Annotated in this window: 44 protein-coding genes and 1 pseudogene; 28 read left to right on the top strand and 17 right to left on the bottom strand. The window is 49.3% G+C overall.

What is annotated here, in order from left to right:
* The 6 genes and pseudogenes from L0156_11325 to L0156_11300 form a co-directional block, all read right to left on the bottom strand.
* The coding region (locus tag L0156_11325; protein MCI0603589.1) for a serine/threonine protein kinase at positions 1-1,088 on the bottom strand (1,088 nt) is incomplete at its 3' end.
* A 74-nt stretch (positions 1,089-1,162) separates the two neighbouring features.
* Entirely contained in the window at positions 1,163-2,263 is a 1,101-nt protein-coding gene (locus L0156_11320) for a P1 family peptidase (protein MCI0603588.1), read from the bottom strand.
* A gap of 99 nt (positions 2,264-2,362) precedes the next feature.
* Positions 2,363-4,147, bottom strand: a complete 1,785-nt coding sequence (typA, locus tag L0156_11315; GenBank protein ID MCI0603587.1) for a translational GTPase TypA — start codon at positions 4,145-4,147, stop codon at positions 2,363-2,365.
* Complete coding sequence (locus tag L0156_11310) at positions 4,144-4,386, bottom strand: CDGSH iron-sulfur domain-containing protein (GenBank protein MCI0603586.1); 243 nt, start codon at positions 4,384-4,386, stop codon at positions 4,144-4,146. The genes typA and L0156_11310 overlap by 4 nt, the downstream gene beginning before the upstream one ends.
* Before the next feature lie 88 nt (positions 4,387-4,474).
* Complete coding sequence (locus L0156_11305) at positions 4,475-5,332, bottom strand: VWA domain-containing protein (GenBank protein ID MCI0603585.1); 858 nt, start codon at positions 5,330-5,332, stop codon at positions 4,475-4,477.
* A gap of 33 nt (positions 5,333-5,365) precedes the next feature.
* Positions 5,366-6,031: pseudogene (locus L0156_11300) on the bottom strand (glycosyltransferase family 2 protein).
* Between the two features lie 32 nt (positions 6,032-6,063).
* On the opposite strand from L0156_11300, the gene L0156_11295 reads away from it, so the two are divergent.
* On the top strand, positions 6,064-8,889 hold the full coding sequence (locus tag L0156_11295) for an aconitate hydratase (protein ID MCI0603584.1): 2,826 nt from the start codon (positions 6,064-6,066) through the stop codon (positions 8,887-8,889).
* Here the strand turns inward: L0156_11295 and L0156_11290 are convergent.
* The gene (locus L0156_11290; GenBank protein MCI0603583.1) at positions 8,886-9,791 is read right to left on the bottom strand and encodes a glycosyltransferase family 2 protein; all 906 of its coding nucleotides are present in this window, start codon (positions 9,789-9,791) and stop codon (positions 8,886-8,888) included. The genes L0156_11295 and L0156_11290 overlap by 4 nt on opposite strands.
* Before the next feature lie 184 nt (positions 9,792-9,975).
* On the opposite strand from L0156_11290, the gene L0156_11285 reads away from it, so the two are divergent.
* The 8 genes from L0156_11285 (at position 9,976) to L0156_11250 (ending at position 17,814) form a co-directional block, all read left to right on the top strand.
* Positions 9,976-10,890 (top strand): ABC transporter ATP-binding protein, encoded by a 915-nt coding sequence (locus L0156_11285; GenBank protein ID MCI0603582.1) that lies wholly within the window; start codon positions 9,976-9,978, stop codon positions 10,888-10,890.
* Positions 10,891-10,892: 2 nt separating this feature from the next.
* Positions 10,893-11,657 (top strand): ABC transporter permease subunit, encoded by a 765-nt coding sequence (locus L0156_11280; protein ID MCI0603581.1) that lies wholly within the window; start codon positions 10,893-10,895, stop codon positions 11,655-11,657.
* The gene (locus tag L0156_11275) at positions 11,654-12,523 is read left to right on the top strand and encodes a hypothetical protein (protein ID MCI0603580.1); all 870 of its coding nucleotides are present in this window, start codon (positions 11,654-11,656) and stop codon (positions 12,521-12,523) included. The genes L0156_11280 and L0156_11275 overlap by 4 nt, the downstream gene beginning before the upstream one ends.
* Positions 12,520-13,887, top strand: a complete 1,368-nt coding sequence (locus L0156_11270) for a sigma-54 dependent transcriptional regulator (GenBank protein MCI0603579.1) — start codon at positions 12,520-12,522, stop codon at positions 13,885-13,887. The genes L0156_11275 and L0156_11270 overlap by 4 nt, the downstream gene beginning before the upstream one ends.
* 64 nt (positions 13,888-13,951) lie before the next feature.
* On the top strand, positions 13,952-14,446 hold the full coding sequence (locus L0156_11265) for a hypothetical protein (protein ID MCI0603578.1): 495 nt from the start codon (positions 13,952-13,954) through the stop codon (positions 14,444-14,446).
* A 2-nt stretch (positions 14,447-14,448) separates the two neighbouring features.
* Positions 14,449-15,954, top strand: coding sequence for a M20/M25/M40 family metallo-hydrolase (locus L0156_11260; GenBank protein ID MCI0603577.1), 1,506 nt, complete (start codon positions 14,449-14,451; stop codon positions 15,952-15,954).
* A gap of 13 nt (positions 15,955-15,967) precedes the next feature.
* Positions 15,968-17,227, top strand: a complete 1,260-nt coding sequence (locus L0156_11255; protein ID MCI0603576.1) for a beta-ketoacyl-[acyl-carrier-protein] synthase family protein — start codon at positions 15,968-15,970, stop codon at positions 17,225-17,227.
* A gap of 8 nt (positions 17,228-17,235) precedes the next feature.
* Positions 17,236-17,814, top strand: coding sequence for a hypothetical protein (locus tag L0156_11250; GenBank protein ID MCI0603575.1), 579 nt, complete (start codon positions 17,236-17,238; stop codon positions 17,812-17,814).
* A gap of 84 nt (positions 17,815-17,898) precedes the next feature.
* On the opposite strand, the gene L0156_11245 is transcribed toward L0156_11250, so the two are convergent.
* Entirely contained in the window at positions 17,899-18,129 is a 231-nt protein-coding gene (locus L0156_11245; protein ID MCI0603574.1) for a hypothetical protein, read from the bottom strand.
* A 170-nt stretch (positions 18,130-18,299) separates the two neighbouring features.
* Here L0156_11245 and L0156_11240 point away from each other — a divergent pair, with 170 nt between their 5' ends.
* The 10 genes from L0156_11240 (at position 18,300) to L0156_11195 (ending at position 26,931) form a co-directional block, all read left to right on the top strand.
* Complete coding sequence (locus L0156_11240) at positions 18,300-18,599, top strand: PqqD family protein (protein MCI0603573.1); 300 nt, start codon at positions 18,300-18,302, stop codon at positions 18,597-18,599.
* 16 nt (positions 18,600-18,615) lie between these two features.
* On the top strand, positions 18,616-18,783 hold the full coding sequence (locus tag L0156_11235; protein MCI0603572.1) for a hypothetical protein: 168 nt from the start codon (positions 18,616-18,618) through the stop codon (positions 18,781-18,783).
* A gap of 27 nt (positions 18,784-18,810) precedes the next feature.
* The gene (locus tag L0156_11230; protein ID MCI0603571.1) at positions 18,811-19,605 is read left to right on the top strand and encodes a ferritin-like domain-containing protein; all 795 of its coding nucleotides are present in this window, start codon (positions 18,811-18,813) and stop codon (positions 19,603-19,605) included.
* Positions 19,595-20,647, top strand: coding sequence for a hypothetical protein (locus L0156_11225; GenBank protein MCI0603570.1), 1,053 nt, complete (start codon positions 19,595-19,597; stop codon positions 20,645-20,647). The genes L0156_11230 and L0156_11225 overlap by 11 nt, the downstream gene beginning before the upstream one ends.
* Positions 20,644-21,183, top strand: coding sequence for a hypothetical protein (locus L0156_11220; GenBank protein ID MCI0603569.1), 540 nt, complete (start codon positions 20,644-20,646; stop codon positions 21,181-21,183). The genes L0156_11225 and L0156_11220 overlap by 4 nt, the downstream gene beginning before the upstream one ends.
* Positions 21,114-21,914, top strand: a complete 801-nt coding sequence (locus L0156_11215) for a ferritin-like domain-containing protein (GenBank protein MCI0603568.1) — start codon at positions 21,114-21,116, stop codon at positions 21,912-21,914. Before L0156_11220 ends, L0156_11215 begins: the two co-directional genes overlap by 70 nt.
* Entirely contained in the window at positions 21,914-22,420 is a 507-nt protein-coding gene (locus L0156_11210) for a S24/S26 family peptidase (protein MCI0603567.1), read from the top strand. The genes L0156_11215 and L0156_11210 overlap by 1 nt, the downstream gene beginning before the upstream one ends.
* Before the next feature lie 199 nt (positions 22,421-22,619).
* Entirely contained in the window at positions 22,620-23,153 is a 534-nt protein-coding gene (locus tag L0156_11205; protein MCI0603566.1) for a GNAT family N-acetyltransferase, read from the top strand.
* Complete coding sequence (locus tag L0156_11200) at positions 23,123-24,289, top strand: nucleotidyltransferase family protein (GenBank protein ID MCI0603565.1); 1,167 nt, start codon at positions 23,123-23,125, stop codon at positions 24,287-24,289. Before L0156_11205 ends, L0156_11200 begins: the two co-directional genes overlap by 31 nt.
* Entirely contained in the window at positions 24,286-26,931 is a 2,646-nt protein-coding gene (locus L0156_11195) for a serine/threonine-protein kinase (GenBank protein ID MCI0603564.1), read from the top strand. Before L0156_11200 ends, L0156_11195 begins: the two co-directional genes overlap by 4 nt.
* 37 nt (positions 26,932-26,968) lie before the next feature.
* On the opposite strand, the gene L0156_11190 is transcribed toward L0156_11195, so the two are convergent.
* From L0156_11190 to L0156_11180, 3 genes are read right to left on the bottom strand one after another with little or no spacing between them, the layout of a single operon-like run.
* The gene (locus L0156_11190; protein MCI0603563.1) at positions 26,969-27,349 is read right to left on the bottom strand and encodes a hypothetical protein; all 381 of its coding nucleotides are present in this window, start codon (positions 27,347-27,349) and stop codon (positions 26,969-26,971) included.
* Positions 27,310-28,182 (bottom strand): SRPBCC domain-containing protein, encoded by an 873-nt coding sequence (locus L0156_11185; GenBank protein MCI0603562.1) that lies wholly within the window; start codon positions 28,180-28,182, stop codon positions 27,310-27,312. Before L0156_11185 ends, L0156_11190 begins: the two co-directional genes overlap by 40 nt.
* Positions 28,179-28,808, bottom strand: a complete 630-nt coding sequence (locus L0156_11180; protein ID MCI0603561.1) for a helix-turn-helix domain-containing protein — start codon at positions 28,806-28,808, stop codon at positions 28,179-28,181. Before L0156_11180 ends, L0156_11185 begins: the two co-directional genes overlap by 4 nt.
* Positions 28,809-28,889: 81 nt before the next feature.
* Between L0156_11180 and dacB the strand changes: the two genes are divergently transcribed.
* Positions 28,890-30,440 (top strand): D-alanyl-D-alanine carboxypeptidase/D-alanyl-D-alanine-endopeptidase, encoded by a 1,551-nt coding sequence (dacB, locus tag L0156_11175; GenBank protein ID MCI0603560.1) that lies wholly within the window; start codon positions 28,890-28,892, stop codon positions 30,438-30,440.
* A 1-nt stretch (position 30,441) separates the two neighbouring features.
* Here dacB and L0156_11170 read toward each other — a convergent pair whose 3' ends face one another.
* Both L0156_11170 and L0156_11165 read right to left on the bottom strand, forming a co-directional pair.
* Positions 30,442-30,942: a DinB family protein gene (locus L0156_11170; protein ID MCI0603559.1), complete on the bottom strand. Its 501-nt coding sequence runs from the start codon at positions 30,940-30,942 to the stop codon at positions 30,442-30,444.
* Positions 30,943-30,951: 9 nt separating this feature from the next.
* Positions 30,952-31,494: a DUF427 domain-containing protein gene (locus tag L0156_11165; protein ID MCI0603558.1), complete on the bottom strand. Its 543-nt coding sequence runs from the start codon at positions 31,492-31,494 to the stop codon at positions 30,952-30,954.
* 100 nt (positions 31,495-31,594) lie between these two features.
* Between L0156_11165 and L0156_11160 the strand changes: the two genes are divergently transcribed.
* Together L0156_11160 and L0156_11155 are read left to right on the top strand one after the other, a co-directional pair.
* Positions 31,595-32,815 (top strand): FAD-dependent oxidoreductase, encoded by a 1,221-nt coding sequence (locus L0156_11160; GenBank protein ID MCI0603557.1) that lies wholly within the window; start codon positions 31,595-31,597, stop codon positions 32,813-32,815.
* The gene (locus L0156_11155) at positions 32,808-34,508 is read left to right on the top strand and encodes a DUF885 domain-containing protein (GenBank protein MCI0603556.1); all 1,701 of its coding nucleotides are present in this window, start codon (positions 32,808-32,810) and stop codon (positions 34,506-34,508) included. The genes L0156_11160 and L0156_11155 overlap by 8 nt, the downstream gene beginning before the upstream one ends.
* Here L0156_11155 and L0156_11150 read toward each other — a convergent pair.
* Positions 34,489-35,166 carry an alpha/beta fold hydrolase gene (locus L0156_11150; GenBank protein MCI0603555.1) on the bottom strand — a complete coding sequence of 226 codons (678 nt, stop codon included), beginning with the start codon at positions 35,164-35,166 and terminating at the stop codon, positions 34,489-34,491. The two genes, L0156_11155 and L0156_11150, sit on opposite strands and share 20 nt — an antisense overlap.
* A 75-nt stretch (positions 35,167-35,241) precedes the next feature.
* Positions 35,242-36,135 (bottom strand): glycosyltransferase, encoded by an 894-nt coding sequence (locus tag L0156_11145; protein MCI0603554.1) that lies wholly within the window; start codon positions 36,133-36,135, stop codon positions 35,242-35,244.
* Positions 36,136-36,174: 39 nt separating this feature from the next.
* On the opposite strand from L0156_11145, the gene L0156_11140 reads away from it, so the two are divergent.
* From L0156_11140 to L0156_11115, 6 genes are all read left to right on the top strand, one after another.
* Positions 36,175-37,350, top strand: coding sequence for a radical SAM protein (locus tag L0156_11140; GenBank protein MCI0603553.1), 1,176 nt, complete (start codon positions 36,175-36,177; stop codon positions 37,348-37,350).
* A 147-nt stretch (positions 37,351-37,497) separates the two neighbouring features.
* Positions 37,498-38,277: an acyltransferase gene (locus tag L0156_11135; GenBank protein ID MCI0603552.1), complete on the top strand. Its 780-nt coding sequence runs from the start codon at positions 37,498-37,500 to the stop codon at positions 38,275-38,277.
* Positions 38,274-39,272 carry a bifunctional ADP-heptose synthase gene (locus L0156_11130; protein ID MCI0603551.1) on the top strand — a complete coding sequence of 333 codons (999 nt, stop codon included), beginning with the start codon at positions 38,274-38,276 and terminating at the stop codon, positions 39,270-39,272. The genes L0156_11135 and L0156_11130 overlap by 4 nt, the downstream gene beginning before the upstream one ends.
* Complete coding sequence (locus tag L0156_11125; GenBank protein MCI0603550.1) at positions 39,265-39,735, top strand: adenylyltransferase/cytidyltransferase family protein; 471 nt, start codon at positions 39,265-39,267, stop codon at positions 39,733-39,735. The genes L0156_11130 and L0156_11125 overlap by 8 nt, the downstream gene beginning before the upstream one ends.
* Positions 39,650-40,801 carry a glycosyltransferase family 9 protein gene (locus tag L0156_11120; protein MCI0603549.1) on the top strand — a complete coding sequence of 384 codons (1,152 nt, stop codon included), beginning with the start codon at positions 39,650-39,652 and terminating at the stop codon, positions 40,799-40,801. Before L0156_11125 ends, L0156_11120 begins: the two co-directional genes overlap by 86 nt.
* A gap of 24 nt (positions 40,802-40,825) precedes the next feature.
* Entirely contained in the window at positions 40,826-41,377 is a 552-nt protein-coding gene (locus L0156_11115; protein ID MCI0603548.1) for an isoprenylcysteine carboxylmethyltransferase family protein, read from the top strand.
* Between the two features lie 94 nt (positions 41,378-41,471).
* On the opposite strand, the gene L0156_11110 is transcribed toward L0156_11115, so the two are convergent.
* Positions 41,472-42,455 carry a hypothetical protein gene (locus L0156_11110; protein ID MCI0603547.1) on the bottom strand — a complete coding sequence of 328 codons (984 nt, stop codon included), beginning with the start codon at positions 42,453-42,455 and terminating at the stop codon, positions 41,472-41,474.
* Positions 42,379-42,963, bottom strand: coding sequence for a hypothetical protein (locus tag L0156_11105; protein MCI0603546.1), 585 nt, complete (start codon positions 42,961-42,963; stop codon positions 42,379-42,381). Before L0156_11105 ends, L0156_11110 begins: the two co-directional genes overlap by 77 nt.
* Positions 42,964-43,062 lie beyond the last annotated feature (99 nt).

The raw sequence follows: 43,062 nt of genomic DNA, 5'->3' as shown, positions 1-43,062 counted from the left end.
ATGGCCCGCTGCAAAGCATCAATCGAAGACTGCAGGGATTGATCAGGATCCTGGCCATGCGCCATTTCAAACTGTGACAGGCGCCGGTAGATAACTCCCAGAATATAGAGTAAGAAGGCAAGAAGCAGGATTGCAGCAAGGCCGCCTGTTAGAAAGAGAGCTTGATTCTTTTTTGCTTTCTTGGAGAGCCGGTAGGCCAAACTCGGCGCGCGAGCATGGATTGGTTCCCCTTCGATAAACCGGCCCAGGTCTTCAGCAAGCGCAAGCGCGGAATGATAACGAAGAGCTGGGTCTTTTTCCAAGCATTTCAATGCAATCTTCTCCAGATCGGCCGGAATATCAGGATTTTTTTGGCGCGGCGAGGCGGGATCTTCGTTCAGTAATTTGAGGAGGATATCGACAGTCGTTTCTGCTTCAAAAGGCAAACTTTTTGTCAAAAGCTCGTAGCAGGTGACACCGAGGCTATAAACATCGGTACGCGAATCTACGCCACGCGTTTGCCCCCTTGCTTGCTCAGGAGACATATAGCTTGGAGTTCCGATCAATACTCCGCTGAGGGTAAGACCACCGGCATTCATCTCGCGAACCAATCCAAAATCGAGCACATACGGAATGAGTTCCCCCTGCTCCGTTTTTTCCACAAGAATGTTCGACGGTTTTAGATCGCGATGAATCAAACCTGCCTGGTGTGCTGCATGTACTCCCTCCGCCACTTGCTTCAAAATCTTTGCAATCTGCGGAAAGTTCAGTTCCTGAGCAACATCTGTGAGTGCTCTGCCGTTGATCAGCTGCATAGCAATGTAGCGGATGCCTTCCGCTTCGCCTACTTCGTAAATCTTGCACACATGCGGATGGTTCACTTTGGCTTGCGCTTTTGCTTCTGTGGAAAACCGGATTGCAGACTCAGGCGCGTTGGATTGAATGAGTTTCAATGCCACGTATCGATCCAGCACAGGATCATAGGCTTTATAAACTTTCCCCATTCCTCCTTGACCGATGAGTTCGATTCGCTGGTAGCGTCCGAACCGCGGAAGGTTTGCAGCGTTCTGAGCCGATGATTCTTCCGGCTGTGGTGAATGATGGTCCAACTGAGCTCCCCCTGAATCTCTATCGCAATCATAACAGAGAAAAAACTTTGCGTCTTGGCGTCTTTGCGTTGAAATTAGCCGATGGCGGCGTGCATCACGGACATGAGCTTATCGACAGGAATAGCAGGTACGAAGTTTTCGTTGGCTCCGACCATGTCGTGATTGTTGATCAAACTGTTGATGATTGCTTCTTCCGTCGCTTCGATCGTAGCTTCAAAAGCGTCATCCATGAATTGATCGAGAATGTACGTGAATTGTTGCAAACCGGATTTAGGTTCGCGCAACACTTGATTGGCTGTAGACAATCCGACAATAATTTCTCCGCTCGTATACGCTGCAAAACTTCCACACCTTCCGATCCCGAGAGCGGCGCGCTTACACAGCCAGCTGATCTGAAATCGGCTCAAAGGAAGATCGGTTGCGAGAACGGTAATGATAGATCCGTAATTATCCGACCGTTTTTTCAACGCAGCAAAAGATGCAGATAATTTTCGTCCTACGGGAACTCCAAGGACCCGCAAATCATCGATGCGCCCAAAGTTGGAGAGGACCAGAATCCCGATCGTGAACTGTTGGTCATCGACTTTGATCACGCGCGAGCTGCTTCCGATTCCACCTTTAAAATCACAACATACCATTCCTGTGCCGGCGCCGACCGAACCTTCAGGGACCATCGCAGTAGAAGCGCTATTCAGAGCTTCGAAGACATGTTTTTGTTTGATGTGGCGGCCCACCGCATCATTCAAGAAACTGTCGTCGCATTCTCCCACCACAGGAATCACAACATCATAAAGATCACCCATGTCCGGATGTTTTTCAGATAGCCATTTCACGCAGGAATCACTGACACGACCGACACTCAGCGTGTTTGTCAGCAGAATCGGCGTTTCGATGAGTCCCCACTCCTGGATTTGAATCAGTCCGCTGACTTCGCCGGCTCCGTTGAGGATATGAGCGCCGGACATGAGCCGCTCCATATATACATTGTCGTGAGGGATGATCGCCGTAACTCCCGTGCGAACCGGTCCGTTTCCGGCGCGCCGGCGGCCGGTCCCTTCAATGATGGTGCTGTGTCCGACTCGGACGCCCGGCACGTCGGTGAGGGAATTCTTGGGCCCGGAAGGAAAACGGCCGACGCTAAAACCGTAATGACGCAGCAGTTTCCTTCTTTCCATGGGTATGGCTGGTATTTTACCGCAGAGGACGCAGAGCACACAGAGGAAAAACAGAATTATCTTTCTTCTCGGCGATCTCTGCGCTCTTTGCGGTGAAAATTACATCTTTTTCTTGCGCATCCGGATGGAACGTGGGGTAACTTCGACCAGCTCATCGGGATTAATGAACTCAAGGGCCTTCTCGAGTCCCATGTCAGTGAAAGGAATCAGCCGAATGGCATCGTCAGCAACGGAAGCGCGCATATTCGTCAGTTTTTTCTCCTTCGTGACATTCACCCAGAGGTCGACGTTTCGCGAATTCTGTCCGCAGATCATTCCGCGGTAAACGTCCTGACCAGGCTTCACAAAAAGCTCACCGCGGTCCTGAAGGTTGTTCAACGCATACGCAGTCACGCGCCCATCACGGTCCGATACAAGGACTCCATTGCTCCGGGTCGTGATCTCTCCAAGCCACGGTTCGAAGGACGCAAAAAGATGATTCATGATTCCCGTGCCCCGCGTGTCGGTTAGGAATTCCGAACGAAAGCCGATCAAACCCCGGGTTGGGATTTGAAACTCAAGCCGAACACGACCTTTGCCATGATTCACCATATTCAGCATGTGCCCTTTTCTCATCCCGACTTTTTGCGTGCTAACCCCGATGTATTCTTCCGGACAATCGATAATCAGGTGCTCAGTTGGCTCCAGCAAAATACCGTCTTCTGTTTTCGTGATGATTTCGGGTTTCGACACCTCGAATTCATAGCTCTCCCGCCGCATCATCTCAATCAGAATCGCCATCTGCAATTCGCCCCGCCCCATCACGCGATATGTTTCCATTGCTCCTTCGTGCACTTCCATTCTTAAGCTGACATTCCGCAACAGTTCGCGTTCCAACCGCTGGCGCAAATGTCTTGCCGTGACGTACTTACCATCCTGACCTGAAAAGGGGGAGATGTTGGCGCTGAAAAACATGGAAATCGTTGGCTCATCTACCTTCAACACCGGCAAAGCGCGCGGATTTTCGGCAAATGCGATCGTCTCACCGATGGTCACGTTTTCATTTCCGGCGATAGCGACAATGTCTCCTGCGCCGGCTTCCGATACCTCATTCTGACCGAGTCCGTCGAACACAAATACTTTTGTGACCCGTGTATTCTCAAGATTGCCATCGAGTTTACAAATCGAAACCGCCTCATTTTCATGGATTTTTCCCTGGATGATTTTCCCAATTGCCAATCGTCCCAGGTAGTCGTTGTAATCCACATTAGTAACCCAGAGCTGCAGGTCCGCGGTTTCGTCAAAACGGGGCGGAGGAATCGTTCGCAGAATCTCTTCGAAAAGAGGAATCAAAGTTCGCGAATCCTCTTCCAGATTCGTCTTTGCAATTCCCGCACGCGCGTTTGTATAAAGAATAGGAAAATCGATTTGTCTGTCTTTCGCATCGAGATCAATGTACAGGTCATACACTTCATTCCGGACTTCCGGAATACGAGCGTCGCTGCGGTCAATTTTATTGATCACAACAATGGAAGGCAGATCCAGCTCGAGAGCTTTTTTCAGGACGAAACGAGTTTGCGGCAATGGACCTTCCGACGCATCCACCAGCAGCATCACACCATCGACCATGTTCAACGTGCGCTCCACTTCACCTCCAAAATCTGCGTGACCCGGAGTATCGACGATGTTGAGCTTGACCCCTTTGTACCAGACGGCCAGATTCTTGGCCATGATGGTGATTCCTTTCTCGCGTTCCAGATCGATGTTGTCCATTACGCGCTCGTTGACCTTCTGATTTTCACGGAAAATGCCACTTTGCCAGAGCATCGCATCCACAAGCGTGGTTTTCCCGTGATCTACATGCGCGATGATCGCGAGATTCCGGATGTCGTCACGAGTTCTCATGAAATTTCGGGTTTCGGTGGCGGTGGTGGAGGTGGCGGTGTCCAGGCATCCTCGTGCTGGAAGCCAATCTTGTTATGCGTTCCGTCGCAAAAAGGTTTGTTTGAAGAATGACCACATCGGCAGAGTGAGAATTTTTCCTTATCGCCGGCGATCACATTCCCTTGGGGATCAATTAGCTGCACTTTTCCTTCCACGCGCAACGGTCCGTTTTTGAGCACTTTGATTACAACCTCTGACATATCTCTCCTCCAAAAAGCACAGAAATGATAATGAATGCGGGGCGATTTAGCCAGTTACGGAACCCGGGCATCTAAAAGCCTGCGGCCCTTAATGCAGGCTGGAAGCCTGCGCTCCATAATAAGCTCGCTGGAAGCGGACTGACCAGTCCGGATTCTTCATCCGAATTTTGATTTCAGGCTTTTTCACGCTCGAATAATCGCTAATCGACTTGTAATAAAGAGTAAACCTGTGGGCGAGATCCATCGCGATTTTGTTGTAAGCTGCTTGAAGCCGGGGAAATTCATCATACAAAATGAAGTAAGTGCCGCCCGTGCTCTCCGATAATTTTCGCAAAGTGTTAAAATCCGCGTCAGAATTTTCCAGAATCAAACTATAGATGATGACTTTGTTTTTCTGAGCCAGCTCAATCGCCTGGTTGAGATTGCCTGAACCCCCTGTATTGACCCCATCGGAAATCAAAAAGAGAGCGCGCCTTGGATACGTTGCTTTAGACAATCGATACAGAGAGCCGAGCAGGCCTTCGTACAGTTTTGTGCGATTGCCATAGCGAAAGTCATTCCAATCGTTCTTAGGGCTATCCGCTTTTTTCGTCAGGTCCTGTTGAACTTGAACGCGATCATCAAAAGTCATCACAAAGAACTCATCATCCGGACGAAGGGAAGAAAGGAAATCTGTGGTGCCGCGCCCCGTGATCTGAAATACGGACTGCATGCTGCTGCTTGTATCGATCAAAACCCCGATCGAAAAAGGCTCACGTTGAATTTCAAGATCGAGAACCTGCTGTGCTGTATCATCTTCCCAGACAAGGAAATCTTCAGGAGTTAGCTCGGTAATAAATTCTCCTTTTTTATCCAGCACGGACACTTGTAGATTCACGACCTGGACGTTTACGATCTCTTGATGTTGGGCTTGACCCGCAAAAGTATATAAAAGGAAGAGAATCATGAGGAGCCTTGGGGACGCCGGCGGCAGAAAGCGATATTTCAGAATCGTCCAGATAATTTTGGCACCAGCCTTTACAGAGCCTGAAATGGTGCCGCTGATCTTTGATTCTCCTATCCGTTTCCTGTAAGAAACCGGCACTTCACAAATTCGTAAACCCTTGCGAACGGCCTTAATTTGCATCTCCACAGTCCAACCGAAAGTGGGGTCCACCATTTCCAGCTTCTTCAAAGCTTCATAGCGGATCGCGCGAAATGGCCCGAGATCAGTATACCGGAACCCGAAAAACCACCAGATCAACGTGCTCGCGAGCCTGTTACCAAACGCAGCATGAGAAGGCAACGCGCCTCTTGCGTGTTCACCACTTGAGCGCGAGCCGATTACCAGATCTGCCTGGTCCTTTTGGATGGGCTCGATCAAGCTCCTCATCTCTTCCGGATAGTCGCTGAAATCACCATCGAGAAATACGACCACATCAGGATTCTGCAGCTCTTCGATGCCGCGTAAACAGGCGTGTCCATATCCGCGGCGCGTTTCACGCACAACATGAGCTCCGCGCTCCCTTGCAATCTCAGCAGTCCGGTCGGTCGATCCGTTGTCCACAACGATGATCTGGGAAACAAGTTCCCTGGGAATGTGGTCGAGAACCGGCCCGATCGACTCCTCCTCATTGAGGGCCGGTATGATCACAGACACTCGCATAAAACAATTATAATGAATGTAAGAGGACATCTATGGCGCACAATCTATTCAATACGTTGCAGAATTTTGAAGAAGGTAGTTTCTATTCATTGCCGAGGCTTGAAAAGGAAGGAATCGGGCCCGTATCCCGTTTGCCGGTGAGCATTCGAATCGTACTGGAGTCCGTTCTTCGCAATTTTGACGGACTGAAAATCAAAGAACAGGACATCGGTTCGCTGGCGAATTGGAAACCGAATGAAGCAAGAACAGCCGAAATTCCTTTTATTGTGGCAAGAATTGTGCTCCAGGATTTCACAGGCGTTCCCTTACTGGTCGATCTTGCTGCGATGCGGTCCGTTGTCGACAGAATGGGAAAGAATCCCAAAATCATCGAGCCTCTGGTTCCGGTGGATCTTGTCATCGATCACTCTGTGCAGGTCGATTTTTTCGGCGCCCGTGAATCTTTGCAACGGAACATGGAAATAGAATTTCAAAGGAACCGCGCCCGGTATGAATTCTTGAAATGGGGAACTCAGGCTTTTGACGGCTTTACCGTTGTACCTCCGGGAATTGGAATTGTTCACCAGATAAATCTTGAATACCTCGCGCAAGGTGTGCTCAGCAAAGATGGAGTTTTTTATCCGGACACGCTTGTGGGCACGGATTCTCATACAACCATGATCAATGGTCTTGGGATCGTGGGCTGGGGAGTTGGTGGAATCGAAGCCGAAGCCGGAATGCTCGGACAACCTGTTTATTTCCTGACTCCCGATGTCGTGGGAGTTCACATGAGTGGAAAACTTCGCGACGGAGTGACAGCCACCGATCTCGTGTTGCATGTAACAGAGATGCTCCGAAAAGCGAAAGTGGTTGGGAAGTTTGTTGAATTCCACGGCGCGGGAGCAACCTCTCTTGCTGTGCCGGACCGCGCAACGATTGCAAACATGGCTCCTGAATACGGAGCAACGATGGGATATTTCCCCATTGATGAAGAGACTTGCAAATATCTAATCGCTACAGGTCGGAGGGAAAAAGATGTGGATGCTTTCCGCAACTATTTTAAAGCGCAGCAGCTTTTCGGAATTCCGCAAAAGGACCAGTGCGATTACTCTACAGTATTAGAGCTGAATCTTCACGAAGTCAGTCCTTCTGTCGCCGGTCCGAAGAGGCCGCAGGACAGGATCGAACTCGGGGATCTGAAGAACAGGTTCTCGCAATTACTCCGGAAGCCGGTCTCGGAAAACGGTTACAACAAAACCGAAAATCTTTCGCTCCGTATTCCTGTACACCTGAATGGACGCACACAGGCAAGTCACAGTGGCGGCGGTGAACAGGCAACAGCGCCAAACGAACGTAAGGGAACCAGCGCATGGACTGAGCTTGAAATGATCAACAACCGCCCCACTCCGGACGAAGTTCCCAAAGATGTAGTGCAAACTCCCGAGAAACGGACGGAGATTGGTCATGGATCTGTTCTTATCTCCGCCATCACATCGTGCACAAACACTTCCAATCCCAGTGTAATGCTGGCGGCCGGCCTGCTCGCAAAAAAGGCAGTAGAAAAAGGACTCAAAGTTCCACCCTATGTGAAAACTTCACTGGCGCCCGGATCCCGTGTGGTCACTGAATATCTTGAAAAAACCGGACTCAGCCGGTATTTGAACGATCTGCGTTTCAATCTTGTCGGTTACGGTTGCACCACCTGCATTGGCAACTCCGGACCGTTGCATCCCAGCATCGAAGAAGCGGTTACGAAGAACGACCTGATTGCGGCAAGTGTGCTGAGCGGCAATCGAAATTTTGAAGCAAGGGTGCATCAGAACATCAAAGCGAATTTCTTGATGAGTCCTCCGCTAGTTGTCGCATTTGCTCTCGCTGGAAAAGTTGACATTGATCTCACATCAGAACCAATCGGGAAAGGAAAGGATGGCAAAGATGTTTTTTTAAGAGACATCTGGGCGAGCCTCAATGAGGTCAGCGATCTGATGCGCACGGCAATGGATCCCTCAACCTTCAAACGGCTCTATGGTGAATTCGCGAACCAGAATCCGCTCTGGAACGAGATTTCTTCCAGCACAGGCGCAGTTTATAAATGGGATCCGGATTCTACTTATATTCAGGAACCACCCTTTTTTCTGGAGTTCAGCACACAGAGTTCCAAGGTTACCGATATCCATGGAGCACGGCCACTGGCCATCTTTGGTGATTCCGTTACCACCGATCACATCAGTCCCGCAGGCGCCATCAAAAAGAACAGCCCGGCAGGAAAATATTTGCTCGAGAATGGAGTGGAAGAGAAAGACTTCAACAGTTATGGCGCCAGACGCGGAAACGATCGTGTGATGACGCGTGGAACATTTGCGAATGTCCGGATCAAAAACCTAATGGTTCCCGGCGTCGAAGGTGGAGTAACAATTTACCATCCGGATGGAGTGCAGATGACGATTTACGACGCGTCAATGAAATATCAGAGCGCAGGAGTTCCACTCATCATCCTTGCCGGACAGGAATATGGAACGGGCAGCTCTCGTGACTGGGCCGCAAAAGGTACCCGTTTGCTCGGAGTACGCGCGGTGATCGCGGAAAGTTTTGAGCGTATCCACCGCAGCAATCTCATAGGGATGGGAGTGTTGGCATGCCAGTTCCTGGAAGGAACCAATGCCCGCACGCTAAAACTGAATGGCACCGAGACGTTTGATATAACAGGTCTCGAAGACGGAATCAAACCGCAACAACACGTGACGCTAAGAATTCATCGCACCGATGGCAGTTCGGAAGAAGTAAAGGTCATTCTGAGAATCGATACGCCCATTGAAGTGGAATACTATCAGCACCGTGGTATCCTTCCGTACGTTTTGCGGCAATTACTTCAGTCTTAACCGCCAAGACGCCAAGAACGCCAGGCTTCCTTGAGATAAAACTTACTCTGGCGAAAGCGTCCACCGAAAAGCAAAACCAACGAACGGAATGCAAGGGCCGGAGGCAATAGAAACCGAAGCATTCGCGCTTTCGATTCCGGAAAATGTTTTCGAAAATACCTGAATGTGCTGTCGAAAAAATTCCTCTGACTGCGCTCCCATGCCTGCTCCGAGCTACCTCCGGCAAGATGAGTCATTTTCGCTTCCGGCAAGTAAACGATCTTGAAACCCTTCTGTTTGATTCTGTAGCAAAGATCCACCTCTTCCATATATAAAAAGAACTTCGGATCAAAAAAACCTACCTCGTCTAGCACCGACTTTCGAATCATCAAAGCGGCGCCCATGGGCTGATCCACTTCACGAAGTTGACCATGCTCTTTTGCAGGAAGACGGTAGCCTGACGGAACAATTCGATCCAGGTAGGAAAGATAAAGAGCGAGAGAAAAAGGTGAGGGAAATGTCCTGAGGGAAGGTTGCAGTTTTCCGTCCTCGAAAAGCAGCTGCGGGGCTGCAACGGCAACATCCGAATGGCTATTCAAATACTCTTCGAGGATTTCAACGGATCGCGGATGAGCGACCACATCTACATTCAATAACATGACGTAAGGAGTATGGCAAATCTCTATCCCCTGATTTGCTGCCGATCCGTATCCCACGTTCTCCGTGTTGGCAAGGACTTGAACTGACGGGAACTGTCGCAGAACCTGGAGGGAATCATCGGAAGAATGATTGTCTACGACAACGATTTGCGATACGCGTTGAAGCTCAATCGATTGCAGCAGCGCCGGTAGAAAATGCGCGCCGTTCCAGTTCACAATCACGACAGAAGTCTGAAGCGCGCCCACGTACACATCGTAACGCAAAAAGACTGTCTAAAAACGCCTGTAGCGCGGACGTCGCGTCCGCAAACGCCATGCCCAGTCTGCAAGGTCTTTGCGGGCGAGTCGCCCGCACCACCACAAACCGCGTGCTTTCCTGCGTTTTTGGACAGTCTGTCTGCAGAAATTCTAGTGCGGGCGGGTAGGCCTGCGCTACAATAGAATCCTTATGCCGGTCGCTTTGAAAATTTCGAATCTCACCAAGGTCTACAAAACCGGTTTTATCCCTAAAAAGATTGTTGCTCTGCAGGAAGTTTCGCTGGATGTGGAGCAGGGAGAAATCTTCGGTCTACTTGGTCCCAATGGCGCCGGAAAAACAACGGCGCTGAAATGCATCTTAAGTCTCGTACACCCTAATTCCGGGACCATCGAATTGCTGGGAGACCCTGTTCCCTCACCCAAGGCGATGGCTCGAATCGGATTCCTGTCGGAGAATCCTTATGTTTATGAATTCCTCAGCGGCCGTGAATATCTAATGTTTTCAGGACAGTTACACGGAATGTCCAAAGACCAGGCCGGAAGAAAAGCGGAGGAGCTTTTGCATTTCTTTCACCTGAACGATGCCGCTAACAGGCCACTTCGAAAGTATTCAAAAGGAATGCTGCAACGGATCGGACTTGCCCAAGCCCTGGTGAATGATCCCGATTTTCTTATTCTGGATGAACCGATGTCCGGCCTCGATCCTGTCGGTAGGAAAGAAGTGCGCGATCTGTTGCTCTCCTTAAAAGCGAAAGGACGAACTTTGCTTTTTAGCTCTCATATCCTTTCCGACGCCGAAATGATCTGCGATCGTGTTGCGATACTGCTCAAAGGCAAAGTGCAGATGATAGGAAAAGTGCAAACCTTGATGAAACAGGTGGATGGTTACGAAGTGACCATCAACTGCAAACAGGATTTGCGGATGGATGGAATCCCTCATGAAGTCATTACAAAAGCGGATTCACAGTATCTTTTGCAGGTTCTATCGATCAAGGAGCTTCATTCCATCATCACAGAGTCAGAAAAACAAAATTTTGAAATTGAATCGATTGTGCCGCAGAGACAAACGCTCGAAGACCTCTACTTGAAACGAATTCAGGAGTAACGGTGAAGGCAATCCAAGCAATCGCCCTGCTGACATTTAAGGAGGCAATTCGCAGCAAGATTCTGTACCTGTTGTTTTTTTTCGCCGTAGGACTGATTTCATTTTCCTGGATTATCGGACAGTTGACCGTCGGAGATGAGCTGAAAATCATAAAGGACCTTGGCATCAATGGAATCCATTTTTTCGGAGTTTTGATCACTGTGTTTATAGGAATTGGACTTGTTTTCCGGGAGATGGAAAAAAGGACGATTTATATGGTGTTGAGCAAACCTTTACGCCGCTATCACTTCATGCTGGGGAAATTTTTCGGCATGGCTTTCACCTTGCTTTTGATCCTTTGTACCCTGGTTGCCGTTTTCTATCTGGTACTGTACCTGAAAGGAGATACGTCGCCTCGAATACTGCTGTCCTTTTATATGATTTATCTGGAGTGGCTGATCATCACCGGCATTGCGCTGTTGTTCTCTTCCTTTTCTACACCTTTGCTAAGCACAATGCTGACGCTTGCCTGTTTTTTCGCGGGACATCTCACCGAGAGTTTGCTCATGCTCAAGGACCGCATCGCATCTGAACTCACGAATGCCGTGCTCACGGTCCTCTTTTATGTCCTGCCCAATCTGGAAATCTTCAACGTCCGCGCTCAGGTGGTTCACAATCTTGCATTGCCCTCCGGCTTTTTTGGAGAAGCAACGCTGTACTGGGTCTTTTACCTTACCACTCTTTTGTTGTGTGCCATTGCAATCTTTCAGAAGAAAGACTTTGTATGAATTTCACAAAAGTTCGAAGCTCTTTTCTGATCGTATTTGCGATCCTGGTCGCTTTTTCTCTGGCCGTTTTGATGCATGTGAACCTGTATAAAAAATACAGGGCAAATGAAACCTTTTTATCCCCATTGCTCTATTTGCCCTCCGGGAAATACTTAAAGCCGGCTTCATTCGGCTATCACGCTTTGCTGGCTGATTTCATCTATTTGTGGTCTATTCAATACTACGGTGATCCCGGCTTTAAACCCCGGATGGAGTATATAAAACATACTTACGACCTGATTACGGAGCTCGATCCTCAATACATGGATGCCTATCATATGGGAGCGCTCTTCCTGTTTTATGAAGGAAGAAACCCGAAAGCAGGATTGCAGTTGTTGGATCAAGGTCTACGCAAGAACCCGGACAAGTGGGCCCTTTCCATGGATGCCGGATACTATTGCATGATGACCATCAAAGACAAAGAGCTTGCCTATGCTTACTTCGACAAAACGTCAAAAATTCCTGGTGCGCCACCGGGAGCAAAACGGATTGCCGCAAGCATGCGGTTTAAATTGGGTGACAGAAAAGCGGCGCTTGCTTTGTGGACAGAAGTCTATGAGATTGCAATCACTCCCAGCGATAAACAAAGCGCTCATCAGCATGTACATGACCTGACTGTACTGGTTGATGTCGACACGATTCGCGCCGCAATCTCCGCATTTCACGAGAAGTTTGGGCGAATGCCATTGAACCTTGAACAGCTCGTAGCACAGCGTTTTTTGCAACAGGTGCCGCTCGATCCCGAAGGAAACGAGTATGAATACGATCCCAAAACCGGAAATGTGAAATACACCACTCAGCTGACTCTGTACAGTCGATATCAATGAAAAAAATCCTTTTGATTGAAGACAAAGAATCTCTTCGCGAGATGCTCAGGCGTGCGCTGGAAGAAAATCAGTTCGAAGTCGAAGAAGCCAGGGATGGGATTGAAGGCGTTCAGAAAATCCGAAATCAGAAGTACCTGTTGATCCTGTCTGATGTGCGTTTACCTCATGTGGAAGGACTTGAATTGCTGAGGGTGGCAAAGGAAGTAGATCCGGACAATGTCTTAATTTTTATGACGGCCTTCGGCTCCATCGAAATTGCTGTCGAAGCGATGAAAAATGGGGCTTATGACTTCTTGCCCAAACCGGTGGACATTCATCATCTCCTGATGCTGGTAAAACGGGTGCAGCAAGGACAGCAGATCCGGTTTGAAAACATGATTCTGAAGGAAGAATTCGCCAGGAGTCTGGGATTCCCCCGTATCATTGGAGAAGACCGCGCATTCCGTGATGTTTCTCTCGCGATTCAGAAGGCTGCTCCCACGGATGCTACTGTATTGCTTTCCGGTGAAAGCGGAACAGGGAAAGAGCTTTTCGCGCGCGCGATCCATCATCTCAGTCCACGACAACAATCACCTTTCGTAGCCGTGAACTGCGCAGCCATCCCTGAAATGCTTTTGGAAAATGAACTGTTTGGTCACGAAAAAGGAGCATTCACGGGCGCAACACACCGCAAGCTTGGAAAGTTTGAAATGGCGGCAGGAGGATCCATGTTCCTGGATGAAATCGGCGAAATGAGCCTCCCGCTGCAGGCGAAACTTCTGCGCGTGCTGCAAGAGAAAGCGTTTGACCGAGTAGGAGGTACCACATCCATTCATGTCGATATCCGCATCATTGCAGCAACCAACCGGAATCTTGAGCAACTGGTCAAAGCGCGCGAATTTCGTGAAGATCTGTACTTTCGTCTTTCTGTTTTCCCGATCCACATTCCTCCGCTGCGACAGCGGAAAAAAGATATTCCCCTTCTGGCAGAACATTTCCTGGAGGTTTTCAGCCGCGAACTGAAACGAGGGAAGTTGAAATTGTCGGACAAAGCCATCCAAAAGCTTCTACAATATTCGTGGCCGGGCAATATTCGAGAACTCCAAAATTGCCTGGAGCGCGCCGTCATCCTTTGTGATCGCCAGTTGATTGAAGAGAACGATATCCTTACCGCCTCCGCTGCCAGCACCGGAAGCATCGCAGATTATTTGAATCTGCAAGCTCCTCTGGCGGAAATCCGTCGCCATGCGGCAGAAGAAGCGGAAAAATGCGCTCTTCAAAAAGCATGGAGCGAGCATGATCAGGATATTGACAAATCAGCTCAGGCCCTGGGCGTGACAACAAAAACGCTGACTACAAAATTAAAAGAGTACAAGCTCCTTTAATCGGATGAATTTCGATATTTGATGAATTGTGACCTAATGAATATACTCGACATTGGGAGAATTCATGGGGGACTGGCTTAAAAGAAAGATCACAGGAATTGCATTAGCTGCTCTCGTTCTCGCCGGTTGGTGGGGATATGACAAGATCAGAGGTGGCGGTTCTTCCTCCGATGAACTCGACAAAACTCCATCGGTCGTTTTTGGAGGAGGCGGAGGAAAATTAGTTGTCGACATCAGCATGAACAGTCCAGGTTATTTACGGACTTCTTTTTCGCACGGTAAGGACAACGAGAGCGATCGCCTTCATGCATTCGAAAAGCTCGAGGCGGGAGATCACCTCTTCTCAATTGACCTTTCGCCTGATCTCACCTACGGCTACTTTGAGCTGGAGATACCCGATGCAAAAGTCGGAGATAAGCTGCAGTGGGATGTATGGTTCGAGGATCGCAAAGTAATGAGCGAAGACGAGACGCTGCAACAACCTCTCGGCGACAACCAGGCCTTCTTTCTTCAACTCGAATTCGGCGATCTCGATGAGCTCCGCCGCTACGCCCGGTGAAGATGAAAGGTACACTCCCGCTTGCTTTGATTTTTCTTATCACAGTTGCTCATGCCGAAGCGCCGGATTGGATTGCGGTTTCTGAGCGATACGCTGTCCGTTCCTTCTCCGAGTTCCACGACTTGCTGAGTATTCCGAATGACGCGCACTATCCGGAAGACCTCCAGAAAAACGTCGAATGGTGCGAAAAAGCATTTTCCAAACGTGGCTTTACGCTCAAGCGACTGGAGACTCCAACCGTTCCTTTGCTGCTCGCGAGCAGATCCAGCAGCAACGCGAAAAAAACAGTGCTCATCTACCTTCAGGTGGATGGTCAGCCGGTAAAACCGGAGGACTGGCAACAGGAGAGTCCCTGGAAACCTGTGTTGAAAGAATTGGACGCATCAGGTCAATGGAAAGAAATTCCATGGGAAAGACTTTCCGGCAAGTACGATCGGGAGTGGCGCATCTTTGCCCGTTCGGCATCGGATGCAAAAGGACCTGTCGCTGCGTTTCTTGCATCACTGGACGCGATTCAGGAATTAAAACAGAAACCCAACTATCACCTGAAAGTCATCCTGGACTTTGAAGAGGAGCTCGGTTCACCGCAATTGGCGGCAGCAGTGAAGAAATATTCTGAAGATCTTGCAGCGGACATGATGTTGATTTTCGATGGGCCACGTCACATCAGCAACCAACCAACGATTCAATTTGGCGCGCGGGGCATTTGCGATATTACACTCACCGTTTTTGGTCCGCGTGTGCCGCAACATAGCGGACACTATGGAAACTATGTGCCGAATCCTGCTTTACGTTTGGCAAAGCTTCTGGCATCCATGAAAGATGATCAGGGGCGGGTCACGATTCCAGGATTCTACGATGGAGTCGAGATCACGGCTGAAGAGAAAGAGATACTCGCGCAGGTTCCTGATGATGAAAACCAGATCCGCAAAAAACTTGGAATAGCGGAAGCGGATCGTGTCGCGCCCACGTATCAGGAGTCCCTGCAATATCCTTCGCTCAATATTCGCGGCATGAATTCCCTGTTCGTAGGAAAAGAAGCGCGGACGCTCATTCCCGCCGTTGCAACGGCGGAGCTGGACTTGCGACTCGTTCCCGAAAGTGATCCGGAGCGATTGATCGGACTGGTTCGCAAACACATTGAGCAGCAGGGATACTATGTCGTCACAAAGGAACCGACCGAAGAGGAACGACTCAAATATCCGCGCATCGCTGCACTCCAGGCGTCTTTCTCGTACGGCGCTTTCCAAACTCCATACAATTCTGAAACGGGAGCCTGGGTCAGCCGCGCATTGAAGAAGGCCTTCGGAAAAGACCCGGTCAAGATGTTGCTGGTTGGCGGATCGATCCCCATCTCTCCTTTTGTCATTACACTCGGTATCCCGGCGGTATCCGTGCCAACTGTAAACATGGACAACAACCAGCATGCAGAAAATGAAAATATCCGCGTGGGAAATTATGTCGATGCGGTTACAACCTTCGTCGCCATTTTGACGGAAAAACTCTGATAGCACAGTTCGAATGGAAAAGAATCATGTTCTGATCACCGGAGTGGGACCGGTAAGCGCCATCGGTTGCGGTCGCGATTCGTTTTGGAATTCGCTGATTGGCGGCAAGAGTGGAATCGTCAACATTACTCGATGCGATACATCGCGTTCCGCGTGTAAGATCGGAGCCGAGATTAAAGACTTCCGCCTGCAAGATTTTGTGAATGGAGAACGTCGCGTTCCGAAGAAACTTCCCAGGTCCATTGAATTGGGAATTGCCGCTGCAGCACTCGCGCTGAAAGATGCATCGATTGATTGGGACACCATAAATCGCGATCGTATTGGTGTATTTGTAGGTACTTCAGTCGCAAATCTTGGGGAAGCGTTCGATGCAGCGGAGCTTTGGAGGATTTCCAACACCGCTCCCAAATCTGATACGGCTTTTTATCTCTTTAACCATTCCGCAGCTTCCCTTCTGTCCTCTTTCTTTGATCTGCGTGGACCATCCCTTACGATTACCACAGGATGCAATTCCGGTCTTGATGCTTTAGGACAGGCCATACGATTGATAGAGCTCGGTCTTGTGGACGGCATGCTGATTGTCGGAACGGACTGTGAGCTAATTCCGGAAGTGATGGCGGCATTGAACGCATCTGGTTCACTGAGTACGCATTACAACGAAGAAGCAGAGTGTTCGCCGCGACCATTTGATGCCGACAGAGATGGCGTGGTGCTGGGTGAAGGAGCGGGCGCTTTGTGGTTGGAATCGGAAAAAACGGCACGCGCGAGAAAGGCTACTGTATATGCCCGCGTGGCCGGCTATGCCAATTGCTCTGCCGGCCGGCACCGCAACTACTCACCTAATCCTGAATGGGATCTTCAACCGAGTGTGCGAGCCTTGCGGGAAGCGTTGAAACAGGCCGAAAAGCAACCGGAAGACATCGATCTGCTCCATGCCAATGGATCAGCGTCTGTAGCGTATGACAGATTGGAAGCCAATGCGATCGCACAAACATTTGGAAAGTATTTCGAACGATTAGCGGTGCACTCCATCAAATCTATGATCGGTCTTCCCGGCGGCGCTGCTTCCGCCTTACAGGCGATCACAACGTGCCTTTCCATGCATTACGGAATCGTCCCGCCGACTTTGAATCATGCAAGACCGGATCCGTTGTGCGGTCCGATTCGTGTGATTACGAAATGCGAATCTTTTCAGCCAGCTAACGTATTGATTCACTCGATCGGGTTAGGTGGTTTTTATTATTCGGCAGCCGCATTCTGCAAAACCCAATAGGAGACAAGATGAGCCGGACAACATTAAGAAAATCAATTACTTTGATGCTTTTGACCGCGATCCTTACCCTGGGCTGGATCGTTGCAGATACTGTTACCAAACCGCTTGAAGTGAGTTTACATGCTCACATCAGGATCTACCAACAGAATGATGTCAGCGTCTGGGAGCAAATCGATGATGTTGGACCGGCAAACCTGAATTTCTCTGCCAGTCTCACGGATTTGGTCACCGGCAAAAAGGCAACCACAAGCTTTGTATGGGAAGCAAAGACTCGGAAAGGATACGACTACTCTGTGCGGCTTGCTGCACCTGTAGATTTACGCTACAACCCCACGAACGGTCAGTTGGATGGCGAATTCCCTTTCCAGATCACCTACCGCGGAAAATCCGCAAACGTTGCCGGAAGATTGACAACAGAGTCTGTTCCATGGCCGCTTGAAACTCTTCGAGGCAAACGAGCAAACGGAATTTTCGGAATCAATCCTTCGGAATTCATATTTGTCAGCGCGAATGATCTCCACCTTCCGGGCCAGTCGCCGTTCAAACTTGTTTGTCGTGAACAGTACCGGATTATCCCAAAGAAGTAGCGATTTTTCAGACCTTCCGGCGCATATCCTCAAATATTGTTTGGGCGACCAGCAAAACAGCCGCGGCCTATGAGCTGCACATCGTCAAGTCGCGGAGAGCGCGCCGCCGCTTTCCGCGCGGCGCTCGATGGCTCGCAACCACATGCGGCGGATCAGATCGGAGCCCGGATAAATGATTCGCCAGTAAATTGCAAAACGGCGCAGTGACTCCGGACTATTTGCAAAGACTCGAGTTTCCGTAGAGACCAACGAACCACCGCGGATTCCGGACCCCATCACTGCCAATCCAAAGTAAACCACGATCGATAAAAACATTTCGCAATCAATACAACAAGATCATTTTATGGGTGATTCACAATTTTTCAAAAAACAAGATCACTGACAATAAAAAATATCCGGTCTATCCTCCGATCCGGTCTATCCTCCGATCCGGTCTATCTCCTATGAAAGATTGACAGAAAAGAGCCAACGGCTATACTAGCGTCATGGCCGAGTTTCACGAGAGTGCAGCGGACGTTTTTTATCAACAGAGTTCGGGAATTGAAACCGCGCCATTGCAGGATGAAGTCATCCTTTTTCATCCTTCGACAGGTAAATTCTTCGTTTTAAACCGGACATCCTCCTTCATCTGGTCCAGTCTTCGTGAACCATCCACTCCCAAACAGATTTCTGAAAAGCTTCAAACGAACTTTCGAAAAACAGAAGACTCGAATGTCGCGCTGGATGTCGATACGGTTTTGCAACAAATGGAATCTCAAGGTTTGATAGTCAAAACGCAAACATAAAGACAAAGAGGGAAAAATGGAAATAAAGGAAAAGGCGGCGATAGAGACTCTCCAGGATCTTCCCGAGTATGAACGTCCTACACTCACGGCCATGGACCGGGATGATGTGCTGACAGCGTTTCAGATGACTGCGGCTCAAATCAGCTCCGCAGGTTGCTGGTGGTCACCGCCCGCTGGTTTATAGTGCCTTCCTCTCATCCGTGAGGTTTTTGTGCGTCCGCTCGCTAGTGAGGATTTAAAAACAGTTCGTGGCGCAATTCTCCGCAAGGATCCGGCGCGTGAGCCTTGTTTTCCGGTTGTAGAGCTTCACACCCAGCTGCACGATTATGCAGGAATGTCGGAGGTCTCGCGCCGGCAGCGACTGCACCGGCATATGCACAATGAGATGCAGAACCTCGAAATCGTTTCTCAAACTTTGATAGATTTTCCCGATACTCCCTGGGAATTGCGAATGGAGCTGGCCAGACAATGCTGGGATGAAACACGTCACTGTTCGTTGTTGTACAGACGGCTTCAGGAAATCGGAGGCTATAAGGGTGAATTCCCGGTAATGAATTATGAATGGGGTGTTGTTTGCATGACGGATTCACTAGCCGGGCGGCTCGCCATTCAACAAAGGACTTTTGAAGGCGGAGAGATGGATATTCTTCGCCATCTTGTTCAAATGTGGAAGGACTCGGGGGACGAAGAGACCTCGCAGATCATGGATGGAATTCTCGCTGATGAAGTGCAGCATGTACGCTTCGCCAATCGATGGTTGAAAAAACTGGCCGAAGAGAATCCTGCCATTTTGCTGAAGGTTGTATCAGCCGTTCACCTGTTGAAAAAAGTGACTGAAGCTCTCGCGCCGGACCCTGGTGAAAAAAATGCGGTAGGTGTGGACCTGACAAGCTTCACACGTGTCGGTATCTTCGCAAGCATGGAGGACCGCAGATTGGCTGAGTTTACAGAAGAAGAGCTGAAGGAGATCGTTCGCCAGGAAGGTTTAGGATCCATTGTTAGCTGACGCAATTGCCGAACTGGCAGACAGACCAGAACTCCTGAAGCAACAAGCACAAACCGTAACCTATCGTTTCGGCGATGGATCACTCGCCGTAACATCCGATTACAAACCTTTCATCAGAGAACTTCACGAATACTTCCCAGAATATGAAATTTCTCCGACACAGGACGCGCAGGTCCATTGCGAAATTAGAACGACCTTGAACGCCGACATTCTATACGTAAATTTCCGGCGGCCGGAAAATCTCGACGCGCTGGGATTCGGGCTGGGCCAACTCGAACATCCACTCGAGAATCCGTATTACACAGAAATGCATTCATCTGTTTCAGGATGGCGCTTCATCGGCCATTCCAAAAGCGCGCGCCTTGTAATGGCAGCAAACAACGCGGTTGCTTTGATCGATGTATCAGCAGCACCGCCCCATTTCCTCGTTGATTATCTCCTCAGCATCCTGTTCTCGATTCAAAAGGAGCTGCTGTTTCTGCATGCAGGTTCCATAAAGATTGGTCGTTCTGGAGTTCTTCTGCTGGGTCCCAGCAAAAGAGGCAAAACTACCTTATCCATGGCTCTGGCTTCCAGAGGCCACGGATTTCTTGGAGATGATATAGCGCCCGTGCGAGCTGTAACACGTGAGATTCTTCCCTTTCGTAAGGCAATTTCCGTTCGATCCGGCCCGCGTGCTCAAGATGTGGATGAGATTCTCAACGGCGTAGCTTTCGATGAAAACCGAATGCGCTTTCAAATCCACGAACTCTTTCCGCAATCAAAGACAAATCCGGTTTTGGCTACTCATGCTTTCATCTTGCGGGCGTTCGCCGGCAAACCAGCCGTTGAAAAATTTGACCCTTCATTACAGAATCCAATTTGGAAGGATTTATCGATCAACCAGATTGTGGTCCCATTCTGGGGTGTCACCACAGAAAGACGGCTGATGCAATTTCTGGTTTTCATAAAGCTTCTTTCAAAACTGCACTGCTGGCTGCTGGATGCAGGCACGCCGGACGAAACAGCCGATTTGATTGAATCAATGACGGAGGAATCATGAGTCTCACAGTGAAAGAAAGGGGGGAATTAACGGCAACTTACCGTTTCATTGAAGTCAAGTTGATGGAAACTCTCGCACAATGGGTTCCGACAACACCGGAAATGGAAATTAAACTATTGTTCGGAGCTCATATCTGGGATGCCGCGCAACATGCAGATGCCCTTGGCAAGCGCACATACGAATTGCGTTTGCCGCTACAACATAGCATGCGCCCATCAGATGAATACTTCAGCGTTCTGGAAGAACTGGCTGCAGCAAAAAGTTCTGCGGACAAGCTTGCGGGATTTTACGATGTGATGCTGCCTGCACTTCAAGCGCGCTTTCGCAATTATCTAAGCCAAACAGATCCTCTCATGGATGCGCCGTCGGTCCGGGTGCTCGAACGGATTCTGCAAGACAATTCCAGAATGATCAAAGAAAGTAAGGAGCTCCGCGAGAAAATAAAGGTCGAAGCGAATGACAGCGCATGGATGAAACGTTTGGCAGAAAGGGAATCTTCGATCAACAGCGTGGTAGCACCCAAAACAGCAGCATGATAGAGAACAACTCAGATCTATTTGCCGAAGGACCGGCCCGCGATTCGCGATTTACGGTTGTCGAACGCTGGACAGAATGCGCCAACTTTCCTCCGGATCATCCTGAAAGGATTGTGGAGTTTCTACACCGCCAGATGAATGAAGAAGTAAACGGCCTGGAATGTTCCGCGCGCGGGCTTTCCGATTTTCCGGAGGAAGACTGGTCTCTACGGATGTGCCTCGCGCGGCAGTGCGCTGATGAATCGCGGCACGCTCAAATGTTCCGGAGATTGCTCGAAAGTAAAGGTGGATTTGTCGGTCAGTATCCGGTGCTGAATTTTCAATATCGCATCATCACAAAAAGCAATGATTTATGCAGCCGCATGGCCATTCAAAACCGGAGTTTTGAAGCCGGTGGTATTGATGCAATCACGTACGCCAAAGATGGGGCCAGGCAGGAAGGGGATTTCGATCTTGCAGAGCTCTATGAAGCTCAGTTAGCGGATGAGATTACGCATGTAAGATTCGCGAACGAATGGATACGCGCATCCATTCAAAAAGATCCCCGGAACGTTTTACGCATGGGAGTTGCTTTAAATATTGCTTCCAAAGCATTTTTTCAAGTTATGGGAAAAGAAGGAACGGAAGGAGTGCAGTACCCGGCGGATCAAGAAGGAAGACTGGAGGCAGGTTTTACTCCCGAAGAGATCCGGCTTGCTTCTGATCTGGCTGCAGGAAAATCCAAATCGTAATGGAAAAACAAGATCGGGTAAAACTCCTCACAGTTGGATCGATGCTTCGCAGCGATGCAAAATATGTGTTCGCTTTTCTCTCCGAACATCGTGAACAACTTGAAACGATCGACATTACCCTGGGGGGCGGAAGCATGAGCCCTGCCATTCCGAAGGGTTCGCAAATCCGCATACACGTGAATTACAAAGGAACCTATGAGCCGGGTCAGGTTGTCGCTTTTCTTTATCAAGGCAAAATCATGGTGCACCGGATTCGTTATTGCGGACGGCGAGGCAAAGCGAAACACTATGTGCTCACACAGGGCGATGCAACTTTTCTACCGGATGCGCCAGTTCCCATGGATTCGATTCTTGGACCGGTGATTGGCTTTCAGAAGAATGAAGATTGGGTTGCGCCGGGGAATCTACAAAGAGTTTCTTCTTTCTGGGTCCGATGCATCGCTGCAATGCTTGAAATCAATATTTCCGCAGCAACATTTTTGATAAAGTGTCTACGTAAGATTTGAACCCACACGTACGTAGTGGCAGAGCATTTGACGTATAACCTCATCATGACCCATTTTTGCTCTGGATTTTTTTCTGAAATGAGTGATTCGATGCGCTACAAATGCTCTGCAAAGTACTTGAGATGCAGAGCATTTTCCAACAAAATGACGCTAATACTAGAATCATACAAGCTGTAGGGTCTTTGCTTGTTGGGTTAATATGGAAAATGCTCTGCCACTACTTATCAGGACAGCAACTCCCAACGATGCGGGAATCATTGCGCAGATTGATGTGGACAGCATGCGCCCAGCCTATAGCGGAATTCTGCCGAAATCATATCTTGCAAAGCTTTCGGTTAGAGAACATAAGAAAAATTGGAAGAAAAGGCTAAAGGAAACAGAAACATTTGTGCTTGTTGCGGAAAATGCAGAAAGAGAAGTTCTTGGATACGCGTACGCGGGGCGTACCAGAAAACAGGATCCGATTTATGCCGGTGAGATTTACCGAATTTATATCCACCCTTCGCACCAACGGCGCGGGGTTGGTCGTAGCTTGATGCGGGTGGCAGCAGAAAGACTCGCTGCGGAAGGGATCGATTCATTATTGATCTGGGTGCTTGCAGCAAATCCTGCTAGAAAATTTTACGAAGCGCTGGGCGGAAAACTAGTGCGATCCGTCATGACTGAAGTTGCCGGCCTTTCACTCGAAGGTGTTGCTTACGGATGGACAGATACAAGAATACTGCGTCTGTAATGCCCTTCCGGCCGGGCGTCCTGCCTACGCAACAACAGGAGCTGCTCCTGCGCGCGACACTTCTGGATGATGAGGAGGCCTGGAATCATTGGAAAACAACAATGAATCTCGAGGAACTGGATCATCTCACTGAAAGAATCATTCCTCTTCTGCAACCAAAGCTGGCACTCTACAAAATTGTTGGACCGATGCGCGCCAAAGTCGAAGAACTCTACGGTCAGACGCGGATCACGAATCGTGTTCGGCTCTTGGACCTTGCTCATTTGCTCGAGCGGTTTCAGCAAGCCGAAATTTCCACAATGGTCTTAAAAGGAGCCGCCCTGATTCCGAAATACTATCGAGATCCGGGGCTTCGTCCGATGGTTGATCTGGATGTTCTGGTGCGCACGCAGGACGCTCTCCTTTCGGTACGTCTTCTGAAAACAATGGGATTCGAACCAGTGGCGGAAAAAGATGTCCATTTTTCGGAAGGATTGGTCCCCCTTATCCATGGTTATGCGTTTTGCAGACCCTCCACATCAAAAGTGGATCTTCACTGGCACGTTCTACCGGAGTGTCTCCGCGAAACGGATGATGAGGACTTCTGGAATGGTTCCATTTTAGTTTCCATAGAAACGGCCAGTTCACGATCGTTAAATCCCGCAGATCAGATCCTTCATGTTTGTGTGCACGGATCAAAATGGGCGCCTTCCATACGCTGGGTTGCAGACACCATGATGATTCTGAAATCGGAAACAGAAATCGACTGGAATCGATTGATAGAACAAACAAATCAAAGAAGGCTGATGCTGCCTGTTCGTCACGCACTTACTTATCTTCGCGAAAAATTTCACGCGCCTGTTCCGCCGAAAGTTTTAGAAGCTCTTCTCCCTCCATCCAAAACGGAATTCTGCGAATTCCGTTACAAGACGGAGGATCATCTACAGAAACTGCTCGGGAATCTTCCTTTGCTCTGGTACTCTTACGTCCGCAACACAAACACAATGAGCACAGCTGCAAAACTCCTTGGGTTTATCATTTTTCTTCAGCAATTCTGGGGATTGAAATCTCGATGGGTTATTCCTTTTCACATGCTGAAGAGGCTCGCACAAAAGCTCGTACGCCATGCTAAAATGTTGCGACTTTCTCAAAAATGAGTTTTCTGCCGGGGACCCGCTTAGGCTCGTACCAGATCACAGCGTCGATTGGCGCAGGTGGAATGGGAGAAGTCTATCGTGCGCGGGACACGAAACTGAACCGCGACATCGCAATAAAGATATTGCCTGCGTCCTTCGCAAAAGACGTTGATGGAGTAGCTCGATTCCGGCGGGAAGCTCAGGTTCTCGCTTCTTTGAATCATCCGAATATTGCCTCGATTTACGGACTCGAAGAGTCGAATGGCGATGTGGCTCTTGCACTGGAGTTCGTTGACGGAGAAGACCTGGCAGAGCGTTTAAAACGCGGTCCCATCCCGCTGGATGAATCACTGGCCATCGCAAAACAGATTGCCGACGGCCTGGAAGCTGCACACGAAAAGGGTGTCATCCATCGGGATCTGAAGCCTGCAAATATAAAGGTAAGCAAATCCGGAATCACGAAGATTCTTGATTTTGGTCTCGCAAAAGCTTTTGAAGGAGATACCGGATCGATTGAAAGCGGAGTCTCGCAATCGCCAACGATGGCCCGACATATGACAGAGGCAGGAATCATTCTTGGTACCGTGGGTTACATGAGCCCGGAGCAAGCGCGTGGAAAACCGGTTGATAAGCGTACCGATATCTGGGCTTTTGGAGTTGTGCTATTTGAAATGTTAACCGGCAGAAGACTTTTTGACGGCGAAACGGTGAGTGACACGCTTGCTGCAGTACTCATTCGCGATCCTGATCTGAGCGCATTACCTGCATCGACACCACCGGGAGTTCGGCGTTTGCTGGAGCGCTGCCTCACTCGCGATCCGAAAAAGCGTTTGCGGGATATTGGCGATGCGCAATCGGATCTGGAAGAGAAAGTTGAAAAGATTCCTGCGGCAATAATCCCCGCACAATCAAAACCGCTATATCGATATTTACCATGGATCATCACTGCGCTTGCAATCCTCGTTTCCTTGTGGACGCTCTTGCAACACAAAGACACAGATTCCTTATCTCGCGAAGTGACAGATTTCGATATCTCCTATCCACCGGATGTCGAGCCGAGTTCGGGACTACAAGGTGGTTTTTCAATCTCGCCAGACGGGCGCAAAGTCGCGATGATAGGCATCCGAAACGGCGTGCGAAGAGTGTACGTTCGAAGGTTGGATAGTCCGGAAGCAGTGGAGCTCAATGATCCAGGGGTAAACGCCGCAGGTTTTTCGCCAGATAATGCGAGTCTGGTAATTATTCCGGGTAGCACACTGGTAACTAAAATTTCTCTCGCTGATCAACAACGAACAGTCCTTACGTCAGGTTCCGATCTAGGCAGCGGCATCATCTGGAATTCGTGGGGTATTCTTTTCAATCGCAATGGGGCGCTCTGGATGGTGTCTCCGCAAGGCGGCGCTCCAACCCAATTGACGAAGCTTGATGCAACCCGCCACGAAGTCCTTCATACCGATCCTCTCGTTTTGCCGGGTGGGCGCACGCTACTTTACTCAAGCCTGACGACGGAGTTGGGAACCGAGCGGATTGAATCGTTGTCCAGAGATAGCGGGAAGAAATCCGTGATTATAGAGCGCGCGATCACACCAATTTGGTCATCGTCCGGTCATTTGCTTTTTGCAAGAGACGGCGCTGTATTTGCTGTCCCTTTTGATCCTGAAAGTGTTACTGCCCGCGGAAATGCACTTTCAGTGATTCGAGCTGGTGTAATCGGTACTGTGCGAACCGGAAGTCAGGGATTGCAACTTTCAGATATCGGCACGCTCGTATTTGTTCCGGGCGATTTTGGAAGCAATCGTGCAGTTTCTGTGAGTCGTGATGGCTCTGAGTTGGCGCTGAATATGGCCCGTAGTCGCATGGGAAACCCAAGAGTTTCACCGGATGGTCGCCGGCTTCTTTTCGAAAATGAAGCAAGCTTGATCGAAACCTTCGATCTGCTGCGCGAAACGCGCGCAAGAATTACCGCTGTAGGACTCGGAACCAGTTTTTCCACATGGACGGCTGATGGTAAGGGCGTGGCGTTCCGGCGATTTAATGTACCCTTCTGGGCCGCTGCTGATGGAAGCGGAAAAGCCGGACCGTTGGGAAGCGGATTCATTAATGATTATCCTGCGTCACCCGGACCTGATCCAGACTCCATCATCATTGTTCGAATTCAGCCGAACTCATCCGGAGATATTTTTTTGATGTCGATCAGCGGCAAATTCGCGCCGAAACCGCTTCTTGTTACTCCTGCGTACGAAGGCGGTCCCCAGCTGTCACCGGATGGACGCTGGTTGTTATACCAATCCAATGAATCGGGGCAGGCTGAAATTTATGTTCGGCGGTATCCTGCTTTGGATCGCGCATGGCAAGTTTCGGAAGGTGGTGGTGTACAGGCAAGATGGAATACCAACAACCAGGAAGTTTTCTATCGCAATGGTAAGAATATGATGGCAGTTTCGTTTGATCCTTCGGCATCAGAACCTGCTTTTGGGAAGCCGGTTCCACTATTTGCCGATGTATATGATTTCGGTCAGGGAATCTCCATCCCGAATTACGATGTCACAAGGGATGGACGCTTTATTATGCTTCGCCGGGGAGCGCACGGCAGCAATTTGCGCGTTGTCATGAACTGGACGGAAAAGCTGAAACAAATTCTGGCATCCGGTGGCGTGCAATAAATTCTTTGCGTCTTTTGCGTTGAATGAATGACCGTTATTATTTGACTTCTACCGCCGGGAGAATCCAGTTCGGGATGTAATCATCATGGAGTGGCAGGTTGTCGTTGTAGTTGCCCGCATAAAAACAGATTACCAGATCGAGTTCCGGAAACGCGATTGCATGCTGCCAGCCGTTTCCGCTGGCGAAGTAACCGCGCACCGAACGCCCTTTATAAGGATAATCGCGGATCCACCACAAATAGCCGTACTGCGACCGCGAAGTTTCACTGAATCGGGTTAGAGGTATAGTGGAACGGCGAACCCATTCCGGTGTTAGAATTTTGCGTCCGTTCCAGGTACCTCCATTTATGTGCAGCTGGGCCAGCTTCACCTGTGAGGCTATGCTTCCGGATACAACTTTGCCATCGCTTTCGTCCACGCTTCCTGAATCAGTACCTGCAAGTGATTTGGCTGATTCCACAGCGACAGCCATAAAGCCGGCTGGACTTGCTTCCGCAAAGTCTCAGGATCAGCTCCAGGAGGAGCACCACAAGCAGAGCCACGTTCGATGCGGAAACAGAATATTCCGTTGTTGAAATTCTCCACAGTTCCGTAAAAATCCGTTGGCGGTTTGTTCGCAATTACTTTTCCTTTCAATTCGAAACCGCCCGCCGTTTTAATTGCGTATGGATCGCCAGGGCGCAGATTTTCAATGGAACCCTCTTGCAAGAAACCCCCTTTGCTCATCATGCGGATCCAAACCTCTTCGCGCGTATTCAGCAAAAGCGTCCGGGCCCAGATGACCTGACGCGATTCGCCCGCATGATTCTCCAGATAGTGTTTCATGTTGTCCAGCTCGAATGTCCAGCCGCGGCTTGTTGCATCGTATTCATCTTCCCAATTTTCTCCCATCCCAAAACCGGAGTGTACAAGTCTCAGAATGGTTTTACCGCCATGACTTTCCAATTGAAAATCGGTGGCCACTTGAGGGGGAATTCTTTCCGCTCCTGGAGGTTGTTCTCCGCCTCCTTCCGCTGTTTTTAAACGATGATTTGGTTCCCAGATCTCGATCTGACTTCTTCCTTCATACGGAGGCCCCCACGAATAAAAAATGGATCCTCCCTTTCCAGGCATCACTTTCGCATCCAATGGAAACCAGCGCATCAGCTCATGCGCATCGGTAAGCGCTTTCCAAACTTTTTCCACGGGCGCATTGATCTCAATCGTTCTCTCAATGGAGCGTGTTTGAGTGGGTGTTTTTTCTTTAGTCACGACTTTTTCTCCTGTTTCATTTTTTTATGAATTTTGGTGATGGCGGGATAAGCGCCCGCAAAAACACGAAAAGTGCGACCGCCAGGGCTTTTTTCATCATGATACTTTGCCGATAAATTTGCGAAAGCGTTCGAGACTTCTCTGGCAAATTCATTGCGATCCGCGGTGCTGGCAAAACGAATGGACGTTTGCAATGTGAATGTGGCAAGTTTCTTATTCGCCTGATTTGCTTGTTCCCGTAGAACGGCAAGTTCTTGAATTGCGCGGGCGGCTACAGCTACAAGATAAGTGAACGAGAAGTGGTCTTGAATTTTGTCTGGATCGGCAGCAAGCGATCCCAGCGCCTGAGGGCTAATCAAATAAGCGCGGGCAGTAGCGCGCACGATTCGTTCCGTGCAGTTGCCCTTACGCCGTTCCTCTACCGCCTCCAGGAACCCGTGCTTCTCCAGTTGGCGGAGATGGTAGTTCACCTTTTGGCGCGGAATTCCGAAACGGCGCGCTAAACCGGCAGCCGAATCCGGCTCGCGAAGGCCCTCCAGTATCTGAAGACGCAAAGGATCAAGCACCGCCGCCGCCTCAAGATTGTCCTCGATCATCTGGATCGCTGTGGCACTTGGACTGTTCATGTTCCAAAATATATTACCGACAAAATAATTTGTCAAGACATATTTTTTTATCGGAATCAGGTTTGCTGTAAAATGACGTCCATGAGAAAACTCGTCTTGTTTCTAAGCTTCTTTTTACTGGCTGCAGGAATCCTGGAGGCCGGTCCGTTGGAATCACGGCTTCAGAAGATCATGAACCGTCCGGAGTTTCGTCACGCGACTTTTGGAATCCATTTTCTATCGCTCGAAAAGAAACAAACGCTTTATGCGCTGAATGCAAACAAGTTCTTTATTCCCGCGTCCACCACAAAATTGATAACAGCGGGAAGCGCGCTGGAAATCCTTGGACCCGATTATCGTTTTCCTACACGCATCTATCGAACCGGTGAAGTGATAAACGAAACTTTGCAAGGAGATCTTGTTCTGGTCGCAAGCGGCGATCCTAACCTGTCCTCAAGAGTCACAGAGGGCGAGGCTCTGTTGTTTGAAAATGAAGATCATTCTTACGGAGGAGAGCACAGCCGTGGTGTCGGAGAGGACCCGCTGCGAGTAATTCGCAAATTGGCAAAACAGGTTGCTGGTCACAAAATCAAAAGAATCAGCGGGCGAGTCCTGGTGGACGCGACTCTGTTCAAGCAAGGAGACCGCGAGCTCGGCACCGGCGTGGTTATTTCACCAATCGTAGTGAACGATAACGTTATGGATGTGCTTGTAAAACCTGGCGATTCAGAAAACGCTGCCGTAGCGATGAAAGTTGCTCCGTTAACGTCTTACGTGAGAATCGTGAATCGCGCAATCACAGGGAAAAGCGATTCCGATCCCGACCTGCGATGGGATTCCGATATTGAGAACAGTGACGGTTCTCGAACTGTCACGCTTGCTGGTTCCCTTCCGGCAAACGGGCCGGAGACAATGTTCAGTTATGCAGTTCCAGATCCTGCGCGATACGGCGAGATGTTGCTTACAGAAGCATTGCGCGAAGAGGGCATTGTCGCCAACGCAAGATTAAAAGAGGATCAGCCGGATTTCAAATCGCTTGCAACTTTTTACAAATCGGAAAATCAAGTTGCTGAACACATCTCGCCACCCATGAAAGAAGAGATCAAAATCATTCTCAAAGTGAGTCAGAATCTGCATGCCAGCATGATGCCGTATGTTCTTGCTTCGGTGGTTGCAAAAAAAGAAGCGCCACAATCAGGGTTCGATTTAATGCGGGAGTTTCTAGCGAAAGCCGGATTGAACGATGATGCTGCGTCGCAGGAAGATGGCGCCGGCGGTTCGGCGAACTTCACTCCGGAATTCATGACCAGCTATCTTGCTTACTGGGCAAGGCATAAGGAGGCAAAGACATTTCATGATGCTTTGCCGATCCTTGGAAAAGATGGCACGTTGTTTCAGATCCAGGTATATTCAGCAGCGGCCGGTCACGTCTTTGCAAAAACTGGGACTTATGGCAGGTCCGATCTTCTGCACAAGCGAGTGATGGTCGACAGCAAAGCCCTGGCAGGTTACGTGACCACTAAAAAGGGGCACAGCCTGGCCTTCGCCATTTTTGTAAATCACGTTCCGGTCAGCTCAAAACCACACGCCATTCGCGAAATAACCGGTCAGGCAATGGGTGAGATCGCTGCTGCTGCGTACGAACTTCTATAACTCAGAACACCTGTTCGTCGGCTGAAGGTCCGTAGATCGAAGGAACCGGTATATTATTCAGCCGCATGTAAATCGTCAATTGTCCGCGGTGATGGACCAGATGGTTGACCATCGGTAGAATCATGTCTCTCTTTGAGGATGAAAACAGCACCTGCCCCTGGTTTTTTAGATAGAAGGGCGCATCGAGCGATCCGTCCATTACCTTTTGCAAAGCCTGTTTCGCCTCGGCAAGATTCTCATCGAGATGCTTTACTAAATCCGCACCTGTTTTCGGCTCTAAGTGTTGAAAGGTAGCAAAATCGATCTCCGAATCCTTGATCGTATGCGTGATCCATTTGGGAATTTCGGCAACGAGCAAAGACAAATAACCCATTGGCATCGATTTTTCGTGTGGTTTCCAGCCAAACAATCTTTCAGGAATTCTTTCCAAACATCTGCGCGATGCATTTGCTTCCGCTTCCAATTCCTTTAAAACCGATGTTGCCAGTGTTGTATCGCTCATCATGCAATCCTATTCTCCTGCAAACGGTCCTACGATTTCATTCGTAATCCATCCGCCATAATATTCGCCTGGCTGGGGAACGACACGTTCACCATTGACGAAACAGGCATCCATCAACTTCGGATAGAAAGCCAGATGATTTCGGATCATTTCATATCCTCGTGTTGGCTCCGGATAACTCCAGGCGGCGTTTTGATTTTCTTTTGTTCTGCCCTTTATGTTGAAATAAACGGCTGTTCCTTTCCATTCACACTTTGAGCTTTTGGTTGATGGAGTCATGTGCTCCATATGTATATCTTCACGCGGGATGTAATAAACGGGAGCGTGTCCGGTTTCCAAAACCCGCACAGCACGATCCGTTTCGGCGATCACAACGCCGTCATAAAGGACACGAATCTTCTTCGAAGTCTTTTCCACCCTTGGCGGGCGCGGATAGTCCCAGACTGATTCCTGACCTGGTCCCGGTTTGATCCTTTGTGGTTTCACATCTTCTGCCGCAAAGCTGAAAATTGTGATGAACAGAATACAAAAGAGTAATGCTGATATCCTCATGATGCAATTATAAACAAAGTAGTGCGGGCGTCCCGCCTGCAGCTCCGCAGACGAGACGTCCGCGCTACTTTGTTATAGCTCCGTGCTACCATGGATATCGATGGCCGTAGGGAAATTTCCACGCCGAAGTTTTCTCGCGGGCTCGCTCGCAATGCCCCTTGCAATTCCTGCGCTTGCATCATCCGCTACGAAGTTACGCGTCGCCGTGATTGGCGCCGGCGCATTTGGCGGATGGACAGCGCTCTTTCTTCTTCGCAACGGAGCACAGGTCACAGTGTTCGACGCCTGGGGTCCAGGAAATGCGCGCGCAAGCTCCGGTGGTGAAACTCGGGTCATTCGTGGCGTGTACGGACCGAACCGGATCTACGTGAAGTGGACGGTTCGTTCGTTTCAGCTATGGAAGGAAGCGGAAAAAGCATGGAACAGGAAAATCTATACAAAAACAAATGCGATATGGATGATTCGTGAAAATCAAAATGACGATTACGAAAAAGCCGCGATGCCGCTGTTGGAGGCCGAGGGTCTTCCTTACCAAAAACTAACTCCGTCAGAAGCTTCCAAACATTATCCGCAAATCAATTTTGATGGCGTTGGCTGGGTCCTGAAGGAAGAGGAAGCGGGCTTTCTGCTCGCGCGACAAGCCTGCCAGTGCGTTCTCGATTCTTTTATTGCGGAAGGCGGCGAGTATCGCCTGCTTTCCGCAAAACGAGGACCGGAAGGCGCTTTGCAATTATCCGATGGATCCACGTTCCAGGCGGATGCGTACGTGTTTGCCTGCGGTCCCTGGCTCAGCGAACTCTTTCCTGAGCTGATGGTGGGCCGTTTGATTGAACCCACACGGCAGGAGGTTTTCTTTTTCGGAACTCCTGCGGCAGAGGATCGCTGGACGGAAAAGAAAATGCCTGTCTGGATCGATCACGGGGAGCGTTTGATTTACGGCGTGCCGGGAAATGAGCGGCGTGGCTTCAAAGTTGCGGACGATACGCGCGGTGAACCTTTCAACCCAACCAGCGGCGAACGAAAAATCACTTCGGAAAAACTTGAAGCGGCCAGAAAATTTCTTGAGCTGCGTTTTCCGGATCTAAAAAATGCGCCTCTGGTGGAATCCCGCGTCTGTCAGTATGAGAATAGTCCCGATCAAAACTTCATCATCGATCAGCATACTCAAATGAAGAACATCTGGATTGTGGGAGGCGGGTCCGGGCACGGTTTCAAACATGGCCCCGCAGTCGGCGAATACACCGCCGGACTCGTTCTCGATAAACAGAAACCGGATCCGTTCTTCCAACTGGACCGATTTAGAAAAGGACACAATGGCTAAAAGAATTGTATTACTTTTCGTTTTATTCCTTTTTTTCGCAACACTTCATGCACAAAACAAAAGCTCGACTCTTCTCAAACAGGTTGCCGATGAATACTGGCAACATGAGCTGGATGAATCTCTCTACCTCCGGATCAAATTCGGATTGCCGATCACCGATCTGCCGGATCCCACTCTGGAGGATGCAAAAAGAGAAGCCGCATTCTGCAACAACATTTTAGACAAACTGAAAGGAGTAGATCCGAAGGAAATCGATCATGAAGAATTCCTTTCTCTGGAAATCTTGAAATGGGAGTGCGCGCAAGTCGTCGATCTTGTTCGCTATTTCAAATTCACTTCTCCGATCACGCCCTACGCTTCCGATCTGTCCACAATTCATCAAGCATTCACCACCTTCGCCGTAAACTCAGAGGAGGATGCAGAGAAGTACGTCGCGTTATTGAAAAAGCTGCCTGTGTACGTTCAGCAACTCCACACGACCGTCGAACGGCAGGCGAAGGAAGGTGTTCTGGTTCCAAAAGATGAGCTGGAAATCGTAATTCCTTTTCTTTCTAACTACGGAAAGGAAGGTGAGAACAGTCCTTTCTATTCCAAAAAGGTGAAGAAGGAAGCTCTCGCAAAGGAGATGGCCACCGTCATCAATACCGAAGTAAACACGTCTTTCCAGAAGCTGATTGATTATTTGAAGACGGACTACAAACAACAGTCGCCGCGCACGCTGTCGGAAAAAAAGGATTACTACCGCGCGCTTGTACGCTATCACACAACGATGGATGTCACCCCGGAGGAGGTCCATGAAACCGGACAGGAGGCGGTGCGAAAACTTCAGGAAAGGATGAAAACCGTGCGCGAGTCGCTGAAATTTGAGGGCACCCAGGAAGAGTTTCACAAGAACTTAAAGAGCGACCCGCAATTCATTCCAAAAACACCTGAAGAAATCGGCGAAAAGCTTCTGTCTTTCGACCGCCGGATTCAACCGAAGATTCCGGAGTACTTCTCACTCAAGCCAAAGGCTCCGCATGCAGTCTCGCGCCTTGATCCAAAATTGGAAGGATCGATGACGTTCGGATACTACCAAGTGCCCACCAAATCGGATCCTAAAGGAACTTACTACTATAATGGTTCTAATCTATCAGAAAGACCGATGTTTAACTCCGGCTCGCTCGTTTATCATGAGCTGGTCCCAGGACATCATTTTCAGCTGAATCTACAATCCGAGAATGAATCACTTCCCGCTTTTCGAAGGGAGGGCGGCCACACCGCGTTTGTCGAAGGGTGGGCCGAATACTCGTCCGGCCTGGCCGAGGAAATGGGCATGTATCAGGATCCGTACGAGCTTTACGGAAGGTTGACGGCGGAAATGTTTTTGACGGTGCGGCTGGTTGTAGATACCGGCATGAATTATTTTGATTGGCCGCGTGAAAAAGCGATGCAATTCATGCGAGCAAATCTCCTGGAATCGGAGACGCAAATCCACACAGAGTCGTTGCGTTATTGCTGCGATATTCCCGGACAGGCTCTCGGCTATAAGATGGGCAGCTTCAAAATACGCGCTCTACGGGAAAAAACCCAACAGGCGCTCAAAGAAAAATATGATGTGCGTAAGTTTCACGCCGCCGTTCTGGAAAGTGGCTCGATGCCTCTAACGGTGCTGGAAAAGCACATTGAATGGGTTATTGAGAGTGCTGAGTAATGAGTGCCGAGTGCTGAGTTAACGCGGGGAAATCATTGATGATGGCGTTCTTCAGCTCCGTTAATTTTCCATCAAACAGATGCACGGCTCCCTCGATGACCACGAGCTTCTTTGGTTCCTGAAGTTGATTGAACCAGTCCTGGGTGCTGCTGATCGATCCGTACTGATCGTTTGAGCCCTGCAAAATCAACTTTGGTTTTTCGTAATCGAAAAGAAAACTGAAATCGGCAACATCCACAGTCACTCCGGTTCCGATCACAGCTGAGACTCTCTCATCGCGCGACGCAACCAGCAAACCCACTTTTGCTCCGAATGAGAATCCGCCCACGACCAGCATGGCTTCCGGATATTGATGATGAAAATGATCGAGGACCGCCTCCACATCCCGTTGCTCACCGATGCCGTGATTGAATGCGCCGCTGGAACGTCCGACACCTCTAAAATTGAACCGCACCGTTGCATAACCGATCTGATTGAGCGCCATCGCCATCGAATAAATCACTTTGTTATGCATGGTGCCGCCATATAAAGGATGGGGATGGCACAGCACCGCGAGGTGCGTAACTTTTTTGGAAACGTAAGAGAAGATCCCTTCCAGCTCACCTTCCGGTCCTGGAATGAAAACCATCTCACTCCGTTTCGCCGTAATCGAATTCATAGAGGCTAATGATATACGTGATCCCAACCTCACGCAATCGTAATCGTGGATCGTGATCTTGATCGTAATCGTAATCTAACTTCGAAACATCAACCTCCCGATGAAACGCAAAGTCCTATACGCGCGTTCGAATCCTGAAAATGCTTGTGTGCTGTATTTGTTGTACGCTCGCAGTGCATCCCAATTGTGCCCGGCATTGATGTAGTGTTCGCTGACAACGCGATACAACGCTTTCCATGATTCCTTTTCCGAAGCACCGGAATTTGTAAATACGGGCGTGTTGCGGAATTTTTCGAAGATGCGGATGAGCTCTTTCGCCTGAACATCCTGCTGGCCTACCGACTTCGCTGCAGAATGTGTTCTTGCTCTGGAAAGTAAATCAGGAACGTAAAGAAATCGGGCGCCGCCGCCGGCGATGCGGATCCAGTATTCAAAATCTGCGCAAAATTGAAAACTCTCGTCCAAGCCGCCAAATCGATCCCATACAGATTTGCGAATAAAAGCGGACGGTTGACGGACCGGATCGTTCCATGTCTGGAAAATAGAGCGAAGATCAAATGGTTCGCTCCGAAAAACGCTCAGGGTATTGCCGCGGGCATCAATCAGAGTTGTGTCGCCATAAACAACATCTGTATCTGGTGAATCTGAAAAAGCATGCACCGCCTTTTGCAGTGCGTCCTTTTCCAGAAGGTCGTCCGAATTCAGATAGGCAAGGATGTCGCCCGTGGCTCGCATCCATCCTTGATTGATGGCATCTGCATAACCCCCATCCTTCTTGCTTTGCGAGTAAGCGAGCTTAGTTTCGTATTTATGGATGATTTCCTGGGAGCCATCCGTTGAGCCGCCATCGATGATGATATATTCCAGATCCTGATAAGTCTGGTTGAATACGGACTGGATTGTTTCTTCGAGGAAAGCAGCCTGGTTGTAACTCGGCGTGACGATGCTGACGAGCATGTTTCTGGTCACCGTGTTATAATAGCAAGTTTCTAGTTCACGAGAATCAACATGAATTTTGGCACTTTATACCGGGACGTTACGCGCGCGTACACGACGATTCCGCAAAAATTCGACAAGCAGGGACGGGCTTTTCCGCCCCTTCGAGTCGCCATCGTGATTACGCATTTCTGCAACCTTCGTTGCGAGTTTTGCATGGTGGTCAGTCCCGAAAACGTCGAACGCGCCAAGAAAATGCAGCCGCAGGTCCTGACTCTCAAGGAGATCCAGTCGATTGTCGACTCACTACCGCGCTTTTCCGTCGTCACTATTACGGGTGGCGAACCCACGGCCCGCTACGACTTCATGGACATCATGCGGTACATCAGCCGCAAACACAAAGGTCATTTCGTCACAAATGGAACGGTCTTGAACGATCAGAAACTCGCCGAATTAATTTCCATGGGCGCCTCGAATCTACTGACAAGCGGATTGATGTCTGTTGGAGTTTCCATTGAAGGTCCCGAAGAATTTCACGATCACATCGTCAAAATCAAAGGTGCGTACAAAAAGACCGTGCGTACGATTCACACACTCGGAGAAGAGAAAAGGAAACAAAAGAAGAAATATCCCATCATCGATTTGAAGGTTGTCATCACAGACGAAAACATCAACAGCCTCATCGACATTTTCAAGCTTGCTGAAGAGAATGGCGTGGACATGGTTTCCTATCAGGTGGTGAATAATCAACCATCCTCTTACGGCATCGAAGGCTCGGGAGATGCGCGCGCGCACATGAAAGTTCCCGCGCCGGTTCGCCCGATCGACGCAAAACTGCTCCGTGAGGTTTGCGAAGAGCTGACCGCGCGGTCGAATGCGCATCGGGTCACGAAAGTTCGTTTCAATCCGATCATGCCTCTGGATGACATTGTGGACCATTATCAGAACACGCCTGATCTAGAACACTTCACTTGCCGTGTTGTATGGTCAACGATGCACATAGGTCCTTATGGCGATGTGTTCCCCTGCTATAGCTACAACATGGGAAATATTCGCAAGAATTCTTTGATGGAAATCTGGAATGGCGAAAAGTATAAAGCCTTCCGCAGACAACTTCAGCAGGCCGGCATCTGGAGAGGTTGCATTGGTTGCTGCATGATCTCGTACAAAGAGCCGAATGGTCTGAGCAATAAGATTAATAACACCGGCACAAAAGCAGTCCATCAGATTTCATACAACGCACGCTAATTTTGAACAAAAGCTAAAAAAGGAAACTAAGATCAAATTTTGAACAGAAGATCGCAAAGCACGCTAAGATTGAATGATTTTCGCTTCGCGTTCTTTGCGTCCTTCTGTTCAAATTCCTTCGTTTTCTTCGTTATCTTCTGTTAAAAAATGAATGAGAAAGTTGCCGAACCATTGGCCCGTCCTTACACAGATTTTCAATCACAGCTGACGACCACCGCAAAGACACCGATCCAGAAGTACATGGATATGCAGATCGGTATGCGCTCCTGGTGGATGCTGTTCAAGTACGAACTCGTAATGATGCTGTGCAACTCGCGCACGGGAGCTATCGGTTATTTTTTGCGCAATCTCTTTTATCCGCTCGTCTTCGGAAAAATCGGACGCAATGTGACTTTCGGAAGGAACATCACGATCCGCCATCCTCACAAAATCAAAATCGGAGAAAATTGCATCATCGATGAGAATTGCGTTCTTGACGCAAAAGGTGACGACCCGCGCGGAATTGAGCTCGGCGATAATTGTGTACTGAGCCGCAACAACATTCTGAGCTGCAAAGGCGGCTATATCAAACTGGGATCAGGGACCAACATAGCGCAGAATTCACTCGTACATTCAGAAAGCGCGGTGGAGCTTGGCAAGAATACTCTGGTTGCATCCTACGTTTATTTTGTCGGCGGCGGAAACCATGATTTTTCACGCACCGATATTCCGATCATTCAACAGCCTTCTTTGAGTCGCGGTGGGATTTTTATTGAAGATAACTGCTGGTTTGGAGCGGGAGTGATCATTCTGGATGGCTGCAAAATCGGCAACGATTCGGTTTTCGCGGCTGGCGCAGTTGTGAACTCGGAGATCCCACCTTACTCGATTGTTGTGGGTATGCCCGCTCGAGTATTGCGGAACCGGTTGGAGAATTTGGAATCATGAAAGATCTGCTGAACTACCTCCCTTCTTTGCGCGGGAAGAAAGTGGGAGTGTACGGTGATTTGATTGCTGACGAATACGTGTACGGCACGATCCATCGCTTTTCGCGTGAAGCACCTGTCTTTGTTGTGAATTATGAAGCTTCGCAAATCGGCCCGGGCGGCGCAGCCAACGCGATCAATAACATTCATGGGCTCGGTGGAAATCCGTATCCTTTCGGAGTGCTCGGAAATGACACGCCGGGGAGAACACTCTTACACGTATTGAAAGAGAAGGGAATTTCCACGGATGGCATTGTTTGCGATGATGACCATCCCACGTTCATTAAACAGCGAGTTGTGGCCGGTTCTCCGCACTCCGTGAAACAACAGATCTTGCGAATCGATCGCTGTTTGCCGCTCTCCGCCGATGCTCATTGCCATAAAGAACTTACGAACCGACTCTCTGACTTTGCAAAAGATCTCGATGTTTTGATCATTTCCGACTACGGACTCGGCGTGGCAAGCTCCGCGCATCTGGCTCCGATCTTAAAGGAGCTGTCGCAGGCGGGGCTTCCCTGTTTCGTTGATTCCCGCTATAACCTTCAGGCTTACGCCGGTGTGACAGCCGCCACTCCCAACGAACCGGAACTGGAATCGATTCTTGGGAAATCGGTGGACGCAAAAAACATCATGGAAGCGGGAAAACATTTGCTCACAAAACTGGATCTGCAAGCCTTGTTGATTACGCGCGGCAGAAACGGAATGGCTTTATTTACGAAAAATCAAGATCCGCGTTCGATTCCTATTTTTGGTTCCTCCGATATCGTGGACGTAACGGGCGCGGGTGATACGGTGATCACCACTTTTGCGCTTGCGGTCGCAGCCGGCGCATCCTTTTACGATGCAGCGCGACTCGCGAATTGCGCGGCCGGTCTGGTTGTCATGAAACGCGGGGCAGCTACAGTCACGCCGGAAGAACTGGGTGAAGCAATCCGGATCGCGGACATGCATGAATAAAGTCCGCACTCTCAACGATCTGAAAGCAATTCTCGAATCCAGGAAAGAAAGCCGAGTTGTATTCGCCAATGGCTGTTTTGATGTGTTGCACGTTGGTCACGTGCGCTATCTGCAGGAAGCTCGCGCTCTCGGCGATCTTTTGATTGTAGGCTTGAACTCCGACGACTCGGTGCACCGTTTAAAAGGAGAAGGACGACCGGTCCTGAACCAAGATGCGAGAGCGGAATTGCTTGGCGCAATGCAATGCGTTGATTACGTCGTTATTTTTGATGATGACACGGTTGATCGTTTATTGGTAGAATTAAGGCCCCATTTTCATTGCAAGGGGGGTGACTATACTCCGGAAACAGTTCCGGAGAAGGAGACGGTGAAGCGGTATGGAGGTTCAACTTCCATTACAGGGGGAAGGAAAATACAATCCACCCGTTGGTTATTCGAAGAAATACGGCGCAGGTATTCCTGAAGAACCACGATCGATCTGCATCCTGCAACTAAATTCGATCGGTGATATTATCCATACACTTCCTGTTGCTCATCTGCTGAAAGAACGATTTCCCTCCGCGCGAATTACATGGATCGCCGAAAAAGGCCTGGCTCCATTGCTGAATCATCATCCGGCTGTGGGCCAACTACTTCTCGTGGACACAAAGAAGTGGCGAAAACGAATCCTTTCACCGGCTGTGTGGAAAGAAGTGTACAGTTTTCTCCGCTATCTTCGCTCCCAGGAATTTGACCTTGTTCTCGATTTTCAAGGAATCTTCAAATCCGCGCTGCTCGCCCGTTTTTCCGGATCTTCCAGAAGAATCGGCATGGCGCATTCGGACCGCTCGCAGAAATGGAGCTTCCTGTTTCTAAACGAATTCAGCACGGGGACCGCAAAAAAGGAACACATCATCGAAAAGAATCTGGCTGTGCTGGAGTCTGTTGGCATTCGCTCGGAAAACTTGCCCCTTCATTTTCACATTCATCCGGAGGAAGAAGCTGTTCAGTACGTGGAACAGGAGTTGAAGAAGCTCGAAATCGAAGATTTTGTGTTGATCAACCCCGGCGGCGGCTGGATCACAAAGTTGTGGGATGAAGATAAATTTGCGCAATTGATCGACATGATTTACAACGATCTTCATATTCCTTCTCTCATCGTATGGGGGCCGGGAGAGCGCCATCTCGCGGATAAAGTCGCGCGCAAATGCATCACACCGGCAATGATTTCTTTCAGCACGAATCTTTCCGAATTGATCGCTTTGACCAGCAGATCCCGGTTGATGGTAAGCAGCGACTCCGGACCGCTCCATCTGGCATCGGCGCTGGGAATTCCTGTGGTTGGATTGTACGGACCGACTGATCCGCTTCGCAACGGACCGTGGAACCCGCATGATTCCGCCTGCACCATCAATTACCAGTGCAGTCCGTGTTACCTGCGCGTTTGTCCGATCGGCATTCAATGCATGAAAAAACTGGAAGTGCCACAGGTCTTGGATTCCGTCAAAAAAACCTTCTATCTATCAACATCTTTAAATACAAATCAGTAATTAATTTCTTGGAGTCTTGGCGACTTGGCGGTTAAATTGTATTCGCAATGGGTGCGACGTCATCGCCGAAACCTGGGCATCCCCCTTGTTGTTGCAGCGCTCCTGCTTGCTCGTTATGAACCACGGTTTTTGGGGTTCAGTATTGCACTTGTAGTTGCGGGTGAAGCGATTCGAATCTGGGCAGCAGGCCACCTTCGCAAAGAGCAGCTATTGACCACAGGAGGTCCATACCGCATCATTCGAAATCCCCTTTATCTGGGAAGTTTCCTGATCGCTGTAGGATTCTGTCTGGTCGCAAACTCCGTCTGGATCTGGTTGCTTGTTGCAGCTTATTTTGCGCTCTGTTATGTTCCGGTGATCCGGCATGAAGAATCTGTGCTACAAGGAAAATTTCCCGGCGAATTTTCGCAATATTCTGCCGACGTTCCCGCCCTCTATCCGACAATCCGGCTGTACCCAAACATCTCTACACAGTTTTCCTGGCAGCAGGTGCTTCGAAATAAGGAGTACAATGCGGTACTCGGAATTCTTGTGGGATACGCTTACCTCGTTCTCATCGCAAGCAAACTTTCGTAGTGGCAGGAAGCCGGGTGCGATACCGTTGAGCGTTACAGCTCTTAGAATCGGGTATGGGGTAACATTCCTTTTGACATAAATGTCGCGCGGAAATTCATCGCCGATGTTCTTTATCCTGGCTCACAAACATGTTGATATATTGGGTGAGAAGTTCCAAAGCGGATGGATCGCTTGATTTCAGATGGCTTGCTGCAGTCTCGATGATTGAGTTAAGCTCTTTTGCGCCTACCAACGCTTCGAAATAGTTCGGTCGCATCCCGGTGAAAGAATCGAGAATTGAAACGGAATGGGTCAGACCGGCTTGCTCTCCACTACGTGCTGCGGCATCCTCAATGGTCTTTAGTCCTTTGATTGCAAGGACTATTTGGCGGAGATTTTGCGTTGACATTGTCAAGTGCCAGATCGCTCTCATTTCGTCATTGGCGTAACTCACATCTCTTCGATGAAATTTCGCAAAAGCATCAAGATCTGCGAACCGATAGTATGAAGAGATCAGCAAACCCGGATACGGCCCGTGTTGCTCGCCAATATAAGTGAGCTTAACGGAGACTCCGGCAAATTCATCAGTTGAATATGAATGAGCATAAAGGGCCAAAGGCCCACTTTCCAATCGAAATTCTCTGCCGTCCCACTCCAAGAAAGATTCGGGCGGGCTAACAACCAGGGTCTTTCCGTCCCAGTTTAGTGTTTCTTCCTTTCGAAGACGAAGAAGGCTCTTGCGTTTCCAGCTTCCGTTTTCCTGTGCAGCTATCAGCAGAAAATTTTTAGTCCCGTCAGTTAAAATAAGTGCCGCTTCCTGCCGTTGATCTCCATTCAAATCAGCCAGAATGAAATGCCCCTGTGCAGGAAGTCTCAATTCGCCGTTGGACCACAGTTCATGGCCTGCTTCTGTTAGTGCTCCCGGAATCCGTGGAGTGGATATTTCCGGAACCAATCGCGTCAGAGTTTGAAACGCTGAGTATTCGAGATAGATGGTTTTCTCAGCGCTATCCGAGGTTATCTCACTCGCGCACGGAAGGAAAACAAGAAGGAGTAAAAACAAGTTCTTTTTTGAGTCCTGCAGCATTCTTCTGATCATACTTTTGATCTGCCCCTTTTCCAGAATAGAAACGTGCAAGACTCCGGGATGATTTACATCTCCGAGCCTTCTGATCAGGAAAGAAAAGGCGTTCCAAACGGAACCAACCTAATTGTATCCCCCATTGGTCTTCCAGTGGAACAACTTCTGCACGCCATCTGTTTCTGGCGGCGCTTTGAAACTGAACCGGTGACGCGAAAACGGTACCTTTGGTGGTAATCTGAGGTTGAATCCAATGGCCTTTGATTTCAGCGCCATTTTTTTCAATCCGGCCTTTGAATTCACCCCGATTTCCTGGAATTCGAAAACTGATTTTCCCTTTATCAACTGTTGCTTTTACAGAATGACCGGCGATTTCCGCCCACCAATCCGATTTACGACTGACCAGGGTTAGGGTTCCGCGGATTTCGGGGCCAAAATAGCGTTTTGCCTCCCATAGCCCGACGAATGATTTCGAAGAAGCAGGATCTGAAGACATGGCAGGTAAATCAATCAGGACAACCAGCATGTACTACTGACGTTGAACTTCTTGTTTTTTTAGAAGGATTTTCGCAAAAGGATATTAAACCGCAGAATATCGAACAAAGGAACTCCGAACCGCAGAAGT

The sequence above is a fragment of the bacterium genome, from assembly GCA_022616075.1.
Taxonomy (GTDB): domain Bacteria; phylum Acidobacteriota; class HRBIN11; order JAKEFK01; family JAKEFK01; genus JAKEFK01.
Note: the sequence above shows the minus strand (reverse complement) of the source record. Positions and strands in the feature narration are given on the sequence as shown.

Coding starts and splice junctions, on each gene's coding strand:
- L0156_11250 (MCI0603575.1), top strand. CDS start 17,236: ATGAGCCGGACAACATTAAGAAAATCAATTACTTTGATGCTTTTGACC.
- L0156_11150 (MCI0603555.1), bottom strand. CDS start 35,166: ATGAATTCGATTACGGCGAAACGGAGTGAGATGGTTTTCATTCCAGGA.
- L0156_11240 (MCI0603573.1), top strand. CDS start 18,300: ATGGCCGAGTTTCACGAGAGTGCAGCGGACGTTTTTTATCAACAGAGT.
- L0156_11200 (MCI0603565.1), top strand. CDS start 23,123: ATGGACAGATACAAGAATACTGCGTCTGTAATGCCCTTCCGGCCGGGC.
- typA (MCI0603587.1), bottom strand. CDS start 4,147: ATGAGAACTCGTGACGACATCCGGAATCTCGCGATCATCGCGCATGTA.
- L0156_11205 (MCI0603566.1), top strand. CDS start 22,620: ATGGAAAATGCTCTGCCACTACTTATCAGGACAGCAACTCCCAACGAT.
- L0156_11295 (MCI0603584.1), top strand. CDS start 6,064: ATGGCGCACAATCTATTCAATACGTTGCAGAATTTTGAAGAAGGTAGT.
- L0156_11180 (MCI0603561.1), bottom strand. CDS start 28,808: ATGAACAGTCCAAGTGCCACAGCGATCCAGATGATCGAGGACAATCTT.
- L0156_11265 (MCI0603578.1), top strand. CDS start 13,952: ATGGGGGACTGGCTTAAAAGAAAGATCACAGGAATTGCATTAGCTGCT.
- L0156_11305 (MCI0603585.1), bottom strand. CDS start 5,332: ATGATTCTCTTCCTTTTATATACTTTTGCGGGTCAAGCCCAACATCAA.
- L0156_11215 (MCI0603568.1), top strand. CDS start 21,114: ATGGATGAAACGTTTGGCAGAAAGGGAATCTTCGATCAACAGCGTGGT.
- L0156_11170 (MCI0603559.1), bottom strand. CDS start 30,942: ATGAGCGATACAACACTGGCAACATCGGTTTTAAAGGAATTGGAAGCG.
- L0156_11210 (MCI0603567.1), top strand. CDS start 21,914: ATGGAAAAACAAGATCGGGTAAAACTCCTCACAGTTGGATCGATGCTT.
- L0156_11140 (MCI0603553.1), top strand. CDS start 36,175: ATGAATTTTGGCACTTTATACCGGGACGTTACGCGCGCGTACACGACG.
- L0156_11125 (MCI0603550.1), top strand. CDS start 39,265: ATGAATAAAGTCCGCACTCTCAACGATCTGAAAGCAATTCTCGAATCC.
- L0156_11270 (MCI0603579.1), top strand. CDS start 12,520: ATGAAAAAAATCCTTTTGATTGAAGACAAAGAATCTCTTCGCGAGATG.
- L0156_11310 (MCI0603586.1), bottom strand. CDS start 4,386: ATGTCAGAGGTTGTAATCAAAGTGCTCAAAAACGGACCGTTGCGCGTG.
- L0156_11130 (MCI0603551.1), top strand. CDS start 38,274: ATGAAAGATCTGCTGAACTACCTCCCTTCTTTGCGCGGGAAGAAAGTG.
- L0156_11245 (MCI0603574.1), bottom strand. CDS start 18,129: ATGTTTTTATCGATCGTGGTTTACTTTGGATTGGCAGTGATGGGGTCC.
- L0156_11165 (MCI0603558.1), bottom strand. CDS start 31,494: ATGAGGATATCAGCATTACTCTTTTGTATTCTGTTCATCACAATTTTC.
- L0156_11255 (MCI0603576.1), top strand. CDS start 15,968: ATGGAAAAGAATCATGTTCTGATCACCGGAGTGGGACCGGTAAGCGCC.
- L0156_11285 (MCI0603582.1), top strand. CDS start 9,976: ATGCCGGTCGCTTTGAAAATTTCGAATCTCACCAAGGTCTACAAAACC.
- L0156_11105 (MCI0603546.1), bottom strand. CDS start 42,963: ATGCTGGTTGTCCTGATTGATTTACCTGCCATGTCTTCAGATCCTGCT.
- L0156_11110 (MCI0603547.1), bottom strand. CDS start 42,455: ATGATCAGAAGAATGCTGCAGGACTCAAAAAAGAACTTGTTTTTACTC.
- L0156_11275 (MCI0603580.1), top strand. CDS start 11,654: ATGAATTTCACAAAAGTTCGAAGCTCTTTTCTGATCGTATTTGCGATC.
- L0156_11235 (MCI0603572.1), top strand. CDS start 18,616: ATGGAAATAAAGGAAAAGGCGGCGATAGAGACTCTCCAGGATCTTCCC.
- L0156_11135 (MCI0603552.1), top strand. CDS start 37,498: ATGAATGAGAAAGTTGCCGAACCATTGGCCCGTCCTTACACAGATTTT.
- L0156_11260 (MCI0603577.1), top strand. CDS start 14,449: ATGAAAGGTACACTCCCGCTTGCTTTGATTTTTCTTATCACAGTTGCT.
- dacB (MCI0603560.1), top strand. CDS start 28,890: ATGAGAAAACTCGTCTTGTTTCTAAGCTTCTTTTTACTGGCTGCAGGA.
- L0156_11160 (MCI0603557.1), top strand. CDS start 31,595: ATGGCCGTAGGGAAATTTCCACGCCGAAGTTTTCTCGCGGGCTCGCTC.
- L0156_11155 (MCI0603556.1), top strand. CDS start 32,808: ATGGCTAAAAGAATTGTATTACTTTTCGTTTTATTCCTTTTTTTCGCA.
- L0156_11120 (MCI0603549.1), top strand. CDS start 39,650: ATGGAGGTTCAACTTCCATTACAGGGGGAAGGAAAATACAATCCACCC.
- L0156_11220 (MCI0603569.1), top strand. CDS start 20,644: ATGAGTCTCACAGTGAAAGAAAGGGGGGAATTAACGGCAACTTACCGT.
- L0156_11195 (MCI0603564.1), top strand. CDS start 24,286: ATGAGTTTTCTGCCGGGGACCCGCTTAGGCTCGTACCAGATCACAGCG.
- L0156_11320 (MCI0603588.1), bottom strand. CDS start 2,263: ATGGAAAGAAGGAAACTGCTGCGTCATTACGGTTTTAGCGTCGGCCGT.